Annotated in this window: 54 protein-coding genes and 1 pseudogene (1 of these 55 cut by a window edge); 19 read left to right on the top strand and 36 right to left on the bottom strand. The window is 63.4% G+C overall.

All coding sequences use genetic code 11. The features are described from left to right. Positions 1-338, bottom strand: partial view of an Asp-tRNA(Asn)/Glu-tRNA(Gln) amidotransferase subunit GatB gene (gene gatB / locus EO99_RS0110755; RefSeq protein ID WP_029618645.1) — the 5' portion only. The gene continues 1,165 nt to the left of window position 1, outside the view; 338 of the gene's 1,503 nt are visible here — the first part of the coding sequence; its start codon is at positions 336-338; its stop codon lies off the left edge, out of view. Between the two features lie 143 nt (positions 339-481). Between gatB and EO99_RS0110750 the strand changes: the two genes are divergently transcribed. Then, on the top strand, positions 482-808 hold the full coding sequence (locus EO99_RS0110750; protein ID WP_029618644.1) for a DUF1294 domain-containing protein: 327 nt from the start codon (positions 482-484) through the stop codon (positions 806-808). Here EO99_RS0110750 and EO99_RS0110745 read toward each other — a convergent pair. Beyond that, the gene (locus EO99_RS0110745; protein ID WP_029618643.1) at positions 805-1,314 is read right to left on the bottom strand and encodes a GNAT family N-acetyltransferase; all 510 of its coding nucleotides are present in this window, start codon (positions 1,312-1,314) and stop codon (positions 805-807) included. The genes EO99_RS0110750 and EO99_RS0110745 overlap by 4 nt on opposite strands. Positions 1,315-1,591: 277 nt before the next feature. Between EO99_RS0110745 and EO99_RS0110740 the strand changes: the two genes are divergently transcribed. After that, the gene (locus EO99_RS0110740) at positions 1,592-1,849 is read left to right on the top strand and encodes a YjhX family toxin (protein WP_029618642.1); all 258 of its coding nucleotides are present in this window, start codon (positions 1,592-1,594) and stop codon (positions 1,847-1,849) included. 105 nt (positions 1,850-1,954) lie between these two features. Here the strand turns inward: EO99_RS0110740 and gatA are convergent, their stop codons facing one another. The 3 genes from gatA to EO99_RS0110725 all read right to left on the bottom strand — a co-directional run bounded on the left by gatA (position 1,955) and on the right by EO99_RS0110725 (position 4,573). Further along, a complete protein-coding gene (gene gatA / locus EO99_RS0110735) occupies positions 1,955-3,436 on the bottom strand; it encodes an Asp-tRNA(Asn)/Glu-tRNA(Gln) amidotransferase subunit GatA (protein ID WP_029618641.1) in 1,482 nt (493 codons plus the stop codon). A gap of 57 nt (positions 3,437-3,493) precedes the next feature. Beyond that, on the bottom strand, positions 3,494-3,781 hold the full coding sequence (gene gatC, locus EO99_RS0110730; protein WP_029618640.1) for an Asp-tRNA(Asn)/Glu-tRNA(Gln) amidotransferase subunit GatC: 288 nt from the start codon (positions 3,779-3,781) through the stop codon (positions 3,494-3,496). 87 nt (positions 3,782-3,868) lie between these two features. Next, positions 3,869-4,573, bottom strand: coding sequence for a metal-dependent hydrolase (locus EO99_RS0110725; RefSeq protein ID WP_029618639.1), 705 nt, complete (start codon positions 4,571-4,573; stop codon positions 3,869-3,871). Between the two features lie 116 nt (positions 4,574-4,689). On the opposite strand from EO99_RS0110725, the gene ruvX reads away from it, so the two are divergent. Then, positions 4,690-5,181, top strand: coding sequence for a Holliday junction resolvase RuvX (gene ruvX, locus EO99_RS0110720; RefSeq protein WP_029618638.1), 492 nt, complete (start codon positions 4,690-4,692; stop codon positions 5,179-5,181). Here ruvX and EO99_RS0110715 read toward each other — a convergent pair. Further along, entirely contained in the window at positions 5,121-5,450 is a 330-nt protein-coding gene (locus EO99_RS0110715; protein WP_029618637.1) for a DUF6105 family protein, read from the bottom strand. The two genes, ruvX and EO99_RS0110715, sit on opposite strands and share 61 nt — an antisense overlap. Continuing rightward, on the bottom strand, positions 5,447-5,590 hold the full coding sequence (locus tag EO99_RS0110710; protein WP_156034726.1) for a hypothetical protein: 144 nt from the start codon (positions 5,588-5,590) through the stop codon (positions 5,447-5,449). Before EO99_RS0110710 ends, EO99_RS0110715 begins: the two co-directional genes overlap by 4 nt. A 234-nt stretch (positions 5,591-5,824) precedes the next feature. Between EO99_RS0110710 and EO99_RS0110705 the strand changes: the two genes are divergently transcribed. The 3 genes from EO99_RS0110705 to EO99_RS0110695 are packed head-to-tail and all read left to right on the top strand — an operon-like array spanning position 5,825 to position 8,413. Next, positions 5,825-6,517, top strand: coding sequence for a TetR/AcrR family transcriptional regulator (locus tag EO99_RS0110705; protein WP_081852027.1), 693 nt, complete (start codon positions 5,825-5,827; stop codon positions 6,515-6,517). After that, positions 6,514-7,377 carry an amidohydrolase family protein gene (locus tag EO99_RS0110700; RefSeq protein WP_037111614.1) on the top strand — a complete coding sequence of 288 codons (864 nt, stop codon included), beginning with the start codon at positions 6,514-6,516 and terminating at the stop codon, positions 7,375-7,377. Before EO99_RS0110705 ends, EO99_RS0110700 begins: the two co-directional genes overlap by 4 nt. A gap of 25 nt (positions 7,378-7,402) precedes the next feature. Continuing rightward, the gene (locus tag EO99_RS0110695) at positions 7,403-8,413 is read left to right on the top strand and encodes a Bug family tripartite tricarboxylate transporter substrate binding protein (RefSeq protein ID WP_029618633.1); all 1,011 of its coding nucleotides are present in this window, start codon (positions 7,403-7,405) and stop codon (positions 8,411-8,413) included. Between the two features lie 91 nt (positions 8,414-8,504). On the opposite strand, the gene EO99_RS0110690 is transcribed toward EO99_RS0110695, so the two are convergent. Continuing rightward, on the bottom strand, positions 8,505-9,149 hold the full coding sequence (locus EO99_RS0110690; protein WP_029618632.1) for a TetR/AcrR family transcriptional regulator: 645 nt from the start codon (positions 9,147-9,149) through the stop codon (positions 8,505-8,507). Between the two features lie 166 nt (positions 9,150-9,315). Between EO99_RS0110690 and EO99_RS0110685 the strand changes: the two genes are divergently transcribed. Then, entirely contained in the window at positions 9,316-10,251 is a 936-nt protein-coding gene (locus tag EO99_RS0110685) for an AEC family transporter (RefSeq protein WP_029618631.1), read from the top strand. Here EO99_RS0110685 and EO99_RS0110680 read toward each other — a convergent pair. After that, entirely contained in the window at positions 10,233-11,885 is a 1,653-nt protein-coding gene (locus EO99_RS0110680) for an acyl-CoA dehydrogenase family protein (RefSeq protein WP_029618630.1), read from the bottom strand. The two genes, EO99_RS0110685 and EO99_RS0110680, sit on opposite strands and share 19 nt — an antisense overlap. A 121-nt stretch (positions 11,886-12,006) precedes the next feature. Between EO99_RS0110680 and EO99_RS0110675 the strand changes: the two genes are divergently transcribed. From EO99_RS0110675 to dprA, 4 genes are read left to right on the top strand one after another with little or no spacing between them, the layout of a single operon-like run. Then, positions 12,007-12,963 carry an aspartate carbamoyltransferase catalytic subunit gene (locus EO99_RS0110675; protein WP_029618629.1) on the top strand — a complete coding sequence of 319 codons (957 nt, stop codon included), beginning with the start codon at positions 12,007-12,009 and terminating at the stop codon, positions 12,961-12,963. Continuing rightward, complete coding sequence (locus EO99_RS0110670) at positions 12,960-14,249, top strand: dihydroorotase (RefSeq protein ID WP_029618628.1); 1,290 nt, start codon at positions 12,960-12,962, stop codon at positions 14,247-14,249. The genes EO99_RS0110675 and EO99_RS0110670 overlap by 4 nt, the downstream gene beginning before the upstream one ends. Positions 14,250-14,273: 24 nt before the next feature. Continuing rightward, positions 14,274-14,879, top strand: a complete 606-nt coding sequence (gene plsY / locus EO99_RS0110665) for a glycerol-3-phosphate 1-O-acyltransferase PlsY (protein ID WP_029618627.1) — start codon at positions 14,274-14,276, stop codon at positions 14,877-14,879. Between the two features lie 2 nt (positions 14,880-14,881). Further along, positions 14,882-16,033 carry a DNA-processing protein DprA gene (gene dprA, locus EO99_RS0110660; RefSeq protein WP_029618626.1) on the top strand — a complete coding sequence of 384 codons (1,152 nt, stop codon included), beginning with the start codon at positions 14,882-14,884 and terminating at the stop codon, positions 16,031-16,033. On the opposite strand, the gene EO99_RS0110655 is transcribed toward dprA, so the two are convergent. Continuing rightward, a complete protein-coding gene (locus EO99_RS0110655; protein ID WP_029618625.1) occupies positions 15,986-16,204 on the bottom strand; it encodes a hypothetical protein in 219 nt (72 codons plus the stop codon). The two genes, dprA and EO99_RS0110655, sit on opposite strands and share 48 nt — an antisense overlap. A 238-nt stretch (positions 16,205-16,442) precedes the next feature. On the opposite strand from EO99_RS0110655, the gene topA reads away from it, so the two are divergent. From topA to rpmG, 5 genes are all read left to right on the top strand, one after another. After that, positions 16,443-19,127 carry a type I DNA topoisomerase gene (gene topA / locus EO99_RS0110650; RefSeq protein ID WP_029618624.1) on the top strand — a complete coding sequence of 895 codons (2,685 nt, stop codon included), beginning with the start codon at positions 16,443-16,445 and terminating at the stop codon, positions 19,125-19,127. Further along, positions 19,124-21,457 (top strand): ribonuclease R, encoded by a 2,334-nt coding sequence (gene rnr, locus EO99_RS0110645; protein WP_029618623.1) that lies wholly within the window; start codon positions 19,124-19,126, stop codon positions 21,455-21,457. Before topA ends, rnr begins: the two co-directional genes overlap by 4 nt. A 12-nt stretch (positions 21,458-21,469) precedes the next feature. Beyond that, complete coding sequence (locus EO99_RS0110640) at positions 21,470-21,922, top strand: DUF983 domain-containing protein (protein ID WP_029618622.1); 453 nt, start codon at positions 21,470-21,472, stop codon at positions 21,920-21,922. Between the two features lie 199 nt (positions 21,923-22,121). After that, complete coding sequence (locus EO99_RS0110635; RefSeq protein ID WP_029618621.1) at positions 22,122-23,306, top strand: MFS transporter; 1,185 nt, start codon at positions 22,122-22,124, stop codon at positions 23,304-23,306. Positions 23,307-23,398: 92 nt separating this feature from the next. Further along, positions 23,399-23,566 (top strand): 50S ribosomal protein L33, encoded by a 168-nt coding sequence (rpmG, locus tag EO99_RS0110630; RefSeq protein WP_029618620.1) that lies wholly within the window; start codon positions 23,399-23,401, stop codon positions 23,564-23,566. Between the two features lie 677 nt (positions 23,567-24,243). Here rpmG and EO99_RS0110625 read toward each other — a convergent pair. After that, positions 24,244-25,614 (bottom strand): PleD family two-component system response regulator, encoded by a 1,371-nt coding sequence (locus EO99_RS0110625; protein ID WP_029618619.1) that lies wholly within the window; start codon positions 25,612-25,614, stop codon positions 24,244-24,246. A 16-nt stretch (positions 25,615-25,630) separates the two neighbouring features. Further along, complete coding sequence (locus EO99_RS0110620) at positions 25,631-26,002, bottom strand: response regulator (protein WP_029618618.1); 372 nt, start codon at positions 26,000-26,002, stop codon at positions 25,631-25,633. Positions 26,003-26,133: 131 nt separating this feature from the next. Between EO99_RS0110620 and EO99_RS0110615 the strand changes: the two genes are divergently transcribed. The 3 genes from EO99_RS0110615 (at position 26,134) to EO99_RS0110605 (ending at position 29,253) form a co-directional block, all read left to right on the top strand. Then, entirely contained in the window at positions 26,134-26,442 is a 309-nt protein-coding gene (locus EO99_RS0110615) for a DUF3572 domain-containing protein (protein WP_029618617.1), read from the top strand. A gap of 79 nt (positions 26,443-26,521) precedes the next feature. Further along, the gene (locus tag EO99_RS0110610; protein WP_029618616.1) at positions 26,522-27,814 is read left to right on the top strand and encodes a DNA polymerase IV; all 1,293 of its coding nucleotides are present in this window, start codon (positions 26,522-26,524) and stop codon (positions 27,812-27,814) included. 119 nt (positions 27,815-27,933) lie between these two features. Next, positions 27,934-29,253, top strand: a complete 1,320-nt coding sequence (locus EO99_RS0110605) for a L,D-transpeptidase family protein (protein ID WP_077067061.1) — start codon at positions 27,934-27,936, stop codon at positions 29,251-29,253. Between the two features lie 10 nt (positions 29,254-29,263). Here EO99_RS0110605 and dnaE read toward each other — a convergent pair whose 3' ends face one another. The 24 genes and pseudogenes from dnaE to EO99_RS28080 all read right to left on the bottom strand — a co-directional run. Further along, a complete protein-coding gene (dnaE, locus tag EO99_RS0110600) occupies positions 29,264-32,755 on the bottom strand; it encodes a DNA polymerase III subunit alpha (protein ID WP_029618614.1) in 3,492 nt (1,163 codons plus the stop codon). 321 nt (positions 32,756-33,076) lie between these two features. Next, positions 33,077-33,760, bottom strand: a complete 684-nt coding sequence (locus EO99_RS0110590) for an ABC transporter ATP-binding protein (protein WP_029618613.1) — start codon at positions 33,758-33,760, stop codon at positions 33,077-33,079. Positions 33,761-33,774: 14 nt separating this feature from the next. Continuing rightward, positions 33,775-35,079 (bottom strand): lipoprotein-releasing ABC transporter permease subunit, encoded by a 1,305-nt coding sequence (locus EO99_RS0110585; protein WP_029618612.1) that lies wholly within the window; start codon positions 35,077-35,079, stop codon positions 33,775-33,777. Positions 35,080-35,124: 45 nt separating this feature from the next. Beyond that, a complete protein-coding gene (gene proS, locus EO99_RS0110580) occupies positions 35,125-36,447 on the bottom strand; it encodes a proline--tRNA ligase (RefSeq protein WP_029618611.1) in 1,323 nt (440 codons plus the stop codon). A 449-nt stretch (positions 36,448-36,896) separates the two neighbouring features. Continuing rightward, on the bottom strand, positions 36,897-37,166 hold the full coding sequence (locus EO99_RS0110575) for a DUF1467 family protein (protein ID WP_029618610.1): 270 nt from the start codon (positions 37,164-37,166) through the stop codon (positions 36,897-36,899). 78 nt (positions 37,167-37,244) lie between these two features. Beyond that, positions 37,245-37,649: a methylmalonyl-CoA epimerase gene (gene mce, locus EO99_RS0110570; protein ID WP_029618609.1), complete on the bottom strand. Its 405-nt coding sequence runs from the start codon at positions 37,647-37,649 to the stop codon at positions 37,245-37,247. A 13-nt stretch (positions 37,650-37,662) separates the two neighbouring features. Continuing rightward, positions 37,663-39,330: a ribonuclease J gene (locus tag EO99_RS0110565; protein WP_029618608.1), complete on the bottom strand. Its 1,668-nt coding sequence runs from the start codon at positions 39,328-39,330 to the stop codon at positions 37,663-37,665. A 6-nt stretch (positions 39,331-39,336) separates the two neighbouring features. Then, positions 39,337-40,107, bottom strand: coding sequence for a biotin--[acetyl-CoA-carboxylase] ligase (locus EO99_RS0110560; protein ID WP_051679803.1), 771 nt, complete (start codon positions 40,105-40,107; stop codon positions 39,337-39,339). A 2-nt stretch (positions 40,108-40,109) separates the two neighbouring features. Then, positions 40,110-41,552, bottom strand: coding sequence for an NADH-quinone oxidoreductase subunit NuoN (gene nuoN, locus EO99_RS0110555; protein WP_029618606.1), 1,443 nt, complete (start codon positions 41,550-41,552; stop codon positions 40,110-40,112). 18 nt (positions 41,553-41,570) lie between these two features. After that, on the bottom strand, positions 41,571-43,082 hold the full coding sequence (locus EO99_RS0110550) for an NADH-quinone oxidoreductase subunit M (RefSeq protein WP_029618605.1): 1,512 nt from the start codon (positions 43,080-43,082) through the stop codon (positions 41,571-41,573). Continuing rightward, entirely contained in the window at positions 43,082-45,082 is a 2,001-nt protein-coding gene (gene nuoL / locus EO99_RS0110545; protein ID WP_029618604.1) for an NADH-quinone oxidoreductase subunit L, read from the bottom strand. The genes EO99_RS0110550 and nuoL overlap by 1 nt, the downstream gene beginning before the upstream one ends. Positions 45,083-45,089: 7 nt before the next feature. Continuing rightward, positions 45,090-45,398, bottom strand: a complete 309-nt coding sequence (nuoK, locus tag EO99_RS0110540; RefSeq protein WP_029618603.1) for an NADH-quinone oxidoreductase subunit NuoK — start codon at positions 45,396-45,398, stop codon at positions 45,090-45,092. A 24-nt stretch (positions 45,399-45,422) separates the two neighbouring features. After that, on the bottom strand, positions 45,423-46,037 hold the full coding sequence (locus tag EO99_RS0110535; protein WP_029618602.1) for an NADH-quinone oxidoreductase subunit J: 615 nt from the start codon (positions 46,035-46,037) through the stop codon (positions 45,423-45,425). A gap of 129 nt (positions 46,038-46,166) precedes the next feature. After that, positions 46,167-46,658 (bottom strand): NADH-quinone oxidoreductase subunit NuoI, encoded by a 492-nt coding sequence (gene nuoI, locus EO99_RS0110530; protein ID WP_029618601.1) that lies wholly within the window; start codon positions 46,656-46,658, stop codon positions 46,167-46,169. 39 nt (positions 46,659-46,697) lie between these two features. Beyond that, entirely contained in the window at positions 46,698-47,744 is a 1,047-nt protein-coding gene (gene nuoH / locus EO99_RS0110525) for an NADH-quinone oxidoreductase subunit NuoH (RefSeq protein WP_029618600.1), read from the bottom strand. A gap of 8 nt (positions 47,745-47,752) precedes the next feature. After that, positions 47,753-49,834, bottom strand: a complete 2,082-nt coding sequence (gene nuoG / locus EO99_RS0110520; protein ID WP_029618599.1) for an NADH-quinone oxidoreductase subunit NuoG — start codon at positions 49,832-49,834, stop codon at positions 47,753-47,755. A 52-nt stretch (positions 49,835-49,886) separates the two neighbouring features. Then, positions 49,887-50,522: a hypothetical protein gene (locus EO99_RS0110515; protein ID WP_051679802.1), complete on the bottom strand. Its 636-nt coding sequence runs from the start codon at positions 50,520-50,522 to the stop codon at positions 49,887-49,889. A gap of 4 nt (positions 50,523-50,526) precedes the next feature. Next, entirely contained in the window at positions 50,527-51,831 is a 1,305-nt protein-coding gene (nuoF, locus tag EO99_RS0110510) for an NADH-quinone oxidoreductase subunit NuoF (protein WP_029618597.1), read from the bottom strand. Between the two features lie 104 nt (positions 51,832-51,935). Beyond that, positions 51,936-52,856, bottom strand: a pseudogene (gene nuoE, locus EO99_RS0110505) (NADH-quinone oxidoreductase subunit NuoE); the annotation flags it as partial. Between the two features lie 74 nt (positions 52,857-52,930). Beyond that, positions 52,931-54,121, bottom strand: a complete 1,191-nt coding sequence (locus EO99_RS0110500) for an NADH-quinone oxidoreductase subunit D (protein WP_029618595.1) — start codon at positions 54,119-54,121, stop codon at positions 52,931-52,933. A 74-nt stretch (positions 54,122-54,195) separates the two neighbouring features. Continuing rightward, the gene (locus EO99_RS0110495) at positions 54,196-54,798 is read right to left on the bottom strand and encodes an NADH-quinone oxidoreductase subunit C (RefSeq protein WP_029618594.1); all 603 of its coding nucleotides are present in this window, start codon (positions 54,796-54,798) and stop codon (positions 54,196-54,198) included. Positions 54,799-54,814: 16 nt separating this feature from the next. Further along, the gene (locus EO99_RS0110490) at positions 54,815-55,396 is read right to left on the bottom strand and encodes a NuoB/complex I 20 kDa subunit family protein (protein ID WP_029618593.1); all 582 of its coding nucleotides are present in this window, start codon (positions 55,394-55,396) and stop codon (positions 54,815-54,817) included. Next, complete coding sequence (locus EO99_RS0110485) at positions 55,387-55,752, bottom strand: NADH-quinone oxidoreductase subunit A (RefSeq protein ID WP_029618592.1); 366 nt, start codon at positions 55,750-55,752, stop codon at positions 55,387-55,389. The genes EO99_RS0110490 and EO99_RS0110485 overlap by 10 nt, the downstream gene beginning before the upstream one ends. 240 nt (positions 55,753-55,992) lie before the next feature. Next, positions 55,993-56,218 (bottom strand): hypothetical protein (locus EO99_RS28080; protein ID WP_210165077.1); only part of this gene is annotated, 226 nt, incomplete at its 5' end.

Below are 56,218 nucleotides of genomic sequence, written 5' to 3'. Positions count from 1 at the left end.
TGCGAGATCTGGTAGCCCTGCGGAAGGTCGGGATAGAAGTAGTTCTTGCGGTCGAAGAGCGAACGCTTGTTGATCTGCGCCTTCAGCCCCAGGCCGGTGCGGACCGCCTGCTTGACGCATTCCTCATTGATGACCGGAAGCATGCCGGGCATGGCGGCATCGACGAGCGAGACGTTGGCATTCGGTGCCTTGCCGAACTCTGTCGACGCGCCGGAAAACAGCTTCGACTTCGACAGAACCTGTGCGTGGACCTCCATGCCGATGACGATCTCCCAGTCGCCGGTGGCGCCGGGAATGAAACGTTTCGGATCAGGCGTGCGGACATCGACTAGGGTCATGGAATGCTCTTGAAATCGTCTCGTTGGGGTGTCTGTGAGGTAGAGCAAATGGGGCGGTGGCGCAAGCGCGCGGCCCTATGCGAATGCAAAACAGCAGAGCGGACCTTGGGACAAACTTAACCGCAGGATGGCAGACTGGGAGAATGCAACTCGATGAACCCGCGACCCTCCTGCTGATCTTCCTGCTTCTGAACGTCGTGGTGTTCTGCGTCTACTGGTGGGACAAGCAGGCGGCGATCGAAAGGGCCTGGCGCGTGAGCGAGAGCACCCTGCTGACGCTCGCCTTCCTGGGGGGCAGTCTCGGCGCTGTGGCGGCGCAGCAGATCCTCCGCCACAAGACGCGGAAGGAACCCTTCCGCACCCAGCTCATGCTCATCGTCGCCTTCCACGTCATCCTGGGGGCGACCTGGCTGTTTGCGCCCGATCTGCTTCTGGACGGCGTGAACGCCCTGGTGCCAGCCGCCGCCTAGATGCCCGGCCCGTAGGTCACCTCGGCGTCCTCGACCAGCAGCTTGGACAGGCCGACCGACTGAACCTCGCGGTCGAGTTTCGGCGAATAGGTGGCCGTCAGCCAGTTGATGCGATAGCCGTGCCTTTCAAAGAAGCTGACGGCCTCGTCGTTGCGGGCGTGGGTCTCGACCCGGGCCGTGTCGAATCCCTGCCGGACGATGTCCGCCTCGATCGCGCTGAGAAGCGCGCTGCCGAGGCCCTGGTGCTGGTGGGGCGGATCGATCCAGAAGTCGCTGATCAGTTCATCGAGCGCCTCGCGCGCGGCCCACCCGACCACCACGCCACCCTTTTCGACCACGGTGATGGTGAGCCAGGTCTTGCGCGTGAAATTGTCGAAGGCGGCTTGCGCATTGTCGCGGATGCCGGCCATCTCGCCGACATTGAGCATGGCTTTTTCCCATGCCCTGAGACCGATATCTCTCAACGTCTCGGTCTCGTCTTCCCGTGCGTTGCGAATGGTCGCCATGACAGCCCCTGTTTTGGCTGCAGTAGATCACTGAGTCTGGCGTTTTGCCAAGTGGGACGCTTGCAGGCGGCAACCCGAGCGTTGACGACGAGGCGGCGTACGGCTAGCTATGCCCGTCCCATTGGAGTTTTGATGTCTACTCTGTCCGAGTCCCGGTAGAGGGCCTGTGCGCCTGACCCGCGCATATGGCCCGACAAGAACGCACCGCTGACGCTTTCGCGAGCGCCGGCATCGTTTTTGCGCGCCCGCAAGGCCGGGCGCTTCCAGGACATCAACAATGGACATTTCGCGCGCAGAACAGCGCATTCTCCACCTGCTCGCCCAGGGCGGCAGGATCGAGCTCATCCGCGACCAAAACCGGAAGATCGAGAAGCTTCAACTCTTCACCCGCGAAGGCTGGGTGCTCAGCGGGCTCGACCTCGTCATCTTCAGAAAGTTGAAGCAGAAGAAGGCAATCCGCTCCACCGGCGGAATGCCTTATCGCATCACCGAGCGAGGGCTGGCTCTGGTCAGATCGGAGCAAAACAACCGCTAAACCTGAAATGGCGCCTCCGGGCGCCATTTCATCTGGATCAGGCCTCACCCTACCCGGTTTTCCCTGCCGCAACCGGCGGCAGCCATAGGCCGAGGATCAGTCGGCTCACCACCACTTCGCGGGCGAAAACCGGCCTGCGGCCTGTTCGATGACGTGGGCGGTCTTGAACAGGGTCTCTTCCTCGAACGGCTTGCCGATCAGCTGCAGGCCGAGCGGCAGGCCCTTGCGGTCGAGGCCGGCGGGGACGGCGATGCCCGGCAGGCCGGCCATGTTGACCGTCACGGTGAAGATGTCGTTGAGGTACATGGCGACCGGGTCGGCGGCGAGGTTCTCGTCGGCGACACCGAAGGCGGACGACGGAGTGGCCGGCGTCAGGATGGCATCGACGCCCGCATGGAAGACCTCCTCGAAGTCGCGCTTGATGAGCGTGCGGACCTTCTGCGCCTGCAGATAATAGGCGTCGTAATAGCCGGCCGAAAGCACATAGGTACCGATCATGATGCGGCGCTTGACCTCCTTGCCGAAGCCGGCGGCCCGCGTCTTCTCGTACATGTCGGTGATGTCCTTGCCGTCGACGCGCAGTCCGTAGCGGACGCCGTCGTAGCGGGCGAGGTTGGACGAGGCTTCCGCCGGCGCCACGATGTAATAGGCCGGCAGCGCATACTTCGTGTGCGGCAGCGTGATGTCGACGATCTCGGCGCCGGCGTCCTTCAGCCAGGCAATGCCCTGTTGCCAGAGCTTCTCGATCTCCTCCGGCATGCCGTCGACGCGGTACTCCTTCGGAATGCCGATTTTCATGCCCTTCAGCGACTGGCCGAGCGACGCCTCGTAGTCCGGCACCGGCAGGTCGACGGAGGTGGTGTCCTTGGCGTCGACGCTCGCCATCGATTTCAGGAGGATCGCGGCGTCGCGCACGTCACGGGCGATCGGCCCGGCCTGGTCCAGCGACGATGCGAAGGCGACGGTGCCCCAGCGCGAGCAGCGGCCATAGGTCGGCTTGATGCCGACGGTGCCGGTGAAGGCCGCCGGCTGGCGGATGGAGCCGCCGGTGTCGGTCGCCGTGGCGCCGGCGCAGAGATGCGCGGCAACCGCCGCCGCCGAGCCGCCGGACGAGCCGCCCGGTACGAGCTGCTGGTTGGAGCCTTCGGCGCGCCAGGGGTTGATGACGGGGCCGTAGTAGGAGGTCTCGTTCGACGAACCCATGGCGAATTCGTCCATGTTGAGCTTGCCGAGCATGACCGCACCGTCGTCCCAGAGGTTCTGGGTGACGGTCGACTCGTACCTGGGCTGGAAGCCGTCAAGGATGTGCGAGCAGGCCTGGGTGTGGACGCCCTCGGTGGCGAAGAGATCCTTGATGCCGAGCGGAATGCCCTCGAGCGCGCCGCCCTTGCCGGCCGCTAGGCGTTCGTCGGAGGCTTTCGCCATCGACAGCGCCTTCTCATCCGTCACGGCGATATAGGCGTTCAGCGCGCCGTTGGCGGCGGCGATGGCATCGAGATAGGCCTGCGTCAGGTCGACGGCCTTGATCTCCTTGGAGGCGAGCTTGTCGCGGGCTTCTGCAATGGTGAGGCTGGTCAGCTCGGTCATGATGTTTTGTCGCTCAGCAGGTGTGTCTGGAATGGTCGGAAGGCAGCATCACGAATGCTATTCGACGACCTTCGGCACGAGGAAGAAATTGCGGTCGGTGGCAGGCGCATTGGCGACGATGTCATCGGCCTTGTCGCCGTCGGTCACCACGTCCGTGCGCTTGCGCATGACCATGGGGGTGACGGAGGTCATCGGCTCGACGCCATTCACATCGACCTCCGACAGCTGCTCGACGAAGCCGAGGATGCCGTTCAGCTCGCCGACCATCCGTTCTGCCTCTTCCTCGCTGACGGCGATGCGGGCAAGGCTAGCGACGCGCTTGACGGTGGCGAGATCGACGGACATGGCATGACTCCGGGCAAGAATTTCCTACCGCTATAATGGCCACGTCCGCCGTTCGCAACTCCCCGCTCTGTGTGGGGGAGCGGTAAATCAGAAGCTGAGGGTCGTGCCGGGCGTCGGCGTCTCTACCCGGGTGCGCGTCCCCTCCATGCCCTTCACGAATTTGTCGGCCGTCTGGTCGATGATCGGGAAGGACCCGTAATGGCACGGGATGGCGTGCTTGAAGTCGAAGAAGCGCTGGCAGGCAAGTGCCGCAACCGCGCCGCCCATGGTGAACCGGTCGCCGATCGGCACGAGGCCGATATCCGGCTGGTGCAGTTCGTTGATCAATCCCATGTCGGTGAAGATGTCGGTGTCGCCCATGTGCAGCACCGACTGCTCGTCGTCGAAGTGCAGCATCAGGCCATTGGCGCTGCCCAGCGCATGGGACACGCCGTCTTCGGTGATCTGGGCCGATGAATGCTGCGCCTGGGTGAAGGTCGCGGTGAAGCCGTCGAAGGAGACGGTGCCGCCGGTATTGCCCATGTCCGTCTTCGCCACGCCCTTCTTGGCCAGCCAGCCTGCCAGATCGGCATTGGCCAGCACGATCGCACCGGTCTCTTCCGCCAGCGCGATGGTATCGCCGACATGGTCGCCGTGGCCGTGGGTGAGCAGGATATGGGTAATGCCCTCGGCCGCCTCGCGGCGATCCAGACCTGCAAAGCCAGGATTGCCGGTGAAGAAGGGGTCGATCAGCAGCTTCGCCTTTGCAGTCTCGATGCGAAAGGCGGAATGGCCGAGCCAGGTGATCTTCATGACAGTCTTCCTCGATAGATAATGCGAAAATTGGTGAGAATGTTAAAGAGATATCCGGGCCGCCGCTAAAGTGAAGCGGCGGCGACTTCATTTATACGCCAAAGGATGCCGAACGGATGACTGTGCTGACGATCGAGGAACTCGCCGAAGCCCTGCAAAGCGGACAGGCGATCGCCGGACTCGATCTCGGCACCAAGACCATCGGCCTTGCGATGTCGGACCTCGGTCGCCGCTTCGCATCCCCGCGTCCCGTTCTCAAGCGGACGAAGTTCACCAAGGATGCCGAGGTCCTGCTGGCGTTCGCGGCGAAGGAAAAAGTCGCTGCCTTCATCATCGGCCTGCCGACGAACATGGATGGTTCATCCGGGCCGCGGGTCCAGGCGACACGCGCCTTCGTCCGCGGGATGGGCGAAAAGACAGAGATCCCCTTCGTCTTCTGGGACGAGCGCCTGTCCACCGTCGCGGCGGAGCGAGCATTGATCGAGATGGATGTCTCGCGTGCCAAGCGGGCCGATCGGATCGATTCGGCGGCGGCAAGCTTCATCCTTCAGGGCGCGCTCGACAGGCTCTCGTCGCTGGAAAGAATCGGATCGCTGCGCATCTCCTGACGGCGACGCCACCAGGCGGCGATCGCCTTGCGGCGCCGGAAGCCGATGATCATGAAGACGACGGTGCTGTCGACCATGATCGCCCGCATGACAAGCGGCGGGATGTCTTCCGCCGGAATGCCGAGCACGCCGCTGTAGACCTGGAAGACAAGATCATGCGCCTGCCGGGTCAGCATGAACACGCCAAAACTCATGTCGTTATAGGAAAGGCCGTACCAGCTGCCGAGCAGCAGGATCGGTCCCGCCCAAAGAATCAGGAACCACTTCATGCGGTTCTCCTTCCCGGCTGAACAAGATGAAACTCCATCGTTGCAAGCCATCTCAGCAGAGCCATCAGGCTCAGCACGACCGCGGGCATGGCGATGTCCAGAGCCAGCACCGCAAAGAACATCGTCATGATGCTCAGCAATGCGCACTCTAGAATGACAGTTCCCTGCGGCAACGGTTCAATCCGTCCATGGTTAACATACGATTAACGTTAACTTAGGCATGTCGCACCGCCGCGCAACGCGAACCGGTTGATATGGTTAATGGCGCAGCGCCGACTGTGGATAAGGCAGCATCGAGCCCTCCACGTCGCTGGAATTTTCAGCCGACGAAAAGCCGGTTGACCGAACAACTGATTTGTACAAGTGTACAATTCATGAGATCAAGCGCCAAAGAAGCCCTGCTATCGAACGCCGCCACGCTGTTTTCCCGCAGCGGCTACAATGCCGTTTCGCTGCGCGATGTCGCCAAGGCAGCCGGAGTCAATGTCGGCAGCCTCACCTATCATTTCGGATCCAAGGCCAATCTCCTGCGGGAGATCTACACGCGGCACACGCTGCCGATGAATGCGCGGCGCCTCGAATTGCTCGGCGAGGCGCGGCGAATCAAGGATCCCGACGAACGCCTGATGGCGATCCTCCGGGCCTATGTGGTGCCGGCCTTCGTCTCGTCCTCCGGTGGCGATGGCGGCGGAGCCGAGTTCACGCGCATGCGCGCCGTCCTTTCCGCCGAAGGCAATCCGGACGCGCAGGCGATCATTGCGGACGCCTTCGACGAGACGAGCCGCACCTTCATCGAGGCACTGGGGGACTGCGTGCCAGGGGCGCCGCTGGAGAGCCTGGTCTGGCGCAGCCAGTTCCTGCTCGGCGGGCTCTACTACGCCCTCATCAACCCGGAGCGGGTGACCCGTCTCTCCAACGGCGCCGTCGACGGTGACGACCGCGAGGCGGCGGTCCGGCACCTCGTCGAGGCGACCTACGCGAGCTTCAGGAGCCTTTCGGGCGCCAATCCGCAAAGGTCGGAACCTTTGACGGTTTCGACGCCCCCCATCCAGGAGAATCAGACATGAGCACCGGCCCGTCGACAGCCGCCAGTTCCAAACGTCGCCCGACCCTTTTGCTTCCCGTCGGCAGTTGCGATGCGCATTGCCACGTCTTCGGACCTGCGGCCGTGTTTCCTTACGCCGGCAACCGGAGCTATACGCCTGCCGATGCGCCGAAAGAGGCGCTGGCGGCCTTGCATGACCGGCTCGGCGTGGATCGGGCCGTCATCGTCCAGGCCAGTTGCCACGGCACCGACAACCGCGCCATGCTGGATGCGATTGCCTGGCGTCCCGACACCTACCGCGGCGTCGCCATCGTCGACGACAGGTTCGATGACAAGGCGCTGCAACAGCTGCACGACGGGGGCGTGCGCGGCGTCCGCTTCAACTTTGTCCGGCACCTCGGCGGAGCGCCGGACATGGCGGTCTTCGACCGGGTCATCGCGAGGATCAAGGCGCTCGGCTGGCATGTGGTCCTGCATCTGGATGCTGCGGACATCGAGCCGCTCTCCGGCATGATCCGCGCCCTCCCCGTGCCCTTCGTCATCGATCACATGGGCCGAGTGGACACCAGCCTCGGCACCGACCAGCCTGCGTTTCGCGCGCTTCTTGCAATGGCGGAGCGGGACAACTGCTGGGTCAAGGTCTGCGGCTCGGAACGGATCTCCCGCTATCCCTTCGATGCCGCCGTCCCCTTTGCGCGGGCGCTGCTCGAGGCAAGTCCGGATCGCACGCTGTGGGGCACCGATTTCCCGCATCCCAATCTCAAGGAACCTGTCGATGAGGCAGACCTCGTGGACCTGGTCCAGAGGTTTGCGCCCGCTGAGGAGGAGCGTCAGCGGCTGCTCGTGGACAATCCCGCGCGGCTATACGAATTCGCCACCTGAACGGCGTCTATTGGAGGAGGAAGACATGATACATCCACGAACACAGAGGCCCGGGCTACTCCGGCGGACCCTGCTGAGGGCCGCCGTTTCGGCTCTGGTCCTGACCAGTGCCGCACCGGCGATCGTCCATGCGCAGGAAGACTACCCCAGCAGGGAGATCACCCTCGTGCTGCCGTTCGGCCCCGGCGGGATCGCCGACATCACGGCCCGCGTCGTTGCCGAAGCTCTCGGGAGGAAGCTCGGCAAGCAGATCGTGATCATGAACCAGCCGGGCGCCGCAGGCTCTGTCGCCGCCCGTGCCGCGCTCAATGCGCCCGCCGACGGCTATACGCTTGCGCTCCTCTCCAACGGCACCGCCATCAGCGTGCCGCTGTTTGAAAACCTCCAGTTCGACCCGCTGAAGGACTTCGTGCCGGTCTCCAGCCTTGCCTATTTCGACTTCGTCTTCGTCACCAAGGAGGGCGGCGCGTTCAAGACGCTCGCGGACGTCCTTGCCGCTGCCAAGGCCAAACCTGGGGCTTTGAACGTCGGGACCATCAACGTCGGCAGCAGCCAGAACCTGGCGGCGGAACTGTTCAAGTCGACGGCGGGGGTTGATTTCACCATCATTCCCTACAAGGCGACACCGGATCTGCTGGTCGCCCTGCTGGGCGGCGAACTGGATGTCATCATCGACAGCCAGACGGCGCTGAAGGCTGCGCTGGAACAGGGCCAGGCCACCGCGCTTGCCTCCTCCGGCCCGACCCGCTCCAGGCTCCTGCCAGACCTTGCGACGGCGCAGGAACAGGGCGTGGAAGGGTTCGACGTGACATCCTGGAACGCGATCTTCGCGCCGACCGGGACACCCCAGCTGATCGTCGAAAAGCTCAATGCGGCCCTTACCGAAGTGCTGGCAGAGCCGGCCATCCAGGAACGGTTTGCCGATCTCGGCGTCGAAGCCCGCTCCAGCACGCCGCAGGAGATCGGCGACCGGCTGGCCGCCGACATCGAAAAGTGGGGCGCCGTGATCGAGAAGGCCGGCATTCCGAAGCAGTAGGACCCGGCAGGGCCTGATGGCGAGAACTACCCGCTGCACTCCGCCCGGAAGGACAAGAGCCGTCGGCTCCCTTCCGGGCTTTCGATGTCCGTCAGCCGTAGATGCCGCGCACCAGCCGGCGGACCGAGGTCTCGATCTTCAGCCAGTCCTTCTCGCTGCGCAGCGGAAGGCCCGCGAACTCACCGGTGGCGACGGCGGAGATGACGAGGTGCTGGATGGCCGCAAACAGGATGCCGTTGACGGTCGGTGCATCGACGCCCTTCGGGGCCGTCAGGCTGCCACGCATGCGGTCCAGCCACTTGGCAAGCGACCGGGAGCGCGCCTCCGCGAGCCTGCGCACCTGCGGGGTGTCCTTGGAGACTTCCCAGGCGATGATCTTGCAGACCAAGGGATCGTGCCGCAGCGCCTCCATGTAGAGGAGCGCCAGTCGCTCCATCAGGTCGCCGTAGGTCAAGAGGAACATGCCGCCGGAATCTTCGGGAATGCGCTCCTTCACCCAGTCGCCCAGATCGGCGCCGATGGCGTCGAGCAGGCCGTCCAGCCCGCCGTAGTAGCGATAGATCAGCTGCTTGTCGCAACCGGTCCGGCGGGCGACAGCATTGATGCCGAACCCCTGGAAGCCCTCTTCCGCCAACAGGCTCCGCGCCGCCTGAAAGATGGCGGCCTCCGTCTGGACGCGGTTCTTCACGCGCCGTTCGGGAACGGGTTCGACCAGGGCTTCCTGCACTGCAAGCATAGACGGCACTCCAACGTCTTTTGCCGATAAGCCGCAGTGATCGTTGAGACAACCGCGCGCGGGCGGCCATACACAGAAACCCGCAGGGATTGCGCCGAACGGGTGCAGCGGGTAACCCTCGCCCGTCATTTCCCGCCGCCCTTCCCTCTCCCCCTGGCCCTTCCCCATGCTGATCATCTTCGAAAGCATCCTGCCGATCTTCCTGCTGGTCCTCCTCGGGGTCGCCTTGAAGCGAAGCCCCTTGATCAACGGCACCTTCTGGGAAGGGCTGGAGCAATGCGGCTATTACGTCCTGTTCCCGGCCCTGCTCTTCCACACGCTGGCCACCGCCGACTTCTCGACCATGGAGATCGGCGCGATCGGCACCGCCGCCGTCGTGGCCGTCGTGGCGATGTGCGCACTGGTGCTGGCGCTCTGGCTTGTCCTGAAGCGGGTCGGCGTCCCGGCTTCGGCCTTCAGCTCCGTCTTCCAGACCGCCACCCGCTGGAACGCCTTCATCGCGCTCGCCATCGCCCAGAAGATCCAGGGAGACTACGGGCTGACCGTGGTGGCGCTGGTGATGGCCGTGATCATCTTGCCGATCAACTTCATCAATGTCGGGGTGTTGTTGTCGTTTTCCGGCGCGCGCATGAGCTACGGCACCTTCGCGCTGCGGATCATCACCAATCCGATGATCATCAGCAGCATTTTGGGCCTCATCGTCAACCAGGCGGGGATCCCGATCTATGCGCCGCTGATGAGCACGGTGGATCTCGTCGCCCGTGCGGCCCTTAGCCTCGGCCTGATCGCGGTCGGTGCCGGTCTGCGAGTCTCGGATGCGTTGAAGCCGCGGCCGCTGGTGCTGTTTTCCACGGCGCTGAAGCTTGCCTTCTTCCCGCTGCTGATGATCGCGGTCGCACTTCTGGCGGGGGTCACCGGCCCGGCACTGGTGATGCTGGCGCTGAGCGCCAGCGTGCCGACCGCCATGAACGGCTATATCCTCGCCAAGAAGATGGGCGGCGATGCCGAGCTCTATGCCGCCACCGCCACGGTGCAGACGGTCTTCTCCTTCGTCACCATCCCGCTGGTGCTGATGATCGCCGGTCAGCTCGCGGCGGGATAGAGCAGATCGACGATGTAGGAAGCATCGAAGCGGGCATCGAGCATGCCGTAGGTGGAGCGCCATCCTCCGGCAAGCCGCGTCTCGAGGAAGGCATCGGCGATCTTGCCGGCACCGAGCCGCGCCAGTTCGGCGGCACCGGCAGCCAGCGCCAGCTGCTCGACGAGGAGGCGGGCCGCCCCTTCATCCGTTTCGCAGAGCGCCATGGCGGCGCGCAGCACCTCGATCGTCTTGCGCCCAGAGGCACCGAGATCCCGTTCGAAGCCGGCAAGCACGAGCTCGAAAAGGTCCTTGCCGCGCGACAGCACCCGCAGCACGTCGAGCGCCATGACGTTGCCGGACCCCTCCCAGATCGCGTTGACCGGCGCCTCGCGATAGTGGCGGGCGAGCGGGCGCTCCTCGACGTAGCCGTTACCGCCCATGCACTCCATCGCCTCGTAGATCAGCGACGGGGCGATCTTGCAGTTCCAGTACTTGATGACCGGCGTCATGACCCGCGCGAAGGCGGCATCGGCAGGATTGCTGGCTGCCTGATCGAAGGCCTCGGCCAGGCGGAAGGCCAAGGCGGTCGCGGCGGCGACATCGAGCGCCATGTCGGCCAGCACGCGGGTCATCAGCGGCTGGTCGATCAGGTTCTTGCCGAAGACGCTGCGACCGCGGCAGTGGTGGACGGCTTCCGCCAGGGAGGCGCGCATGATGCCGGCCGAGGCCAGCGCACAATCCAGCCGCGTCAGCGTCACCATGTCGAGGATGGTGCGGACGCCGGCACCGGGCTCGCCCAGCAGATAGCCGAAGGCATCGGTGAATTCGACTTCCGAGGACGCGTTCGAACGGTTGCCGAGCTTGTCCTTCAGGCGCTGGAACTCCAGCCCGTTCGCGGAACCGTCCTCCAGCAGGCGGGGCACCAGGAAGCAGCCGATGCCTTCGTTCGTCTTTGCCAGCATGACGAAGCCGTCGCTCATCGGCGCCGACATGAACCACTTGTGCCCGGACAGGCGGTAGATCCCCTCGCCCACCCGTTCGGCGGTCGAGCGGTTGGCGCGCACATCCGTACCGCCCTGCTTTTCCGTCATCCCCATGCCGATGGTGACGGCGGTCTTCTGCAGTGCCGGACGGTTCGACGAATCGTATTTGCGCGACAGGATCTTCGGGGCCCACTCCCTCTGCACCCGCGGCGATGCCATCAGCGCGGCGACAGAGGCGCTCGTCATCGTCAGCGGGCAGAGATGGCCGCACTCGAGCTGCGAGGTCAGGTAGAAGCGCGTCGCACGCGCCTTGTGCTCATGGCCCTTGGCTTCCGGAATGCTTTCCCAGACGGAGGAGTGCAGGCCGATCGACATCGAGCGGCGCATCAGCGCATGCCAGGCCGGATGAAATTCCACCACGTCAAGACGCTCGCCGCGCGGACCGTGGGTGCGCAGTTTCGGCGGGCTTTCGTTGGCCATCCGCGCCAGTTCCTGCGCTTCCGGCGAGGTCGCGTAATGGCCGATCGAATCGAACTCGTCGCGCAGGCTGCGATGCAGGCCGGCCGTGAGGTCGACGATCAGCGGATCTGATCGATAGGCGTTGATACCGGACCAGGGTTTCGGCTGGTTCAGTTCGGCAAGTTTCTGTTCGGTCCGGCTATTCTGTGTCATAGGCCGCTTCTAGCCCGTTTCTCCGAAAAATGCATGAGGATGAACCGACTTTTCCCGGCCATTCGCTTGCCCGTCCCGCAGCCAGTCATTATAGACGCCCGAACGCAAGCGGAGACGCCTCATGGTCTTCTTTCCCCACCGCCATCTCCTCGGCATCAAGGGTCTCACCGAACACGACATCACCTATCTCCTGGACAAGGCCGACGAGGCCGTCCAGATCAGCCGACAGCGGGAGAAGAAGACCTCGACGCTGCGCGGGCTGACGCAGATCAATCTGTTCTTCGAAGCCTCCACCCGCACACAGGCCTCCTTCGAGCTCGCCGGCAAACGGCTGGGCGCAGACGTGATGAACATGTCGGTCGGCAATTCGTCGGTGAAGAAGGGCGAGACCCTGATCGACACGGCGATGACGCTGAACGCCATGCACCCGGACGTGCTGGTGCTGCGGCACTCGTCGGCCGGCGCTGCGGCGCTTCTCGCCCAGAAGGTCGCCTGCTCCGTGGTCAACGCCGGCGACGGACAGCACGAGCATCCGACGCAGGCGCTTCTCGATGCGCTGACCATCCGCCGCGCCAAGGGCAAGCTGTCGCGCATCATCGTCGCCATCTGCGGCGATGTCCTCCACTCCCGCGTCGCGCGCTCCAACATCCTGCTCCTGAACGCCATGGGCGCACGGGTACGGGTGGTCGCGCCGTCGACGCTTCTGCCCTCCGGCATTGCCCAGATGGGCGCCGAGGTCTTCCACTCCATGGAGGAAGGCCTGAAGGATGCCGACGTGGTGATGATGCTGCGCCTGCAGCGGGAGCGCATGTCGGGCTCTTTCGTCCCCTCCGTGCGGGAATACTTCCACTTCTACGGGCTGGATGCCGAGAAGCTGAAGGCCGCGAAGGAAGACGCGCTCGTCATGCATCCCGGCCCGATGAACCGCGGCGTCGAGATCGCGTCCGAGGTCGCAGACGGCCCGCAGAGCGTGATCGAGCAGCAGGTGGAAATGGGGGTCGCCGTGCGCATGGCCGTGATGGAAACGCTGCTGCTATCGCAGAACCAGGGGCCGAGAAGCGAGGGATTGCGCGCATGAGCCAGGCCCTCGTTCTCACCAATGCCCGCATCCTCGATCCGTCCCGCAACCTGGACGAGGTCGGCACCATCATCGTCGGCGACGATGGCCGTATTCTTGCCGCTGGGGCAAACGCCCGCAATCAGGGCGCCCCGGAAGGCGCCGTCACGCGCGACTGCAAGGGGCTCCTCGCCGTTCCCGGCCTCGTCGATGCGCGCGTCTTTGTCGGCGAGCCGGGCGCGGAACACCGCGAAACGATCGAATCCGCCAGCCGGGCGGCGGCGGCCGGCGGCGTCACCTCGTTCATCATGATGCCCGACACGGATCCCGTGCTGGACGACATCGCGCTGGTCGAATTCGTCCAGAAGGCTGCGCGCGACAAGGCGGTTGTCAACGTCTATCCGGCCGCAGCCCTGACCAAGGGACTGGCCGGCGACGAGATGACCGAGATCGGCATGCTCCAGAAGGCCGGTGCGGTGGCCTTCACCAACGGCCGCCAGCCGTTGCACGACACGCTGGTGCTGCGCCGGGCCATGACCTATGCCCGGGAATTCGACGCGGTGATCGCGCTGGAGGCGCGCGACCAGTACATCGGTGCAGGCGTCATGAACGAGGGCCTCTACGCCAGCTGGCTCGGCCTTGGCGGAGTGCCGAAGGAAGCCGAAATCATTCCGCTGGAGCGGGACCTGCGGATCGCCGGCCTCACCGGCGCCCGCTATCATGCCGCCAAGATTTCCGTTCCGGAATCGGCCGAGGCGATGCGGGTTGCCCGCCGCCGTGGCGCGAAGGTGACCTGCGGCATCTCCATCAACCATCTGTCGCTCAACGAGAACGACATCGGCGAATACCGCACCTTCTTCAAGCTCTCGCCGCCGCTGCGCACCGAGGACGACCGGACGGCGATGGTCGAGGCGCTGGCGGACGGGACGATCGACATCATCGTCTCCTCCCATGATCCACAGGACGTCGATACCAAGCGTCTGCCGTTCGCCGATGCAGCCGATGGCGCGATCGGGCTGGAGACCCTGCTGGCGGCAGCCCTTCGCCTGCATCATTCCGGCCAGGTGCCGCTGATGCGTCTGATCCATGCCATGTCGACCCGACCTGCCGAGATCTTCGGGCTGGACGCCGGCACCCTGAAGGCGGGCGCGCGCGCCGACATCACGCTGATCGATCTCGACGAGCCCTGGCTCGTCTCGAAGGATGCGATCCTGTCGCGGTCGAAGAACACCCCGTTCGAAGATGCCCGCTTCTCCGGTCGGGCAGTCGCCACCTATGTCGGCGGAAAATGCGTTCATGCACTCTGAGGAGGCGAGCCTGTGACTGACATCATGACCTGGCAGATCGGCAGCGGCGTCGCCGTTGCGGCCATCGTACTCGGATATCTTCTCGGCTCGATTCCCTTCGGGCTGCTCCTGACCCGCATGGCGGGGCTTGGCGACATTCGCGCCATCGGCTCGGGCAACATCGGCGCCACCAATGTGCTGCGCACCGGCAACAAGAAGCTGGCCGCCGCGACCCTGCTGCTCGATGCGCTGAAGGCCACCGTTGCCGCTCTCGCCGGCTTCTACATCGCCGGACCGGAAGCCGGTCTGCTGGCAGGCTTCGGCGCCTTCATCGGGCACCTGTTTCCGGTCTGGCTCGGCTTCAAGGGCGGCAAGGGCGTCGCCACCTATATCGGCACCCTTCTCGGCGTTGCGCCGGTATGGGTACTGGGCTTCGCAGCCGTGTGGCTGACGGTCGCATTTCTCAGCCGCTATTCCTCCCTCGCGGCCCTGGTTGCAACGCTTGTGATTCCGGTTGCATTGTGGATAGTAGGCGAGGAGAAGATCGCAGCTGTCATGGCCATCATGACGGTGGTCTCCTTCTGGCGGCACGAAGCCAATATCAAGCGGTTGCTGGCAGGCACGGAAGGTAAGATCGGCCAGAAGGGATAGCGATGCCTGAGGGCGGCGCAAGACGGATCGGGATTGCGCTGACCGACAGGCAAAGGATCGCCTGGCTTCGATTGATCCGCAGCGACAACGTCGGGCCAGCCACCTTTCGCGATCTCATCAACCACTTCGGCTCCGCCGAGGCCGCACTTTCCATGCTGCCTGAGCTCTCCAGCCGCGGCGGTGCCTCCCGGACGATCCGGATCGCGACCGTCGACGAGGCCGAAAGGGAGATCGAGAAGGCCCATCGGCTGGGCGCGCGGTTCATAGGCATCGGCGAGCCGGATTATCCCGCAGCGCTTCGGCAGATCGACGGTGCGCCGCCTCTGCTCGCGGCGAAAGGCCGCTCCGGGGTGACCATCCGGCCTTCCGTTGGCGTCGTCGGATCGCGCAATGCCTCGATCAGCGGCGCCAAATTCGCGGCGATGATTGCCCGCGACGTCGGCCGCGCCGGCTATACAATCACCTCAGGCCTCGCCCGTGGCATCGACACCGCCACCCACCGGGCCAGTCTCGACACCGGAACGATCGCGGTTCTGGCGGGTGGGCTGGACCAACCTTACCCGCCGGAAAATCTCTCCCTCCTGGACGAGATCACCGACGGCGACGGTCTTGCGGTCAGCGAGATGCCGTTCGGGTGGGAGCCCCGCGCCCGTGACTTCCCGCGCAGAAACAGGCTGATCGCCGGCATTTCTCTCGGCGTCGTCGTGGTGGAGGCGGCCCAGAGATCCGGTTCGCTGATCACGGCCCGCATGGCGGGCGATTTCGGGCGGCTGGTTTTCGCGGTGCCGGGATCGCCGCTTGATCCCCGATGCCACGGCACCAACGGTCTTCTCAAGGAGGGGGCGATCGTCACGACCGAGCCGCAGGATGTCCTGGATGCACTGGCGCCCCTTTCGCAGATGGCCCCTCCCCCATCCTCCGTCATCGAGGAACCGGAGCAGGACGAAGGCGCCAGGTCGTTCCTGCCACCGGACGACAGCGAGCGACAACAGATCGTCTCGGCGCTAGGGCCGACCCCGGTCGAGATCGACGACATCATCCGCCATACCGGGCTTGATGCGTCCGCCGTCTATCTGGTTCTCCTGGAGCTCGATCTTGCCGGGCGCCTACACCGTCACTCCGGAGGGCTTGTCTCCATTGCGATGAGCGACTGAGCGCGGACGGCGGCCGGACTGCACGTCGCCCGCCTCGACATAGGCCATTTCGATCAAATAGCAGAGCATGTCTGCTCCCTCCTTCGAGGCGACCTGATGCAGTTCCCCGAGCATCTGGCGGATGTAGGCGATAGCCTCTGCGTCGCCGGAGCTCTGACGTTCCGATCCCATGATCCACCCTGTCTGACTGGGCCCCTCGCCAGGTGCCGGAAACCGGCCTGGCAGAGGCAGGATAATCCAGTAATCTAAAATTGCAACCTACAGAATATCCTCTATAGGTTGCACGACGTTGCATCGCTTAATTTGACGCTGGCACTTGACCGCAACGAAAAGGCCATCCATGTCGGAGGCCAAGACCTGCCCGGAACCATGTGGTTGTCCGGGCTCAGCCTCACCTTAGAGAAGCACAATGAACGTCGTCGTCGTCGAGTCTCCGTCCAAAGCCAAGACCATCAACAAGTACCTGGGCCCGGACTTCAAGGTTCTCGCATCCTTTGGCCATGTTCGCGATCTTCCTGCAAAGGACGGCTCTGTTCTGCCCGACCAGGACTTCGAAATGCTGTGGGAAGTGGACAGCGCATCGCAGAAGCGCATGAAGGATATTGCCGACGCCGTCAAAGGCTCCGACGGATTGTATCTCGCGACCGACCCGGATCGCGAGGGCGAAGCGATCTCCTGGCATGTGCTCGACCTCTTGAAGAAGAAGCGGGTCCTGGGCGACATGCCGGTAAAACGCGTCGTCTTCAACGCCATCACCAAGAAGGCCGTGCTCGATGCCATGGCCAATCCCCGCGATATCGATGCGCCGCTCGTGGATGCCTACCTGGCGCGACGGGCTCTCGACTATCTCGTCGGCTTCAACCTGTCGCCGGTGCTGTGGCGGAAGCTTCCCGGCGCCCGTTCGGCCGGCCGCGTCCAGTCGGTCGCCCTGCGACTCGTCTGCGACCGCGAGACGGAGATCGAGCGCTTCATCTCCGAGGAATACTGGAACCTCTCGGCGCTGCTGCGCACGCCGCGCGGCGACGAATTCGAGGCGCGCCTCGTCTCGGCCGACGGCAAGCGCTTGCAGAACCGCTCGATCAAGAACGGCGATGACGCCAACCGCCTGAAGACCCTGCTCGATGGCGCGACCTATGTCGTCGACAGCGTCGAGGCCAAGCCGGTCAAGCGCAATCCCGGTCCACCGTTCACGACCTCCACCCTGCAGCAGGCCGCCTCGTCCAACCTCGGTTTCAACGCGTCGCGGACGATGCAGGTGGCGCAGAAGCTCTACGAAGGCTTCGACATCGGCGGAGAGACCGTCGGTCTGATCACCTACATGCGAACGGACGGCGTGCAGATGGCGCCGGAAGCCATCGACGGCGCGCGTCGTGCGATCCAGAACCAGTTCGGCGACCGCTACCTGCCGGAGAAGCCGAGATTCTACTCGACCAAGGCCAAGAACGCCCAGGAAGCGCACGAGGCCATCCGTCCGACGGACTTCAGCCGTTCGCCCGACAAGGTGCGGCCCTACCTCGATAGCGATCAGGCCCGGCTCTATGAACTGATCTGGAAGCGCGGCATCGCCAGCCAGATGGCCTCGGCCGAGATCGAGCGTACGACGGTCGAGATCCTTGCCAGCAATGGCGGTGAGAAGGCCGGCCTGCGCGCCGTCGGCTCCGTCGTGCGCTTCGACGGCTTCCTCGGCGCCTATGTCGATCAGCGCGAAGAAGGCGACAAGAGCGAGGATGACGACGAGGACGGCCGCCTGCCACAGATCAATGCCCAGGAGGCGCTCGCCAAGAACAAGGTGAACGCCAGCCAGCATTTCACCGAACCGCCACCGCGCTATTCGGAAGCCTCGCTGATCAAGAAGATGGAAGAGCTCGGCATCGGCCGGCCCTCCACCTATGCGGCGACGCTGAAGACATTGAGCGACCGCGAATACGTCATCATGGACAAGCGCAAGCTCATCCCGCACTCCAAGGGGCGGCTGGTCACGGCCTTCCTCGAAAGCTTCTTCACCCGCTATGTGGAATACGATTTCACGGCCGACCTCGAGGAAAAGCTCGACAAGATTTCGGCCGGCGAACTCGACTGGAAGCAGGTCCTGCGGGACTTCTGGAAGGACTTCTTCGCGCAGATCGAGGACACCAAGGAACTGCGGGTCACCAATGTCCTCGATGCGCTGAACGAGACGCTGGCTCCGCTCGTGTTTCCCAAGCGGGAAGACGGCAGCGACCCGCGGATCTGCCAGGTCTGCGGCACCGGCAATCTGTCGCTGAAGCTTGGAAAGTACGGCGCCTTCGTCGGCTGCTCCAACTATCCCGACTGCAACTTCACGCGCCAGCTCTCCTCCGACGGCAACGAAGCCGATGCCAGCGGCCTCAACGAGCCGAAGGCGCTCGGTGCCGATCCCCATACGGGCGAAGAACTGACGCTGCGGTCCGGACGCTTCGGTCCCTATATCCAGCGCGGCGAAGGCAAGGAGGCCAAGCGGTCGTCGCTGCCGAAGGGCTGGAAGCCGGAAGACATCGACCACGAGAAGGCACTGGCCCTCATCAGCCTGCCACGCGACGTCGGACAGCATCCGGAAACCGGCAAGATGATCTCCGCCGGCCTGGGGCGCTACGGGCCGTTCCTGCTGCACGACGGCGGCTATGCAAACCTGGAAAGCATCGAGGATGTCTTCACCATCGGCCTCAACCGCGCAGTCACGGTCATTGCCGAAAAGCAGAGCAAGGGACCGGGCGGACGCGGGCGCGGAACACCGGCGGCCCTGAAGACGTTGGGCGATCACCCGAGCGGCGGCGCGATTACCGTCCGTGACGGGCGCTACGGCCCCTATGTGAACTGGGCCAAGGTCAACGCGACGCTGCCGAAGGGCAAGGACCCGCAGTCCGTCACCCTGGAGGAGGCCATGGCGCTGATCGTCGAAAAGGGCGGCAAGGCTCCTTCCGCCAAGGCGAAGCCGAAGAAGGCTGCCGCCAAGACGGGGACTGCTGCGGCGAAGAAGGCTGCACCGAAAACCAAGGCTGCCGCCGGCACCAAGACCAAGACTGCGGCGAAGACCACGACCAAGACGGCGGCAAAGGCGAAGAAGACCGGAACGTGACGAGAGAACGACGCGAGAAGCCCTCCAGGAAGACATCCGCCGCGGCCACGGCCGGCGACAAGCCTGCCATCATCCACGGGGCTGTGCCGCCGCGCGACGTTCTTCTGGAATTCATCGCCGACAACCCCGACCGGGCATCGAAGCGCGAGATCGCCAAGGCCTTCGGGCTGAAGGGCGAGACGCGCGTCGAACTCAAGGATGTGCTGCGCGCCCTGGAGGACGAGGGCCTTCTCAAGAAGAGCCGCAAGTCTCTGGCCCGGCCAGGCGCCCTCCCCCCGGTCACGGTCCTGGACCTCACGACGCGCGACAAGGACGGCGAACTGATCGGGCGCCCGGCGGAATGGCCCGAAGACATGGGCACCGCGCCGGCCGTGCTCATTCGCCAGTCCTCCGACGGGCGCGGAAAGGGCAAGTCGCCGGCCGCCGGCCTGAACGACCGCGTTCTGGCGAAGATCTTCGCCAACAAGGACCGTACCGGCCCGGCCTATACCGCGCGCGTCATCAAGATCATCGACCGGCGCAAGGGCGCGTCGCTCGGCGTCGTGCGCATGAGCGAACGGGAAATCCGCCTGATGCCGATCGAGCGGCGCGGCGAGGAGATGGTGATCGAGACCGAGGGTCTCGGAGAGGCCAAGGACGGCGATCTCGTCGAGGTGGAAGTTGCCCGCACCGGGCGCTTCGGTCTTCCGCGGGCCCGCGTGCTGTCCGTCGTCGGCTCCGTTGCCAGCGAGAAGGCGATCTCGATGATCGCCATCTATGCGCATGGCATTCCGCACATCTTTCCGCAGGCCGTTCTCGACGCAGCCGAGGCTGCCCGCCCTGCCCCGATGACGAAGCGGGAGGACTGGCGCGATGTGCCGCTCCTGACCATCGACCCGGCCGACGCCAAGGACCATGACGACGCCGTCTATGCGGAACTCGACACCAACCCTGACAACCCGGGCGGCGTCATCGTCACCGTCGCGATTGCGGATGTCTCCTGGTATGTCCGCACCGGCTCGCCGCTTGATCGCGAAGCGCTGAAGCGCGGCAACTCCGTCTATTTCCCGGACCGGGTCGTCCCGATGCTGCCGGAGCGCATCTCCAACGATCTCTGCTCGCTGCGCGAAGGCGAAGACCGGCCGGCGATCGCTGTGCGGATGGTGTTCTCGCACGAGGGACGCAAGGCCAGCCATACCTTCCACCGCATCATGATGAAGAGCGCCGCCAAGCTCTCCTACCAGCAGGCCCAGGCCGCCATCGACGGCAAGCCCGACGACAAGAGCGGACCGCTGCTGGAGCCCATCCTGAAGCCGCTGTGGCATGCCTATGCGATCATGAAGCGCGGCCGCGAGCGCCGTCAGCCGCTCGAACTCGACATGCCGGAGCGCAAACTCATCCTGAAGCCGGACGGCACCGTTGACCGCGTGCATATTCCGGAACGGCTCGACGCCCACAAGCTCATCGAAGAGATGATGATCCAGGCGAATGTGTCCGCCGCGGAGACACTGGAAAAGAAGCGCCAGCCGCTCGTCTACCGCATCCATGACGCGCCGGCGCTGTCGAAGCAGGAGACCCTGCGCGAGTTCCTGGCGACGATCGGTTTCTCGATGGCGAAGGGCGGGCAGCTCCGCGCCAATTCCTTCAATGGCATCCTAGCGCGCGCCGTCGATACGCCGCATCAGACCATGGTCAACGAAATGGTGCTGCGCTCGCAGAGCCAGGCCATCTACAGCCCGGAGAACATCGGGCACTTTGGCCTCAACCTGATGAAATACGCGCATTTCACCTCACCAATTCGTCGCTATGCGGATCTGATCGTGCATCGTGCGCTGGTCGGCTCCCTGGGGCTTGGCGAAGGTGGCATCACGCCGGAGGAAGAGGCTGGTCTCGACGACATCGCGGCCGAAATTTCGACCTTTGAACGCCGCGCGATGGCGGCGGAGCGCGATACGGTCAACCGGCTGATCGCGCACCACCTCAGCGAGCGGGTCGGGGAAGAATTCGAGGGCCGGATCTCCGGTGTCACCAAGGCGGGCCTGTTCGTGGCCCTGCCCACCTACGGCGCAGACGGCTTCGTGCCGATTTCGACGCTCGGAAACGACTACTTCATCTACGACGAGGCCCACCAGGCGCTGACCGGGGAAAAGACCGGCCTCGGCTACCAACTCGGGGATTCGGTTCAGGTCAAGCTTGCCGAGGCCATACCGCTGGCCGGCGCCTTGCGGTTCGAGATGCTGAGCGAAGGCCGAAAGATGCCAACGCCGACCCGTTCCTTCCACAAGTCGGGGCGGCGAGACGGAGGCCAGCGGCGGCCGATGGCCGGAACCAGACCGCGGCGTGGCCGATAGGAGCGACCCGACATGCATAATCCAAGCGAGCAGCCGGTCCACTATGGCGGGGGCAAGCCAGCCGAACGCCCGGTGATGCGATCCATCGGCCGCGGCATGCGCAATACCTGTCCGTCCTGCGGCACGGGAAAGCTGTTCCGCGCCTTTCTCAAGCCCGTCGACCAGTGCGCGGTCTGCGGCGAGGAGATGCACCACCATCGCGCCGACGACCTGCCCGCCTACCTCGTCATCTTCGTGGTGGGCCACGTGCTGCTTACCGGCTACATGCTGACCGACTCGATCTTCGTCCTTTCGCCCTGGGCACACCTGGCGATCTGGGTCCCGCTCGCCGTGCTTGCCGCGCTGCTGACGATCCAGCCGATCAAGGGCGGTGTCATCGGGCTCCAGTGGGCGCAGCGAATGCACGGCTTTGGCGGCGATTCCGACGAGGATGCCATGCGCCGGCACGGCGGTTCGGATCCCTGACATGCACCTGCCCCATGGACTGCACGGCATGCGGCTGCAAAAGAGGTTTTCTGCCACGGACGGCCCGGATTAGCTGCTCCGTTCTCGAAGATGTCAGAATCAGGCTGCAGGCTGAACGGCCGCAGCCTAAGAAAGCAGCGTTCCAATTCGCTCGATACCGCTGAGGACGGTTTGTCCTCCCTGATCCAGAGACCCCCGGATGTCCCGACCACCCAATAATTTCAACGGTCACGTCGAAGAAATTCACTGGCCCTCGCTCATTGCGGCCATCTCTGCGATCAGCGCAGTCGGGATCGCGATCGGTCTCGGGCTGCCGCTGCTCAGCATCATCCTGGAGAAGCGCGGGATCTCCTCGACGATGATCGGGCTGAACTCGGCCATGGCGGGTGTCGCGGCCATGGTCGCAGCGCCGATCACCACGCGGCTGGCACATGATTTCGGCGTCGCACGAACAATGCTGTGGGCGGTCGTCATTTCGGCCATCAGTGCGCTGGCCTTCTATTATGCGGAAGCGTTCTGGATGTGGTTCCCGCTGCGCTTCGCCTTCCATGGCGCCATCACCACCCTGTTCATCCTTTCGGAATTCTGGATCAATGCCGCCGCGCCACCGCGCCGCCGCGGGCTTGTCCTCGGGATCTATGCGACCGTTCTGTCGGTGGGCTTCGCGATGGGGCCCCTGCTCTTCTCGGCAATCGGCAGCGACGGGATACTGCCCTTCCTGATCGGCGCAGCCGCCATTCTGCTCGCTGCGGTGCCGATCTACATCGCCCGCAATGAAAGCCCGGTGCTGGACGAGAAGCCGGAGCGGCACTTCCTGCGCTACATCCTGCTGGTGCCCACTGCGACGGCGGCCGTCTTCGTGTTCGGCGCCGTGGAGGCCGGTGGACTGTCGCTGTTTCCAATCTATGCGCTCCGATCGGGTTTCACCGAGTCCCAGGGAGCGCTGCTGCTGACGGTGATGGGCGTCGGCAACATGATCTTCCAGATCCCGCTCGGGATGTATTCCGACCGCCTCCGGGACCGGCGTCCGCTGCTGGCAGCCATGGCCGTGACCGGCTGCATCGGCTCCCTGATGCTGCCGCTGCTGATCGAGGACTGGCTGTTGACGGCTGTCGTGCTCCTGTTCTGGGGCGGCTGCGTCTCCGGTCTCTACACGGTCGGGCTTGCCCATCTCGGATCGCGACTCACCGGTGCGGACCTCGCCGCGGCGAATGCCGCCTTCGTATTCTGCTATGCCGTCGGCACGGTTGCGGGCCCACAAGCCATCGGCGCGTCAATCGACGTCAGCGGCAACAACGGATTTGCCTGGGCTCTGGCTGCTTTCTTTGGCCTCTATGTGGTACTCTCCATCGGTCGGTACCTTTTTAAACCGAAACAGACTTGACTTTTCGGGCGCGATTTGTAGTTTCGCGCCAGAATTCGCCGTGGACACCAACCGGTCTCCCGCGGCCTCATTTTTCCTAAAGGCAGGACATCATGGCGAAAGCTACAACCATCAAGATCAAGCTGCTGTCGACGGCAGACACCGGCTTCTTCTACGTCACCGAGAAGAACAGCCGTACGATGACGGACAAGATGTCCAAGACCAAGTACGACCCGATCGTTCGCAAGCACGTCGAGTTCAAGGAAGCCAAGATCAAGTAAGATCGCGCTTCCGGTTGAAAAAGGCGCGCGCTGCAAGGCGACGCGCCTTTCTTTTTGACCAAACCTGAATGAAAAAAAGCGCCGCGCTCCGGCAGGAGGCGGCGCTTTTTAATGGGGGTCGACCAGCTGCAGCACGGCACGAGGAACCGCTTTTGTTGTGCAACCAGTCGACCGACCCCACGACCCAGGAGATGCGGCGGACCTGAGCATCATGGGGTATCTCTTCCCTCTTGGGAAAATATACTTATGGAAATGAAAGTCTCTTAACCCGGCAAGAAAATCAACGTCTTCTTAAATTCCCAACCGACTATGTCTTTTGTTGGTTAAAATCGGGAATAAATTCAGTTTCGAGCCGACCACCCCTGATTGCAATCACAGGGACAATAACAGAAAATTATGATGGTAATACTGCAGTATTATTTCGTCATCGAAAACTGCGAAACCTTCTTCGAGGCAAGACTGTGAAGTCCTCGAACTAAAACGAAGACCGCAGCAGAAACCTGACGAAAGATTTTCTGTCGGAAGGGATCTCAGGCGGTATTGGACGCCATACTCACTACAAGTACACTTATCCGAACATTCTAAAAGGCAGTTGTTCTCCGCCGATGCTGGCCGGATCCCTCACCGTTCCGAGGTGCCAACGGCAAGTCATAAACTATTCGTGAAGGCGGCAAGGGTCAGGCTGCAGCAGCCACGACCCGGTTGCGCCCACCGTTCTTTGCCTCATACAAGGCCTTGTCGGCCTGCTTCAGCAGCTGCTCCGGCGTTTCCGCACCCTTCTCGTTGCAGGCGATGCCCAGCGACGCCGTGATGTGGAGAGTGACCCCTGAAGAGCGCAGCACGAACGGCTCGTTCTCGATCAGGCTTCGCAGCCGCTCGGCGATCATCTCGGCAACGCCCGCATCGGTATCCGGCATGACCACGACGAACTCTTCCCCGCCATAACGGCAGGCGAGATCGGCTCCCCGGACCGTGGACCGGATGCGGCTGGCGAATTCCTTCAGGACCTCGTCCCCGACATCATGTCCATAGGTGTCGTTGACCTGCTTGAACCGGTCGATATCGGTGATGCAGACGGAGAGCGACCGGCCCCGCGCCGCCGCACGGTTGAAGAGGGTCTTCAGGTGGCTGTCCAGATAGCGGCGATTGTTGAGGCCGGTCAGCCCATCGGTGACGGCGAGTTCGATCGTCTCGCGAACACTGGTGCGCAGCCGGTCGTTGTAGCGCTTCCGCTTGATCTGCGTCAGGCTGCGGGCCACCAGTTCGTTGGGATCGATCGGCCGGACGATGTAGTCGTTGACGCCGATGTCGAGCGCCCGCACGATGACGTCCTCGGCACCAGGCTCCGTCACGAGCAGCAACGGCAGAAAACGGGTGCGCTCCAGCGACCGCAGGTGCGAGCAGAGACGAAGCGGATCGTATTCGTCCAGGTTGGCGTTGACTATTACCAGGTCGAAGGGGTTTTCGGCAGCCTCGAATAGTGCCGCCTGGGGATCGGACATGGCCACGACCTGGGCGACAGGCTTCAGCGCCTTGATGATGCGCTCCTGGGAGCTTGCGCGGCTATCCACCAGCAGCACCTGCCCCGGCTCCTCGCGGCCGTCAGTGCCCTTCAGCATGTCCTCTATGCCGACGTTCTGCGCCGTCTCCGCGCGGATGCGCAGTTCGTCGCTCAACGTCTTCAGCCGCACCAGGCTCTTGACCCGCGAAATGAGCTGCAGGTCGTTGACGGGCTTGGTGAGGAAATCGTCCGCGCCTGCCTTGAGGCCCCTCACTCGGTCGGCAGACTGGTCCAAAGCCGTGACCATGACCACGGGAATATGCGAGGTACGGGGATCGGCCTTCAGCTGTTCGCAAACGTCGAAGCCGCTGATACCGGGCATCATGATGTCAAGGAGGACGAGATCCACAGGGGTCTTGCGGCAGATGTCGAGCGCCTTGTAGCCGTCATCGGCGGTCAGCACGTCGAAATATTCCGCCAGCAGCCGCGCCTCGAGAAGCTTCACGTTCGCCGGGATGTCATCGACCACCAGAATGCGCGCTGTCATGGTCAGTACTCCCGTTTCACGCGTCGCCGAGGTAGGTCTTGATGGTCTCTATGAATTTCGGCACCGAGATCGGCTTGGAGACATAGGCTTCGCATCCGCCCTGGCGGATCCGCTCCTCGTCGCCTTTCATGGCGAAGGCCGTCACGGCGATGACCGGGATGATGTGCAGCTCGTCGTCTTCCTTCAGCCACTTTGTGACTTCGAGGCCGGAGACTTCGGGAAGCTGGATGTCCATGAGGATCAGGTCCGGGCGGTGCTTGCGGGCGAGATCCATCGCCTCCATGCCGTTGCGGGTCTGGATGGTTTCATATCCGCAAGCTTCGATCAGATCGCGGAAGAGCTTCATGTTGAGCTCGTTGTCTTCGACAATCATGACCCGCTTGGGCATGCATCCGTCCTCAAATCCTGCTTCGACCGCTTTCCAACACTATATATTGTTGCACCGGAGCCGATTTCACTTTGTATGTGGAATCGACCCTATGAGCATTTGGTTGAAAAAGAGGTAACCACTTGGCCGCAATGCCGCGCGATCCCAAAAACGTATCCCATGGAGCCGAGAGCGCCGAGCAGACGGCGGTCGCCATCCTCGCCTGGCTGGCATCCGAGCCGGAGATGCTGAGCCGTTTCCTGGCTCTGACGGGCCTTGAAGCCAGCCAGCTGCGTGGCGCCGTCGCCAATCCCGGGTTTCTCGGCGGCATGATCGACTTCCTGATGGGGCACGAGCCGACATTGCTGGCCTTCTGCGAAGCGACGGAGACGCGACCGGAGGCAGTGGAGGCCGCCTGGCGCTACTATTCTGGTCCAGGCCTCGACTCCGGCGAATACTGAGCGCCCAAACGCCCTATCAGGCTCTTGAGACTCGCACGCGCGAGGCGTAGGGTCAAGATGTTCAACTTCTGTTCTCATCATGACACCTGCGCCCGCCACCAAACCCGGCTTCTGTCGCGACTGCCTTGCGGAGCAGAAGGCGGAGGTGCGCCGGTGCCGCAGCTGCGGCAGCCCTCGTCTCCTCTATCATTCCGAGCTCTACGACCTGCAAATCGCGCACATCGACTGTGACGCCTTCTACGCAGCCGTGGAGAAGCGCGACAATCCTGAGCTTGCCGACAAGCCGGTGATCATCGGCGGCGGCAAGCGCGGCGTCGTGTCGACCGCCTGCTATGTGGCGCGCATCCACGGCGTGCGCTCTGCCATGCCGATGTTCAAGGCGCTCGAGGCCTGTCCGGACGCCATCGTGATCCGGCCGAACATGGAGAAATACGCCAAGGTCGGACGGGAAATTCGCCAGATGATGCTGGAGCTGACGCCGCTCGTGCAGCCCCTGTCGATCGACGAAGCCTTCCTGGATCTTGCCGGCACGGAACGCCTGCATCACGATCCGCCGTCCCGCACCCTGGTCAAATTCGCCAAGCGCGTGGAAGCGGAGGTCGGGATCAGCATTTCTATCGGCCTTTCCTACTGCAAGTTCCTGGCCAAGGTGGGCTCGGACCTGCAGAAGCCGCGCGGCTTTTCCATCGTCGGGCGGCAGGAGGCCCTGGCGTTTCTGGCGCCGCGGCCGGTGACCACGATCTGGGGCGTCGGCAAGGCGTTCGAGGCGGTGCTGGCCGCCGATGGCATCCGCACGATCGGCCAGCTGCAGTCCATGGAGGAAGGCGACCTGATGCGCCGCTACGGCTCGATGGGTCAACGGCTCTACCGGCTTGCGCGCGGCATCGACGAACGCGACGTTCACCCCAACGACGCCGCAAAGAGCGTTTCCGCGGAGACCACCTTCTTTGACGACATCTCCCGCCATGATGATCTCGTGCCGATCCTGCGCCGGCTTTCGGAGAAGGTGTCGGCCCGGCTGAAGAAGCATGCGATCGCGGGTCAGACCGTGGTGCTGAAGCTGAAGACGGCCGACTTCAAGAGCCGGACGCGCAACCGCCGGCTGGAGGATCCGACGCAGCTGGCCGACCGGATCTTCCGCACCGGCCTGTCCCTTCTGGAGCGGGAAACGGACGGGACGCGCTTCCGCCTGCTCGGCATTGGCGTCAGCGATCTCTGTGATCCGGCAACCGCCGATCCGCCCGATCTGGTGGACCAGGGCGCCGTTCGGCGGGCCGCGGCGGAAGCGGCCATGGACAGGCTGCGCGACAAGTTCGGGAAGGCTGCGGTGGAGACGGGCTACACGTTCGGCGATCGTCGTCGCGATCAATGACCCGATCAATGAAATGTGATGGGACGGCGCACCGCTGTGACTTCATCCCTTCCGCCGGAAAAGCTTCGTTAAGTCAGTCGCGCTAATTTGACTCAATTGTATTGCGTGTGAGGTCATTGATGTTGCGTCGTATCGTCTTCGGTCTCGGGCTCCTGTCCGCGACCATGCTGTCCTGTTCCGTCCTCGCGAGCGAAGATCGCGCCCTCCAGATCATCATCTCCAAAAATGCGCAGTCAATGACCGTCTACGACGGCGACAAGCTGATCGCGACATCGCGCGTCTCGACCGGCAAGGCCGGCCACACGACGCCGAGCGGCATCTTCTCGATCCTGGAGAAGCGCAAGTACCACGAATCCAACATCTACTCGAACGCTCCCATGCCGTTCATGCAGCGGCTGACGTGGTCGGGGATCGCCCTGCACGAGGGGGTGGTCCCGGATTATCCGGCGTCGCACGGCTGCGTTCGCATCCCGACCGGGTTTGCCAAGACGCTGTTCGGCATGACCGACCGTGGGCTGCATGTGATCATCGCCGATGCGCCGGTCGAGCCGGTGAAGATCGAGCACGTCAACCTCTTTGCGCCGTTGAAGCCACTGCCGTCCGAACCGCTGATGTCGGACATCGACCTGCGGCCGACGGTCAAGCGCAAGACGACCGGTCCCTACGAGGTCGCCATGGCGGAGCAGGCGCCGGACATGACCACCACCGGTTCCATTTCCGGCGCCGACCGGTCGCCGCTGCGGATCCTCGTCAAGCGACGTGAGACCAGGGAGACAGTTCTCGACGCCCAGGTGCTGCTGACGGAGCTCGGCTTCTACGCCGGCACGCCGGACGGGATCATGGGATCCATGACGCGCTCGGCGATTGCCGGATTCAAGCGCTGGAAGAATCTTCCTGCCGATGGCACTGTTTTATCGAAGGAATTTCTGTCAGCACTTTATCGCGCGTCAGGCAAGGACGAGCCGCCGGCCGGCCATCTGCTGGTTCGGCGAAACTTCAACCCGCTGTTCGAGGCACCGGTCGGCCTGAAGGATTCCGAGATCCCGCTCGGCACGCATCTCTTCACGGCAAGCGGCGTCGATCCCGACCGGGAGAAGGCAGACTGGCACGCGGTGACCCTGCCGACCCATCTTTCTTCAGCCGAGATGCAGCGCCTGGGGATCGAGGAAGATGCCACCCCCTCCACGGCAGACGCTGCGCTCGATCGTCTGGAGATCCCCGCAGAGCTTCGCGAACGGATCGCAACCCTGATGAGCGACGGCACATCGCTCACCATCACGGACAAGGGCCTCGGCCCGGAAACCGGCAAGGGGACGGACTTCATCACCCTCACCCGCCCGCAACAGTCAGTGGCAAAAGCAGAGACGGTATCGAGCACGCCACGCAAGCCGGTCCGCTCGCGGGCCCGCTCCTATCAAAACGGCGTCGGCCTCTACTAGGCCGACGTTCCTAGACGAGCTCGACGTCGAGAACCCCCGGCGCCGTCCGCAGAGCGGCGGCGATCTCGGGGGAGAGGCGGTACTTCTCGGTCAGCTCGACCTCGATCTCGCGGCGTCCATCTTCCTTGATCACCACGAAGGACACCAGCCCGTCGCCCCTCGCGTTGAGGTGGCGGGCAACCGTCCGCATCGGCCCTGAATCCCGGACGAAGACCCGCAGGGCCTTCTGCATCTGCACGGACTTCTCCTCCAGAGAGGCGGCCGTCTGGATTCGCAGACCGATGCCTTCCGGGCGCTCCTCTGCCTGCACCGTGATCACCAGCGACTTGCCCGGCTCCAGCAGGTCGCGGTACTGCGCCAGAGCTTCGGAAAACAGCACCGCCTCGAACTGGGCCGTGGCATCGGAAAAGGTGACGATGCCCATCTTGTTGCCGGTGCGGGTCTTGCGCTCCTGCCGGCCCGTCACGGTGCCTGCGAGGCGACCGGCGGTGGCGCCCTGCTTCACGGCGGCCGAGAACTCGGCGAAGTTCTGGACGCGCATCTTGGCCAGCACGTCCTTGTAGGCGTCGAGTGGATGCGCCGAGAGATAGAAGCCCAGCACCTGGTATTCGCGCATCAGCATTTCGGACGGCATCCAGGGCGTGAACGGCGGGAAGACCAGCATCTCCGGACCGGTCGCCGACGAGGAGCCGAACATATCATGCTGGCCGCTCACCTTGTTCTCCTGAGCCCGCTGCGCATAGCCGATGACGCGGTCGAGGCCTGCCACCAGCTCGGCGCGGTCGCGCCCGAAGCAGTCGAAGGCACCCGCCGAGATCAGGCTTTCCATGACGCGACGGTTGATCTGCTTGGGGTCGATCCGCAGGCAGAAGTCCTCGATGCTGGCAAAGGGCGTCTCGCCGCGCACCTCGACGATGTGATCGACGGCCGATTCACCGACCCCCTTGATGGCCGCCAGCGCGTAGTAGATCCGGTTGTCGTCCGTCTCGAAGCGGCGGAAGGACGTCTGTACCGAAGGCGGCACCACCTTGATGCCGAGACGCCCGGCGTCCTGTCGGAAATCGTTCAGCTTGTCGCTGTTGGCCATGTCGAAGGTCATCGACGCGGCCAGGAATTCGGCCGGGTAATGCGCCTTCATGTAGGCCGTCTGGTAGGAGACGATGGCGTAGGCGGCGGCGTGCGACTTGTTGAAGCCGTAGTTGGCGAACTTCGCCAGGAGCTCGAAGATGTTCTTGGCCTGCGGCTTGGAGACGCCATTCTTGATGGCGCCATCGATGAAGCGCTCGCTCTGCTGGTCCATCTCCGCCTTGATCTTCTTGCCCATGGCGCGGCGCAGAAGATCGGCTTCGCCGAGCGAATAGCCGGACAGGACCTGGGCGATCTGCATCACCTGTTCCTGGTAGACGATGACGCCCTGCGTCTCCTTCAACAGGTAATCGATGGTCGGGTGGACCGATTCGATCTCCTCCTCGCCGTGTTTGCGGGCATTGTAGGTGGGGATGTTCTCCATCGGGCCCGGGCGGTAGAGGGCAACGAGCGCGATGATGTCCTCGATGCAGTCGGGCCGCATGCCGATCAGCGCCTTGCGCATGCCGGCCGATTCCACTTGGAAGACGCCGACCGTCTCGCCGCGCGAGAGCATCTCGTAGGTCTTCTGGTCGTCGAGCGGGATCCGGGCGAGGTCGATGTGGATATCGCGCTTGGCGACATAGTCGACGGCCGTCTTCAAGACCGTCAGCGTCTTCAGTCCAAGAAAGTCGAACTTCACCAGCCCGGCCTGCTCCACCCACTTCATGTTGAACTGGGTGACCGGCATGTCGGAGCGCGGGTCGCGGTACATCGGCACGAGCTTCGACAGCGGCCGGTCGCCGATGACGATACCGGCGGCGTGGGTCGAGGCGTGGCGGTAGAGGCCTTCGATCTTCTGGGCGATATCGAGCAGGCGGGCAACGACCGGTTCCTTGTCGGCCTCTTCCTGCAGGCGCGGCTCCTCCTCGATCGCCTTCGACAGGGGCGTCGGGTTGGCCGGGTTGTTGGGCACCAGCTTGCAGATCTTGTCGACCTGGCCGTAGGGCATTTCCAGCACACGGCCGACGTCGCGCAGCGCCGCGCGCGCCTGCAGTGACCCGAAGGTGATGATCTGCGCCACCTGCTCGCGGCCGTATTTCTGCTGCACGTAGCGGATCACCTCTTCACGGCGATCCTGGCAGAAGTCGATGTCGAAGTCGGGCATCGAGACGCGGTCTGGATTGAGGAAGCGCTCGAACAGCAGCGAGAAGCGCAGCGGGTCGACGTCGGTGATCGTCAGCGCATAGGCCACCAGCGAGCCGGCACCCGAACCGCGGCCCGGGCCGACGGGGATGCCCTGGTTCTTCGCCCACTTGATGAAGTCGGCAACGATCAGGAAGTAGCCGGGGAACTTCATCCGCTCGATGACGCTGAGCTCGAAGTCGAGGCGCTCGCGATAGTCCTTTTCGGTGAACCCGGGCGTCATGCCAAGCAAGGCGATCCGGTTCTCCAGGCCCTCGATCGACTGGCGCCGCAGCTCGGCGCCCTCTGCCCTGTCGGCTTCGTCCGGGTCGTCGCTCGCGCCCGTGAAGCGCGGCAGGATCGGCTTTCTGGTCTCAAGGATGAAGGAACAGCGTCGGGCGATCTCGACCGTGCTTTCCAAAGCCTCCGGAAGGTCGGCAAACAGCGCCGCCATCTCGGCACGGCTCTTGAGGTAGTGATCGGGGGTCAGCCGGAAGCGGCTGTCGTCGGAGACCATCGCATTGTGGGCAACGGCCATCAGGGCATCGTGGGCGTCGAAGTCGTCGCGGGCGGGGAAGAAGGCTTCGTTGGTGGCTACCAGCGGCAGGTCGTGGTCATAGGCGAGGCTGACCATCTTGTGTTCGTGGCGGCGGTCGTAGGCGCCATGCCGCTGCAGTTCGACATAGAGCCGGTCGGCAAACAATGCCTTCAGGCGAAGCAGTCTCGCCTCAGCCTGGGATGCGTTGCCGTCCTTGACGGAAAGATCGACCGGGCCGCCGCGCGCGCCGGTCAGTGCGATCAGGCCTTCCGTACCAGCCTCTTCCAGCCAGGACGCCCGCAGATGCACCGCCTGGTGGCTCTCGCCCCCGAGATAGGCGCGGCTGATGAGATCGACGAGCCGCTCATAGCCATCGGCGGTGGAGGCAAGCAGGACGATCGCCGGGAGCTTGGCAAGCTGATGGTGATTGCGGCGCTCCTCGGTCTGGTCCTCCATGTCGATGGAGACCTGGCAGCCGATGATGGGCTGCAAGCCCTCGCCGATCGCCTTCTGGGCAAACTCGAGTGCCACGAAGAGATTGTTGGTGTCGGCGATGGCGATCGCCGGCTGATTGTCGGCGACGGCCTTGGAGAGGATCTTCTTGAGCGGCAAGGCGCCTTCGAGCAGCGAGTAGGCCGAATGAACCCGCAGGTGGACGAATTGTGGCGTGTCTGCTGCGCCGCCCACCACCATGTTTTCCGCCCGTTCTGCCATTGTCTTACATCACCTCATGAATCAGGTGATTTTCCGGCTTCCGGCCGGTGAAGTCCAGTTCAGACTGCGGTCTTCAACGCCTTTCGGGCGTTGGCGCAATCACATCGCCATCATCAGCATGGAAAGGCTGGCGACGAAGGTCGCAATGGAAGCAAATGCAGCAATGTCACGAATGAGGTCAGTCATCGTCATCTCCGTTGTTCCTGTATGTTGTCATTTTGTTCTCTTTTTATTCCTGCGTCAACCCTGACGTGGAGAAAACAGAACAGGACCGCCGTCGCCGGCAGTCACGGTGAACATCAGGTTAAGGAACTGCGACTGCTAGAAGTCGACGACCTTGCCGCCTTCGATCGTGACGCGCCGGTCCATGCGGGCCGCCAGATCATGATTGTGGGTGGCGATCATCGCCGCCAGACCCGACTGCCGCACGAGCGCTTCGAGCGCATCGAAGACATAGGAAGCGGTCTTTGGGTCCAGGTTGCCGGTCGGCTCGTCGGCGAGAAGGACGCGCGGCGCATTGGCGACGGCGCGGGCAATTGCCACCCGCTGCTGCTCACCCCCGGAAAGCTCCGTGGGGCGATGATCGGCGCGGTGGCCGATGCGCATGTAGTCGAGAAGCTGAGCCGCGCGCTCCTTCGCCTCTGCCTGTCCCAGGCCGGCGATGAGCTGTGGCATCATGATGTTTTCGAGCGCCGTGAACTCCGGCAGGAGATGGTGAAACTGGTAGACGAAGCCGATGTCGCTGCGGCGGATCGCCGTTCTCTCGTCATCGGACAAGCCGTTGCAGGACCGCCCGTTCACCACGACCTCGCCGCCATCGGGATGCTCCAGCAGACCGGCCAGATGCAGCAGGGTCGACTTGCCGGTGCCGGAGGGGGCAACGAGAGCGACCGTCTCGCCGCTTCTCAGCTCGAAGTTGGCGTCCTTCAGGATCGAGAGCATCATCTCGCCCTCGCCGTAGTGCCGTTCGATGGCCGTGAGCTGCAGAACCGTTTTGCTTACCATGAAGATGGATAATCCTATTCGTAGCGGAGGGCCTGGACCGGGTCGAGCTTCGAGGCGCGCCATGCGGGGAAGATCGTCGCCAGGAACGACAGCACCAGCGCCATCACCACGACCGTGAACGTCTCGCCGAAGCTCATCTCGGCCGGAAGCTGGCTCAGGAAATAAAGCTCGGGATCGAAGAGGACCGTGCCCGAAAGCCAGGAGAAGAACTGGCGGATCGATTCGATGTTGAGGCAGACGACGACACCAAGGACCACGCCGGCAAAGGTGCCCACAGTGCCGATCGCAGCGCCCGTCATGAAGAAGATCCGCATGATGGCGCCGGAGCCGGCCCCCATCGTCCTCAGGATCGCGATATCGCTGCCCTTGTCCTTCACCAGCATGATCAGGCCGGAGATGATGTTGAGCGCCGCGACGAGCACGATCAGCGTCAGGATCATGAACATGACGTTGCGCTCCACCTGCAGTGCCGAGAAGAAGGTCTGGTTGCGCTGCCGCCAGTCGGTGACGTGGACTTGGCGTCCTGCCGCCGCCTCGACGAGGGGGCGCAGACCGTCCACATTGTCCGGATCGTCGACAAAAAGCTCGATCGACTGCACGAGGCCGTCGGCGTTGAAATAGAGCTGCGCCTCCTCGAGCGGCATGTAGATGATCGTGGCGTCGTATTCCGACATGCCGATCTCGAAGACCCCGGAGACCGGGTAGGCCTTCACGCGCGGGTTGACGCCCATCGGCGTGACATCGCCTTCAGGCGAAATCAGCGTGATGTCGTCGCCGGCGGTGATGCCGAGCGATGCAGCGAGCCGGGAGCCCACCAGCACCCCCTGCCCCGAGGCAAAGCCGACGATATCTCCCTGGCGGATGTTGCCGGCGACCTGCGGCAGCTTCTCCAGGTCCTCGGCGCGGATGCCGCGCACCAAAGCGCCGGATCCGGCGCCGGCGCGGCCGGACGCCAGCGTCTGCCCTTCCACCAGCGGAAGCGCCATCTTGACGCCGGGCACGGCCTCGAACTTGACGGCCAGGTCAGCGTAGTCGGTCAGCGGGCCGTCGATCGGCTGGACGATCATGTGACCGTTGATGCCGAGGATCCGCGAGATCAGTTCGGTGCGGAAGCCGTTCATGACAGCCATGACGATGATCAGGGTCGCGACGCCCAGCATGATGCCGATGAACGAAAATCCGGCGATGACGGAAATGAAGGCTTCCTTGCGCCGGGACCTCAGGTAGCGCCATGCCACCATCCGCTCGAAGGCGGAAAATGGTGCGGCAGAGGGACCAAGGTCCATCTTTTCCGTCTGACGATCCGCTGCGCTTGCCATTGTCTTTCCTCAACCTGTTCTAACCGACCGCCCGAAGCTGCCGGCTCAGCCGGTGAGCTTGTTCATGGCGGCCTCGAGCGTCATGACCTCGCGTGCGCCGGTCTTGCGATCCTTGACCTCGACCTCGCCGCTGGCGGCGGAGCGCGGTCCGACGATGACCTGCACCGGCACGCCGATGAGATCTGCCGTGGCGAACTTCGTGCCTGCGCGGTCGTCCGTGTCGTCGTACAGCACGTCCGTGCCGGCCTTGCCCAGTCCCTCGTAAAGCTGGCCACACACGCTGTCGCAGGCGGCGTCACCCGGCTTCATGTTGATCAGCACGACATCGAAGGGCGCAACCGAAGCCGGCCAGATGATTCCGTTCTCGTCATGCGAGGCTTCGATGATGGCGGGAACAAGGCGTGTCGGGCCGATGCCGTAGGATCCCATGTGGACAAGGTGTTCCTTGCCGTCCGGCCCCTGCACCTTGGCACCCATGGGCTCGGAGTATTTCGTGCCGAAGTAGAAGATGTGGCCGACTTCGATACCGCGTGCGGAGAGGCGGTCGCCTTGCGGAATCGCATCGAAGGCTGCCTCGTCGTGCATCTCCGATGTGGCGGCATAGACCGAGGTCCATTTGTCGAAGATCGCCTGCAGGCCGGCGACGTCGTCGAAATCCGTGTCGACGGAGGGAATGTCGAATTCGGTAAAGCTCTTGTGCGAGAACACTTCCGACTCGCCCGTGTCGGCGAGGATGATGAATTCGTGGCTGTGGTTGCCACCGATCGGGCCGGTGTCGGCGCGCATCGGGATCGCCCGCACGCCCAGCCGCGCGAAGGTGCGCAGATAGGCCACGAACATCTTGTTGTAGGAATGGATGGCGCCTTCCTTTGTCAGGTCGAAGGAATAGGCATCCTTCATCAGGAACTCGCGCGAGCGCATGGTGCCGAAGCGGGGGCGGATCTCGTCGCGGAACTTCAGCTGGATGTGGTAGAGATTGAGCGGAAGGTTCTTGTAGGACTTCACGTAGGAGCGGAAGATGTCGGTGACCATCTCCTCGTTGGTAGGCCCGTACAGCATCGGCCGGTCCTGGCGGTCGGCGATGCGCAGCATCTCCTTGCCGTAGGCCTCGTAGCGTCCGCTCTCCTGCCAGAGTTCGGCGGACTGCAGCGTCGGCATCAGCAGCTCGATGGCGCCGGCGCGGTTCTGCTCCTCGCGCACGATCGCATTGACCTTGTCGAGCACCCGCTTGCCGAGCGGCAGCCACGAGTAGATCCCCTGGCTCTGCTGGCGGATCATCCCGGCCCGCAGCATCAGGCGATGGGAGACGATTTCGGCTTCCTTCGGGTTCTCCTTCAGGATGGGCAGGAAGTAGCGGGACAGACGCATGGATTTTTCCGGATTTTCGAGAATTCTCTGGCGGGAATCGGCCGTTTTCAAGCTGGCATTGGCAGCAGCGTCATAGCCGTTTCGGAGAAGGATGGAAACCCGCCTCGGGAAGGCGCACATCGTCCCGCGGCCGCCGGGGCGGCACCCAGATCAGACGAACAAGGCGAAATTTGTGACAGGCCTGCGACATTTTTGTCAACCGCAAAATTATCGCGGGAGTGTAACAAAAATACAAAAAACCAAGTGACAGGGCTTAATCTTTAGGCTAGGTTTAGCCCATAAAAGAGGCAAGGAGATCAAATCCTTGCTGATCGCGGTCAAGTCTTGGGAGGATCAGATCTTAGGCGCGCTCGTCGCAGCCCCGGCAACGGTTAAGGATCACGCGAAACTGGAACAAGGCCTCACGGCCTTGTTTTTTTTTGGCTTAGCGGCGCCCCGCTCCCTGGCAATCAGCGAAACTCGGGAACGATCCGCGGCAGGCTTGCAAGGCTGATGCCAAAATAGCTGGAGACGGCAAACCAGACCCCGTAAATGACAGCCGATACGAGCGTGGTGAGGATCAGGACCCGGCCCATGCGCATGCGCGCCGGCGCGCTGCCGACCGTTCCCAGCGTCACGTCACCCTCGTCGTCCTGGGACCGCATGCCAAGCGGCAGCACGGCAAAGAGCGTGATCCACCAGATGATGAAATAAACCGCGAAGATGGGTAGGAACGACATTCTGAACTTCCTGCTGGGCTTGCAGCGCTTATAGCGACATCCGTCGCTGCGTACAAACCCGGCCATAGAGGCGGACTGTCACACCTCCTCCAGCTCCACCAGCGTGCCGGCCATGTCCTTGGGGTGCAGGAAGAGCACCGGTTTCCCATGGGCGCCGGTTTTCGGGGTGCCGTCACCCAGGATCCTCATTCCGGCCAGCTGCAGCTGATCGCGTGCTGCAAGGATGTCGGCCACCTCGTAGCAGATGTGGTGCATGCCGCCGGAGGGGTTCTTCTCCAGGAAAGCCGCAAGCGGAGACCCCTCCCCCAGCGGCTCCAGGAGCTCCACCTTGGTGTTTTCCAGCTCGACGAAAACCACCGTCACGCCGTGCTCCGGCAGAGCCTGCGGCTGGGAGACCCGCGCATTCAGAAGGTCGCGATAGGTTGCCGTCGCCTGTGCCAGATCCGGCACGGCGATGGCGATATGGTTGACGCGTCCCAGCATGCGCGGCCCTCCGCTAGACCTTGTTGAGGAAGACGGTGACGATCGGCTTCTTGCCCCAGGCCTCATTGGCTGCCGAGCGCACAGCCCGGCGAACCGCCTCCCGCAGCATCCCCAGATCCTTGCGGCGTGCGCGGGGAATGCTCTCGACGGCGTTCAGCACGGCGTCATAGAGCGTGTCCTCCATCTCCTCGCCCTCGTGATCGAGCTCCGGCAGGCCGATGGCCGAGATGTCGGGATCGCCCAGGAAGTCGAAGCGGCTGTCGAGCAGCACGCCAACGGAAACATGGCCGACATAGGAGAGCTTGCGGCGATCGTCGATCCCCATCTCCTTGAGGTCGCCGATCAGCTTGCCGTCCTTGAAGACGCGGCCATGGGGGGCATCACCGATGACTTCGGCAGGACCCGGCGCGAGGCGCAGGATGTTGCCGTTGCGGACCTTCGGAATGGACGCGATGCCGGCCTGTGCGCCGAGTTCGGCCTGCGCCGTCAGATGGGCGGCTTCGCCATGGACCGGCACGAGGATCTGCGGGCGCGTCCACTCGTACATCCGCAGGAGTTCGTTGCGACGGGGATGGCCCGACACATGCACGAGCGCCTCGCGGTCGGTGACGATGTGAATGCCCTGCTCGATCAGGGCGTTCTTGATCTCGATGATCGGCTTCTCGTTGCCGGGAATGGTCCGCGACGAGAAGACGACCGTGTCGCCGGTTGCAAAGGCGACGTTGCGCATCTCGTCACGCGAGATCTTCGCCAGCGCTGCCCGCGGCTCTCCCTGGCTGCCGGTCAGGATGACGACCACCTTGTCGCGCGGGATATAGCCGAACTCATCCTCGGCGAGGAAGGGGGCGATGCCTTCCATCAGACCGACATCGCGGGCGACGCCGACCACCCGCTTCATGGAGCTCCCCAAAAGCAGGGTCTGCCGGCCAGCGGCATGGGCGGCCTGCGCGATCGAACGGATGCGTCCTACGTTGGAGGAGAAGGTGGTGATGGCCACCCTGCCCTCGGCACTCTCGATGATCTTGCGCAGCCCTTCCGAAACTTCCTCTTCCGAAGGCGAGACCCCATCGCGCTCGGCGTTGGTGGAATCGCACATCAGCGCCAGCACGCCCTCGTCCCCGACGGCGCGGAACCGCGCCTCGTCGGTGAACGGTCCAAGCGACGGCGCATCGTCGATCTTCCAGTCGCCGGTGTGCACGATATTGCCGAGCGGCGTCCGGATCACCAGCGACATCGGCTCGGGGATAGAGTGGTTGACGCCGATTGCCTCCACCTCGAACGGACCGACGTTGATGCGGTCGCCGGCCTTGAAGGGCGTGATCGGAATTTCCGGCCGGTTCCCCTCGTAGGCGCGCTTGGCTTCCAGCATCCCGGCGGTGAAGCCCGAGGCGTAGACGGGCACGTTCAGTCCGGGCCAGAGGTCGTTCAGGGCGCCGTAATGGTCCTCATGGGCATGGGTAATGATGATGCCCTTCAGGTTCTTGCGCTCGTTGGCGAGGAAGCGGATGTCTGGCAACACCAGATCGACACCCGGCAGGTCCGGACCGGGGAACGTCACACCGCAGTCGACCATGATCCACTGGCGCTTGCCTGGTACTCCGTAGCCATAGAGGGCGAGGTTCATGCCGATTTCGCCCACCCCACCGAGGGGGAGGAACACCAGTTCTTCTTGCTTGGCCATAATTCCTTATTCCGTTCTTTCAAAGAATACATCACCGGCGGCAATGGGCACAATCTGCCCGCCGCCCAAATTCAGCATCAGCAGGCCATCTGCCGCTATGCCATCGAAACGTCCTGTGAGAGATCTGTCGGGAAGGTTCACGGTTATCTTTTCGCCGACGCCGCAGGCCACATCGAGCCAGCGGCGGGTGATATCCGAGATCCCTCGACCTTCGTCCCAAATCTTAATTACAACCGCCATCTCTCTGAAAAGATGAGCAAACAATTCATCTGCCGTGATAAAGCATCCGTGTTCCTCCAGGCGCGTCACGGCATAGGGTGCCGTGTCGGGCTTGTGGCGGATGTTTATCCCGATGCCGATCACCAGAGCATGTCTGCCGTCCGGCAGCCCCTCGCCCTCGATCAGAATCCCGCAGGTCTTCTTCCGTCCGATGAGAATATCGTTCGGCCATTTCACCTCGACCGGCTCGGCGTCGCGCGGCATCACCGCGGAAACGGCGGCCTGCAGGCCGACAGCGACGGCCAGAGGAAGGGAGGCAATCCGATCCATGGGAGCGGGATTTATCAGCAACAGAGAGGCATATAGGTTGCCGGGCTCGGACGTCCAGACTCGGCCGCGTCTGCCACGACCGCTCGTCTGGCGCGTTGCGGTGATCCAGAGGTTGCCCGGATCACCCGCCCTGGCCCGCTCGAGGCATTCCGTGTTGGTGGAGCCTACGTCCTGCAGGGCTTCGTGGCGGAACGCTTCCAGGCAAAAGCGTTCCCCGTTTTCAGACATGCTCAGAAGAAGGACGCGGCAGCAGCATTCGCCGCGGAGCCGACCGGTCCACCAAAGATCACATAGGCGGTGACGAACAGACCCGAAAGACCGAACACCAGACGCAGTTCTCCGGGGACGCGGGCAAACTCGCCCGTGGCCTCATCGAACCACATCAGCTTGACGATGCGCAGGTAGTAGTAGGCGCCGACGACGGAGGACAGCACGCCGATGACCGCAAGGGCGTAGAGCTCGGCCTCGATGGCGGCGATGAAGACGAAGTACTTGGCAAAGAAGCCCGCGAGCGGCGGAATGCCGGCCATGGAGAACATCAGTGCCGTAAGCACCACCGCCATGAAAGGCTTCGTCGAGGCAAGGCCTGCCAGGTCATCGACGTTCTCGACGTTGTCGCCTTCCTTGCGGCGCATCGCCATGATGCAGGCGAAGGTGCCGAGCGTCATGACCATGTAGATGAGCATGTAGAGAATGACGCCAGAAACACCGGTCTCCGTCCCGGCGGCGAGACCCACCAGGGCAAAGCCCATGTGGCCGATGGAGGAATAGGCCATCAGCCGCTTGATGTTGCGCTGACCGATTGCGGCGAACGAACCGAGCAGCATGGAGGCGATCGACACGAAGACGAGGATCTGCTGCCAGTCGGCGACGAGCGGCAGGAAGGCGTCGGACACGATGCGCACGAGGATCGCCATGGCGGCAACCTTCGGACCGGCGGCGAAGAAGGCGGTCACAGGGGTCGGCGCGCCTTCGTAGACGTCCGGCGTCCACATGTGGAACGGCACGGCGGAAATCTTGAAGCAGAGACCGGCCAGCACGAAGACGAGGCCGAAGACCACGCCGAGCGAGCGCGTCTCGGAGGCCAGAACCAGAGCGATGCCGTCGAAGCCGGTATTGCCGGTGAAACCGTAGATCAGCGACATGCCGTAGAGCAGCATGCCCGACGACAGCGAGCCGAGCACGAAATACTTGAGGCCGGACTCCGTGGAGCGAAGGCTGTCGCGGTTGATCGCCGCGACGACGTAGAGCGACAGCGACATCAGTTCGAGACCGAGGTAGAGCGCCAGCAGGTCGTTTGCGGAAATCAGGAGCATCATGCCAAGCGTGGCGATCACCAGCAGAACCGGGAACTCGAAACGGTCGAGCTGCTCGGAACGGGCGTGGCCGACGGTCATGATCATGGCCGTCACCGAGCCGATCAGGGCCACAGCCTTCATGAACCGCGTGAAGGGATCCAGGACGAAGGCGCCGCCGAAGGCTACGCCCTCGCCCGGCACGAGGACCAGCCAGAGGCCGGACGCGATGATCAGGGCAACGGCCAGACCGGTCACGGTCGGGGCCGATCGTTCACCGGAAAAGACCCCGATCATCAGTAGCGCGAGCGCTCCCACGGCCAGGATGATCTCCGGCATGGCGAGCTGCAGGCTTGCGAGGAATAGTTCAGAGGTCATGTCCTGTCGTGTCCTGTCTCAATGCACCGTGAGTGCAAGATCTTGCGCTGCCTGCAGGGCCGCGGCGTAGTTGTTGACGAGCAGATCCACCGAGGCAGCCGTCGCATCGAAGATCGGGGCCGGATAGACGCCGTAGAAAATGGTCAGGGCGACCAGCGGATAGAGGATGAGCTTTTCACGGCCGGTGAGGTCGAGCAGGCCCTTGAGGCTTTCCTTCTCCAGCGCACCCCAGATCACCCGGCGATAGAGCCAGAGAGCGTAGGATGCCGACAGGATGACACCGGTTGCGGCGAAGAGCGCAACCCAGGTGTTGACCTGGAAGACACCCACGATCGTCAGGAATTCTCCGACGAATCCGGAGGTCCCGGGAAGGCCGACATTGGCCATGGTGAAGACCATGAAGGCCACCGCATACTTCGGCATGTTGTTGACGAGGCCGCCATAGGCGGAAATCTCGCGGGTGTGGAGCCGGTCATAGATGACGCCGACGCAGAGGAAGAGCGCGCCGGAGACGATGCCGTGCGACAGCATCTGGAAGATCGCGCCCTGCACGCCCTGCATGTTGGCCGCGAAGATACCCATGGTCACATAGCCCATGTGGGCAACCGAGGAATAGGCGATCAGCTTCTTGATGTCGTCCTGCATCATCGCCACCAGCGAGGTGTAGATGATGGCGAGAACCGAGAGCGTGAAGACGAAGGGCGCGAAGTAGTCGGACGCCAGCGGGAACATGGCCAGCGAAATCCGGATGAACCCGTAGCCGCCAAGCTTCAGCATGACGCCGGCCAGAATGACAGAGCCTGCGGTCGGGGCCTGGACGTGCGCGTCGGGAAGCCAGGTATGAACAGGCCACATCGGCATCTTGACGGCGAAGGCGGCAAAGCAGGCAAGCCACAGCCAGGTCTGCATGCCCGCCGGGAAATTGAAGCGGAGCAGCTCGGGGATGTCGGTGGTCCCGGCCTGCCAGTACATGGCCATGATGGCGAGCATCATCAGAACCGAGCCGGCGAGCGTATAAAGGAAGAACTTGTAGCTCGCGTAGACGCGGTCCTTGCCACCCCAGACGCCGATGATGACGAACATCGGGATCAGCGTCGCCTCGAAGAACACGTAGAAGAGAACGATGTCGAGCGCGACGAAGACGCCGACCATGACCACTTCCAGAAGCAGGAAGGCGATCATGTATTCCTTGAGGCGCGTCTGAACCGAGTGCCAGCTGGCCAGGATGCAGAACGGCATCAGGAAGGTCGTCAGGATGACGAACAGCATGGAGATGCCGTCGACGCCGAGATGATAGGAGATCCCCGTGCCGAGCCAGGCATGCTTCTCCACCATCTGGAAGCCCGGGTTCGAATTGTCGAAGCCGATCCAGATGAACAGCGACACGATGAACGTGAAGACCGTCGTCAGAAGCGAGACGTTGAGGATGTTGCGTCGGCCGTAGGCGCTGTCTTCACGGGTGAGGAGAAGAAGCAGCACGCCGACGAGCGGCAGGAAGGTGACCGTCGAGAGAATTGGCCAGTCGGTCATTAGATTGAGCTCCCGAGCATCATCCAGGTGACGAGGGCGGCGACGCCGATGAGCATCGCAAACGCGTAGTGATAAAGATAGCCGGACTGCAGGCGCACGACGCCGCGGGTCACCTCGACGACGCGGGCAGCGACGCCGTTCGGACCGTAGGTGTCGATGACGCCGATGTCACCCTTCTTCCACAGGAAGCGGCCGAGGCTCTTGGCCGAGCGCACGAACAGGAAGTCGTAGATCTCGTCGAAGTACCACTTGTTGAGCAGGAAGTTGTAGAGAAGGCTCTGCTGCTCGGCCAGCCGCTTCGGCGTGGAAGGCGACTTGATGTACATGTACCAGGCGGTGACGAAGCCAAGCGCCATCGCGACGAACGGGCTCCACTTCACCCACAGCGGCACGTGGTGGAATTCTTCGAGGATCTCGTTCTCCGGCAGCGTGAAGAGCGCACCCTTCCAGAACTCGCCGTATTCGTGACCGAAGAAATAGCCTTCGAACAGGACGCCGGCAACGACTGCACCGATGGCCAGCACGTAAAGCGGCACCAGCATGACCTGCGGCGATTCGTGGACGTGGTGCATCACGTCGGCCGAGGCCCGGGGCTTGCCGAAGAAGGTGAGGAAAGCCAGGCGCCACGAGTAGAAGCTCGTGAACAGGGCCGCGATGACGAGAAGCGTGAATGCGAAGCCCGAGGCCAGCGAATGCGAGGCATAGGCGGATTCGATGATCACGTCCTTGGAGAAGAAGCCGGCGAAGCCGAACATCGTGCCGGGAATGCCGACGCCGGTCAGCGCGAGCGTGCCGATCGTCATCATCCAGAAGGTGACGGGGATGTGCTTGCGCAGGCCACCCATGTAACGCATGTCCTGTTCGCCATCGACGGCGTGGATCACCGAGCCGGCGCCCAGGAACAGGAGCGCCTTGAAGAAGGCGTGCGTGAAGAGGTGGAAGATCGCCGCGCCATAGGCGCCGACACCGAGCGCCACGAACATGTAGCCGAGCTGCGAGCAGGTGGAATAGGCGATGACCCGCTTGATGTCGTTCTGCACGAGACCGACGGTCGCGGCGAAGAAGGCCGTGATCGCGCCGATCACGGTGACCACCAGCAGAGCGTCCGGCGACAGTTCGAAGATCGGAGACATGCGGGCGACGAGGAAGACGCCGGCGGTGACCATGGTCGCCGCATGGATGAGGGCCGAGACCGGGGTCGGGCCTTCCATGGCGTCCGGCAGCCAGGTGTGCAGCAGGAACTGCGCCGACTTGCCCATGGCGCCCATGAAGAGGAGAAGGCAGACGATCGTGAGCGCGCCGTAGCGGGTCACGTCCATGCCGAAGATGCTGGCGATCACGTCGCCACCTTCGGCCGCACCCTCGGCGGGAAGATAGCTGCCGGCAGCGGCAAAGATGGTTTCGAAGTTCAGCGATCCGAACAGCATGAAGATGCCGGCGATGCCGAGCAGGAAGCCGAAGTCGCCGACGCGATTGACGATGAAAGCCTTCATTGCAGCGGCGGAAGCCGAGGGCTTCTTGTACCAGAATCCGATCAGCAGGTAGGAGGCGAGACCGACGCCTTCCCAGCCGAAGAACATCTGCACCAGGTTGTCGGAGGTCACCAGCATCAGCATGGCGAAGGTAAAGAGCGACAGATAGGCGAAGAAGCGCGGCCGATGCGGGTCGTGGTGCATGTAGCCGATCGAATAGACGTGAACCAGCGTCGAGACCGTGTTGACGACGACGAACATGACCGCCGTCAGCGTGTCGATGCGGAAGGCCCACTCGATGTCGATGCCACCGGACTGGATCCAGCGCATGACGTCGACCTTGATCACCTCGCCGGCCTCACCGTGGGCCAGCGCGACGTTGAAGAAAACGATCCAGGACAGGATGGCCGCGACGATCATCAAGCCGCTGGTGATGTATTCGGATGCCTTGGCGCCGATCGAGCGGCCGAAAAGGCCGGCGATCAGGAAGCCGATCAGGGGAAGAAAGACGATAGCCTTGTAGATCATGACCCGATCAGCCCTTCATCATGTTGACGTCTTCGACCGCGATCGACCCGCGGTTGCGGTAGAAGACGACGAGAATTGCAAGCCCGATCGCAGCTTCCGCGGCCGCGACGGTCAGAATGAACAGTGCGAAGACCTGACCGACGATGTCGTTCAGGAAGGAAGAGAAGGCGACCATGTTGAGGTTGACCGACAGTAGGATCAGCTCGATCGACATCAGGATGATGATGACGTTCTTGCGGTTCAGAAAGATGCCGAAGACGCCCAGGATAAAGAGGATGGCGCTGACCGTCAGGTAGTGGGAGAGACCGATTTCCATGTTCGTATTCCTTCTTCGCCTACCTTAGATACCTTGACCGGGCTTGACCTTGACCACCTCGACGGCGGTTTCGGGCGTGCGCGCAACCTGTGCAGAAATGTCCTGGCGCTTGATGTTCTGCCGGTGACGCAGGGTCAGGACGATGGCGCCGATCATGGCGACCAGCAGCACCATCCCCGCGATCTGGAAGAAGTAGACGTAATGCGTGTAGAGCACGTCGCCGAGCACCGCCGTATTGGTTCGCACGAGCGGGTTCGGGATCGGCATGGTGATCGAGCTGGCGGCGACCGGCGTCAGCACGCTGCCGCCGATGACGACGATCAACTCCGCGGCCACGATCAGCCCGACCAGCACGCCGATGGGAGCATACTGAAGGACGCCCGACCGGAGCTCCGCAAAATCGATGTCGAGCATCATCACGACAAAGAGGAAGAGGACGGCGACGGCGCCGATGTAGACGACGAGCAGGATCATCGCCAGGAACTCGGCACCCGTCAGCAGGAACAGCCCCGCCGCGTTGAAGAAGACGAGGATCAGGAACAGAACCGAATGAACGGGGTTCTTTGCGGAGATGACCATGAAGGCCGAGGCCACAGCCACGAACGCGAAGAGATAGAAGAAAACAGCCTGCAGAGCCATTACGGTGCCTTTTCGTCCTTGTCGGGAACGGGCGCATGCCCCTCCCCGTTCGTCCCTGGCCAGATGTGCCGACCGGGAATGTCCGTTCACATTGTCACTCCGCCCGCGGATGCGGGCGGCTACGAATACTCACCGGTATGGCGCGTCCTGCGCCATGTTGCGGGCGATCTCGCGCTCCCAGCGGTCGCCGTTGTCGAGCAGACGCGCCTTGTCGTAGTAGAGCTCCTCGCGGGTCTCCGTCGAGAACTCGAAGTTCGGACCCTCGACGATCGCATCGACCGGGCAGGCTTCCTGGCAGAAACCGCAGTAGATGCACTTCACCATGTCGATGTCGTAGCGCACCGTGCGGCGGGTGCCGTCGTTGCGCCGCGGGCCGGCCTCGATGGTGATCGCCTGGGCGGGACAGATCGCCTCGCATAGCTTGCAGGCGATGCAGCGCTCTTCGCCGTTCGGGTAGCGGCGCAGGACGTGCTCGCCCCGGAACCGCGGCGATACCGGGTTCTTCTCGAACGGATAGTTGATCGTCGCCTTCGGCTTGAAGAAGTAGCGCATCGACAGGAAGAAAGCCGAGACGAACTCCTTCAGGAACAGCGAGTTGACGGTCTGAGTAAGACTTGCCATCGTTATTCTCCAGTGCGGGTCAAAGCGAGAGAGGGCATGTTATGCCCACCCCATCAGCTTGAGCACGAATGCGGTGATGATGACCATGGCGAGCGAGAGCGGAAGGAAGACCTTCCAGCCCAGCCGCATCAGCTGGTCGTAGCGGTAGCGCGGGACGAATGCCTTCACCATCGAGTAGCCGAAGAAGATCAGCAGCACCTTCATGATGAACCAGACGATGCCCGGGACCCAGTTGAGGATCCAGATGTCGACCGGCGGCAGCCAGCCCCCAAGGAAGAGGATCGTCGTCAGCGAGCAGATCAGCAGGATAGCCGCATATTCGCTGAGCATAAGCATCATGTACGGCGCCGAGGAGTATTCGACCATGTAGCCGGCGACGAGCTCCGATTCCGCTTCCGGAAGATCGAAGGGCGGACGGTTGGTTTCGGCAAGTCCCGAGATGAAGAAGATGATGAACATCGGGAAGAGCGGCAGCCAGTGCCAGTCAAGGAACGAGGCCGGCAGACCCATCATCGTGCCGAGGCCGTCCCGCTGGGCAAAGACCATGTCGGAAAGATTGAGCGAGCCGACGCAGAGCAGAACCGTGACGAGGACGAAGCCGATCGAGACTTCATAGGAGACCATCTGCGCCGCCGAGCGCAGCGCGCCGAGGAAGGGATACTTCGAGTTCGACGCCCAGCCGGCCATGATGATCCCGTAGACCTCCAGCGAAGAGATCGCGAAGATGTAGAGGATGCCGACGTTGATGTTGGCGATCACCCAGTTCTCGTTGAACGGGATCACGGCCCAGGTGGCGAGCGCCAGCGTCACCGAGACGAGCGGCGCCAGCAGGAAGACCCCCTTGTTGGCACCCGAGGGGATGATCGGCTCCTTGAAGACGAACTTCAGCAGATCCGCGAAGGACTGGAAGAGACCCCAGGGGCCGACGACGTTGGGGCCGCGACGCAGCTGCACGGCCGCCCAGACCTTGCGGTCGGCGTATAGGATGTAGGCGATGAAGACCAGGAGACAGACGAGGACCAGCAGCGACTGGGCAATCATCACCAGCGCGGGCCAACCGTAGGTCGAGAAGAATGTATCGTCCATAATTCCTGTTACTCCGCCGCAGCCTTGAAATTGTCGCGGGCCAATGCCGAGCATTCGGCCATCACGGCCGACGCGCGGGCAATTGGGTTCGTCAAATAGAAGTCTTTGATCGGCGACGCAAATCCAGACTTGCTCATCTCACCGGCTTTTTCGCCAAGTGCGGCGATTTCGCTGACGTTGCCCACCGCAATCTCGTCCAGAGCGGCAAAATGCGGGTAGGCCTCATAGAGCTTGGCGCGCAATGCGTAGAGAGAATCAAACGGCAGCTTCTGGCCCAGCACGTCCGACAGAGCGCGGATGATCGCCCAGTCCTCACGGGCCTCACCCGGCGCAAAGCCTGCCCGGTTGCCCATCTGGACGCGCCCTTCGGTGTTGACCCAGGTACCGGATTTTTCGGTATAGGCTGCCGCCGGCAGGATGACGTCGGCATGATGCGCACCGGCGTCGCCGTGGCTGCCGATGTAGACGGTGAACTTCGCACCCTTGCGGGAGAAGTCCAGCTCGTCGGCACCGAGCAGGAAGAGGACATCCATGCCGGTCAGCATCTCGGCTGCATTGACGCCCTTGGCGCCGGGCACGAAGCCGAGATCGAGACCGCCGACACGCGAGGCTGCCGTATGCAGGACGCCAAAGCCGTTCCATTCGTCCGTCAGCGCACCGACGGCGTTTGCCAGCTTCGATGCGGCGTTCAGGATGGCAGCGCCATCGGCACGTGTCAGGGCGCCCTGCCCGACGATGATCATCGGGTTCTTGGCGTTGCGCAGCTTGTCGAGGAAGTCGCCGGTACCATTGACGAGTTCGCCCAGGGTGTCGGGGCCTGATCCGAGGTACTCGTAGTCGTAGCGCAGATCGCCACCCTCGCCGATCACGCCGATCGGGAAGTTGCCGCGGCGCCAGCGCTTGCGAATGCGGGCGTTCAGCACTGCCGCCTCGAGCCGCGGGTTGGCGCCGATCAGGAGAAGCGCGTCGGCCCGGTCGATGCCTTCGATGGTCGGGTTGAACAGGTAGCTGGCGCGGCCGAGCGACGGGTCGAGCGCAACACCATCCTGGCGGCAGTCGAGGTTGTCGGAGCCGAGCGAGCGGATCAGCTCCTTCAGGGCGTACATTTCTTCGACGGCGGCAAGGTCGCCGGCAATCGCGCCGATCTTGTCGGCCGAGGTGGCCGACACGGCGGCCTTGATGGCAGCGAAGGCTTCGCCCCAGCTGGCGGCCTGCAGGCGGCCGTCGCGGCGCACGTAGGGCCGGTCGAGGCGCTGCGTCTTCAGCCCGTCCCAGATGAAGCGGGTCTTGTCGGAGATCCACTCCTCGTTCACCTGCTCGTTGATGCGCGGCATGATGCGCATGACTTCGCGGCCGCGCGTATCGACGCGGATGGCGGAGCCCAGCGCATCCATGACGTCGATCGACTCGGTCTTGCCGAGTTCCCACGGCCGCGCCGTGAAGGCGAAGGGCCGCGAGGTCAGCGCGCCGACGGGGCAGAGGTCGATGACATTGCCCTGCAGCTCGGAGGTCATGGCGTGTTCGAGATAGGTCGTGATCTCGGCGTCCTCGCCGCGGCCGATCAGGCCGAGCTCGGAAATGCCGCCGACTTCCGTCGTGAAGCGGACGCAGCGCGTGCAGTGAATGCAGCGGTTCATCACGGTCTTGACGAGCGGGCCGATGTATTTGTCTTCGACGGCGCGCTTGTTCTCCGTGTAGCGGGAGGCGTCCATGCCGAAGGCCATGGCCTGGTCCTGCAGGTCGCATTCGCCGCCCTGGTCGCAGATCGGGCAATCCAGCGGGTGGTTGATGAGCAGGAACTCCATCACCCCTTCACGGGCCTTCTTGACCATCGGCGTGTTGGTATAGACCTCCGGCAGTTCGCCGTTCGGGCCGGGACGGACGTCGCGCACGCCCATGGCGCAGGAGGCGGCGGGCTTCGGGGGACCGCCTTTCACCTCGACCAGACACATGCGGCAGTTGCCCGCCACGGACAGGCGCTCGTGGAAACAGAAACGCGGAACCTCGGCGCCGGCTTCCTCGCACGCCTGCAACAGCGTGAAATGATCCGGAACCTCGATTTCCTTGCCGTCAACCTTCAGCTTTGCCATCGTCTCACTTACGTCCTGTGTTCATCCCGCGGCCTGAAGCCGGGGAAAATCCTTACTCTGCCAGCTTCCTGGCCTGGCCGACCCAGTCGTCCCTGCCGATGCGCCCATCGAGCCCGAGAGCCTCGTCGAATTTGGCAATATCGTCCTCGCTCCACGAAGCGATCTGAGCGAGGCGGCTCACACCGTTTTCCTGCAGCACCTGTTCAAGCTTCGGACCGATCCCCTTGATCTTCTTCAGGTCTTCCGTCTTGGCGTCGGCTGCAGGCTTGCTGGCCGGCTTTGCCTTGGCGGTGCGCTTCGGCTGCGCCTTGGGTTCTGTCCTGGCCTTCGCAACCTTGGCCGCCGGAGCGCCGGCCGTCTTCTGACGCGGCGCTCTGGGCTTTGGAGCGGGAGCCGGTTCGGCGGGCGTCTGCGCCGTCTTTTCCGGCGGCGCGGCGACCCCACTCGTCTCCTGTGCGCTGTTCAGGCGCTTCGAGGTTTCCAGGGCGCTCTGGAGCGCACCGAAGAAGGCGCTGGCGAACTGGCTGGTGATCGTCAACCCGACCGCCGTTGCGGTCGCCATGGCGGCGGCCGACTGCGCCATCAATGGGTTCATGGCCAGAGCTTCGGCGAAAGGCGCGCGCGCGGGATCGGCCGCAGGCTTGTCTGCCGCCGCCTTCCCCTCGGGTCCTGTCACCGGTTGCTTCACCAGATTACTCCGCGGCTTCCATGACGGCGCCATGCGCCATCGCGTTGTGGGTATAGCGATCGATGCGCGCCTCGATCTCCGGACGGAAATTGCGGATCAGGCCCTGGACCGGCCAGGCCGCAGCATCGCCGAGCGCGCAGATGGTATGGCCTTCGATCTGCTTCGACACCTGCAACAGCATGTCGATTTCACGCTTCTGGGCGTTGCCGGTCACCATGCGCTCCATCACCCGCCACATCCAGCCGGTGCCTTCGCGGCACGGCGTGCACTGGCCGCAGCTTTCGTGCTTGAAGAAGGCCGAGAGGCGGGCGATCGCCTTGATGACATCCGTCGACTTGTCCATGACGATGATCGCCGCGGTGCCGAAGGACGACTTCTTCTCGCGCATGCCGTCGAAGTCCATGATCGCGTCTTCCATGTCCTCGCCCCGGATGATCGGGCAGGAGGCGCCGCCTGGAATGACCGCCATCAGATTGTCCCAGCCGCCGCGCACGCCGCCGGCGTGCTTCTCGATCAGCTCCCGGAAGGGGATGCTCATCGCCTCTTCCACGGTGCAGGGCTTGTTGACGTGGCCGGAGATCATGAACAGCTTGGTGCCGACGTTGTTCGGGCGACCGATCGACGAGAACCAGCCGGCGCCGCGGCGCAGGATGGTCGGCGCAACAGCAATCGACTCGACGTTGTTGACGGTCGTCGGGCAGCCGTAGAGGCCCATGTTGGCCGGGAACGGCGGCTTCAGGCGCGGCTGACCCTTCTTGCCTTCCAGGCTCTCCAGGAGCGCCGTCTCTTCGCCGCAGATATAGGCGCCGGCGCCGTGATGCACGAAGACGTCGAAGTCCCAGCCGTTCTTGTTGTTCGTGCCGAGGAGACCGGCGTCGTAGCACTCGTCGATGGCCGCCTGCAGCGCCTCGCGCTCGCGCATGTATTCGCCGCGAACGTAGATGTAGGCGGTATGGGCGCCCATGGCGAAACCGGCGATGACGCAGCCTTCGATCAGCGTGTGCGGATCATGGCGGAGGATCTCGCGGTCCTTGCAGGTACCCGGCTCCGATTCGTCGGCATTGACGACGAGGTAATGCGGCCGGCCGTCGGATTCCTTGGGCATGAAGGACCACTTGAGACCGGTCGGGAAGCCGGCGCCGCCGCGGCCGCGCAGGCCCGACGCCTTCATCTCGTCGATGATCCAGTCGCGGCCCTTCTCGATGATCTGCTTGGTACCGTCCCAGTGGCCGCGGCTCATCGCGCCCTTCAGGGACTTGTCCTTGAGACCGTAGATATTGGTAAAGATGCGATCCTGGTCTTTTAGCATGATCTATTCCACCGGTCCGCCGACATCCGAGGTCGGCCATTGATATGCATCATGCGGCCAACGGCATGGCCACACAACAATAGCATTGCTTACGAAGTCTCACCGTCCGGCGAGGGCTTCTTGCGTGTGCGCTTCGGCTTGGCGTCGCCCGAGACGGCACCCGGCTCCGGCGGCGCGCCTTCGGCGGCGCTGCCGGCGCGCTTGCGGTCGGGCTTCGCCGTCGCCTTCGTTCCCGACAGCGGCTGCTTCTCCGCCGTCTCGACGCGCTCCTGGGAGCCGGCCTTGTCTGTGACCGGCGTCTTGATCGACTTGTCACCCTCTTCCGCCGTGTCCTTGGCGCGACCGGCATCGGTCGGCGCCATGGGGGCTGATTGGGCCTCCGGCTTCGACTCCAGGTTGGTGCGCACCGGCTTGATCTCTTCCGTCAGCGTCGTCGGGCCGCCGACGGGGGCAGACACCAGACGGTCCACCTGCGGACCGGGCGTGATTTCATTGCCCCGTCCGGCGTGGAAGCGATCGATGATGTGCTCGAGCTGCGTCGGCGTCAGGTCCTCATAGGCATCCTTGAAGATCATCACCATCGGCGCGTTGACGCAGGCGCCCTGACATTCGACCTCTTCCCAGGACAGCGTGCCGTCCTCGTTGAGGTGGAGAGGGTCGGCGTGGATCTTGCTCTTGCAGACCTTGATCAGGTCCTCGGCGCCGCGCAGCATGCAGGGCGTCGTGCCGCAGACCTGCACGTGGGCGCGGGTGCCGACCGGCTTAAGCTGGAACTGGGTGTAGAAGGTCGCCACTTCCAGGACGCGGATGAAGGCCATGTCGAGCTTCTGCGCGACGAATTCGATGGCCGCGCGCGTCACCCAGCCGTCCTGCTCCTGGGCCCGCATCAGAAGCGGGATCACGGCGGACTGCTGACGCCCCTCCGGATACTTGCGGATGGTGGCCTCGGCCCAGCCGGCATTCTCCTCGTTGAAGGCGAAGGCTGACGGTTGGACATTGTCTTCGGCTAGTCGACGAACGGACATTCTTTCTTACGCCTTATCAGTCTTGGAACCGCACTGCCCCGAAGCAGCGCCTGTTGAAGCCACGAAGCGGGTCATCAGCGATCCACCTCGCCGAACACGATGTCGAGCGAACCGAGGATCGCCGAGACGTCGGCGAGCTGGTGGCCGCGGCACATGAAGTCCATCGCCTGCAGATGGGCATAGCCCGGCGCGCGGATCTTCAGGCGGTAGGGCTTGTTGGTACCGTCGGCGACGAGATAGACGCCGAACTCGCCCTTGGGCGCCTCGACGGCCGCATACACTTCGCCGGCCGGCACGTGGTAGCCTTCCGTGTAGAGCTTGAAGTGGTGGATCAGCGCTTCCATCGAGCGCTTCATCTCGCCACGCTTCGGCGGCACGACCTTGCCGTCCAGCGACGACACGGGGCCGACCTTGGCGTCGCCCATCAGGCGGTTGACGCACTGCTTCATGATCTTCACGGATTCGCGCATCTCGATCATGCGGATCACGTAGCGGTCGAAACAGTCGCCGTTCTTGCCGATCGGGATGTCGAAGTCCATGTCGGCGTAGCATTCGTAGGGCTGCGACTTGCGCAGGTCCCAGGCAGCGCCGGAGCCGCGCACCATGACGCCCGAGAAGCCCCAGGCCCAGCAGTCTTCCAGCGACACGACGCCGATGTCGACGTTGCGCTGCTTGAAGATGCGGTTGCCGGTCAAAAGCTCGTCGATGTCGTCCAGCGTGCCGAGGAAGGGATCGCACCAGGCGCCGATGTCTTCCACCAGCTCCGGCGGCAGGTCCTGGTGGACACCGCCCGGGCGGAAGTAGGCCGCATGCATGCGCGAACCGGAGGCGCGCTCGTAGAAGACCATCAGCTTCTCGCGCTCCTCGAAGCCCCAGAGCGGCGGCGTCAGCGCGCCGACGTCCATGGCCTGCGTGGTAACGTTGAGCAGATGCGACAGGATGCGGCTGATCTCGGAATAGAGCACGCGGATCAGCTGGCCGCGGATCGGGATCTCGAGGCCGAGCAGTTTTTCCACCGCCAGACAGTAGGCATGCTCCTGGACCATCGGCGCGACATAGTCGAGGCGATCGAAATAGGGCAGCGCCTGCAGGTAGGTCTTCGTCTCGATCAGCTTCTCGGTGCCGCGGTGCAGCAGGCCGATGTGCGGATCGACCCGCTCGACGATCTCGCCGTCGAGCTCCAGCACAAGCCGCAACACGCCGTGCGCCGCCGGATGCTGCGGTCCGAAGTTGATGTTGAAGTTGCGGACGTTGTGTTCGTTCATTCTGTCAGCTCCATGCCGAGCGGCCATGCCGTACGGCGGAATGAAAAGCAGCGACGGCGCCGAGACGCCGCTTTCTAAACTTTTGCCTTCTCGTCGCCGGGAAGGACATAGTCGGTCCCCTCCCAGGGCGAAAGGAAATCGAAGCTGCGGAACTCCTGGCGCAGCTCCACCGGCTCATACACAACACGCTTGGCGGCATCGTCGTAGCGAACTTCCACGAACCCCGTCGTCGGGAAATCCTTGCGCAGCGGATGGCCCTCGAAGCCGTAGTCGGTGAGGATGCGGCGCAGGTCCGGGTGGCCGGTGAACAGGATGCCGTACATGTCCCAGGCTTCGCGTTCGAACCAGTCGGCGCCCGGATAGACGCCGAAGGCCGACGGGACGGGTTCGTCCTCGGCCACCAGCACCTTGATGCGGATGCGCGTGTTCTGGCGCGGCGACAGCAGATGGTAGACGACGTCGAAGCGCTTTTCGCGCTGCGGCCAGTCGACGCCACAGATGTCGATGAAGTTGATGAACCCGCACTGCACGTCGTCGCGCAGAAAGGTCAGCAACGGGATAAGCTTCTCCGGCGTCGTCATGACCGTCAGTTCGCCAAAGGCGATGTCGGCCGATTCCACCAGTTCCGGATGCATTTCGGCAATATGCGCCGAGAGGTCTCTGAGGGCTTCGCTCATGTCGGTGTCCTTGCCCTTAGCGCTCGATCGTGCCGGTACGGCGGATCTTCTTCTGCAGCAGAAGCACGCCGTAAAGCAGTGCCTCTGCCGTGGGGGGACAGCCCGGTACATAGATGTCCACCGGCACGATGCGGTCGCAGCCCCGTACCACGGAGTAGGAATAGTGGTAGTAGCCACCGCCGTTGGCGCAGGAGCCCATCGAGATCACGTAGCGCGGCTCGGGCATCTGGTCGTAGACCTTGCGCAGCGCCGGCGCCATCTTGTTGGTGAGCGTGCCCGCGACGATCATCACGTCGGACTGGCGTGGTGAGGCGCGCGGCGCAAAGCCGAAGCGCTCCGCGTCATAGCGCGGCATCGACATCTGCATCATCTCGACAGCGCAACAGGCGAGACCGAAGGTCATCCACATCAGCGAGCCGGTGCGCGCCCAGGTGATCAACTCGTCGGTCGAGGTCACGAGGAAGCCCTTGTCGGCGAGCTCGTTGTTGATCTCGCCGAAGAAACGGTCATCGCTGCCGACCGGCTTGCCGGTGGCAGGATCGATGATGCCCTTGGGTTGTGGCGCGACGAGGGTGTTGCCGTGATCGACTACTCCCATTCCAGCGCTCCTTTCTTCCACTCATAAATGAAGCCGACCGTGAGGACGGCGAGGAATACCATCATCGACCAGAAGCCGAACCAGCCGATCTCGCCGAAGGACACCGCCCAGGGGAACATGAAGGCCACTTCCAGATCGAAAATGATGAACAGGATCGACACCAGGTAGAACCGGATGTCGAATTTCATGCGGGCGTCGTCGAAGGCGTTGAAGCCGCATTCGTAGGCCGAGAGCTTTTCCGAGTCGGGCGCCTTGTAGGCGACGGCGAACGGGGCAATCAGCAGAGCCAGTCCGATCACGAGAGCAATACCAATGAAGATTGCAATCGGGATGTAGGCAGTGAGGAGTTCACTCATGGTAGTCGATCCCTGCTTGCCGGTAGCGCCGGGCGGCGCTCGATCAACAATGCACGGGCAAAGCGAACGTGCATTGCAATTGGCCCGTGACTACCGCAGCGCACGCCCGCACGCAAGACATTTAGCGACCGCCGCTTGCGCCCAAACGGCACAGTTGCACAGGAACATCCGGGGCAGCCGGACGCTTTGCCGCGCAGCCCAAGGGAAGGCGCAGAAACCGCATCGAAACCTGATATCATCTTACAAAGTCGCGACGGCCTGAAAAGGCCACAAAAAGCGAGAGCGGCGCATGGCCGCCGGGAGAATCAGTCGATCAGCCGCAATCGACCCGGAGCCGAAGATGGGTGCGCTCCCCTGCCCTCGCAAGAGAATCGACCGCCATTTTTTAGAAAACTCTAAAATAAAAAACCGGCGCACGGCTGGCAGCGTTTTCAGCAACAGTCGGGAGGGAGGAAGAGGGTGAAAC

This window comes from Pseudorhizobium marinum (genome assembly GCF_000705355.1).
GTDB lineage: Bacteria > Pseudomonadota > Alphaproteobacteria > Rhizobiales > Rhizobiaceae > Neorhizobium > Neorhizobium pelagicum.
This window is presented reverse-complemented; position numbering and strand designations above follow the sequence as displayed.

Coding starts and splice junctions, on each gene's coding strand:
- EO99_RS0110635 (WP_029618621.1), top strand. CDS start 22,122: ATGTCCCGACCACCCAATAATTTCAACGGTCACGTCGAAGAAATTCAC.
- EO99_RS0110585 (WP_029618612.1), bottom strand. CDS start 35,079: ATGGCAAGCGCAGCGGATCGTCAGACGGAAAAGATGGACCTTGGTCCC.
- topA (WP_029618624.1), top strand. CDS start 16,443: ATGAACGTCGTCGTCGTCGAGTCTCCGTCCAAAGCCAAGACCATCAAC.
- dprA (WP_029618626.1), top strand. CDS start 14,882: ATGCCTGAGGGCGGCGCAAGACGGATCGGGATTGCGCTGACCGACAGG.
- EO99_RS0110670 (WP_029618628.1), top strand. CDS start 12,960: ATGAGCCAGGCCCTCGTTCTCACCAATGCCCGCATCCTCGATCCGTCC.
- gatA (WP_029618641.1), bottom strand. CDS start 3,436: ATGACCGAGCTGACCAGCCTCACCATTGCAGAAGCCCGCGACAAGCTC.
- EO99_RS0110590 (WP_029618613.1), bottom strand. CDS start 33,760: ATGGTAAGCAAAACGGTTCTGCAGCTCACGGCCATCGAACGGCACTAC.
- EO99_RS0110535 (WP_029618602.1), bottom strand. CDS start 46,037: ATGGCTCTGCAGGCTGTTTTCTTCTATCTCTTCGCGTTCGTGGCTGTG.
- EO99_RS0110700 (WP_037111614.1), top strand. CDS start 6,514: ATGAGCACCGGCCCGTCGACAGCCGCCAGTTCCAAACGTCGCCCGACC.
- EO99_RS0110680 (WP_029618630.1), bottom strand. CDS start 11,885: ATGACACAGAATAGCCGGACCGAACAGAAACTTGCCGAACTGAACCAG.
- EO99_RS0110485 (WP_029618592.1), bottom strand. CDS start 55,752: ATGAGTGAACTCCTCACTGCCTACATCCCGATTGCAATCTTCATTGGT.
- nuoG (WP_029618599.1), bottom strand. CDS start 49,834: ATGGCAAAGCTGAAGGTTGACGGCAAGGAAATCGAGGTTCCGGATCAT.
- nuoF (WP_029618597.1), bottom strand. CDS start 51,831: ATGCTAAAAGACCAGGATCGCATCTTTACCAATATCTACGGTCTCAAG.
- EO99_RS0110620 (WP_029618618.1), bottom strand. CDS start 26,002: ATGCCCAAGCGGGTCATGATTGTCGAAGACAACGAGCTCAACATGAAG.
- EO99_RS0110500 (WP_029618595.1), bottom strand. CDS start 54,121: ATGAACGAACACAACGTCCGCAACTTCAACATCAACTTCGGACCGCAG.
- nuoH (WP_029618600.1), bottom strand. CDS start 47,744: ATGGACGATACATTCTTCTCGACCTACGGTTGGCCCGCGCTGGTGATG.
- EO99_RS0110550 (WP_029618605.1), bottom strand. CDS start 43,082: ATGACCGACTGGCCAATTCTCTCGACGGTCACCTTCCTGCCGCTCGTC.
- EO99_RS0110705 (WP_081852027.1), top strand. CDS start 5,825: ATGAGATCAAGCGCCAAAGAAGCCCTGCTATCGAACGCCGCCACGCTG.
- ruvX (WP_029618638.1), top strand. CDS start 4,690: ATGACTGTGCTGACGATCGAGGAACTCGCCGAAGCCCTGCAAAGCGGA.
- nuoK (WP_029618603.1), bottom strand. CDS start 45,398: ATGGAAATCGGTCTCTCCCACTACCTGACGGTCAGCGCCATCCTCTTT.
- EO99_RS0110640 (WP_029618622.1), top strand. CDS start 21,470: ATGCATAATCCAAGCGAGCAGCCGGTCCACTATGGCGGGGGCAAGCCA.
- EO99_RS0110695 (WP_029618633.1), top strand. CDS start 7,403: ATGATACATCCACGAACACAGAGGCCCGGGCTACTCCGGCGGACCCTG.
- plsY (WP_029618627.1), top strand. CDS start 14,274: ATGACCTGGCAGATCGGCAGCGGCGTCGCCGTTGCGGCCATCGTACTC.
- EO99_RS0110740 (WP_029618642.1), top strand. CDS start 1,592: ATGGACATTTCGCGCGCAGAACAGCGCATTCTCCACCTGCTCGCCCAG.
- EO99_RS0110750 (WP_029618644.1), top strand. CDS start 482: ATGCAACTCGATGAACCCGCGACCCTCCTGCTGATCTTCCTGCTTCTG.
- EO99_RS0110605 (WP_077067061.1), top strand. CDS start 27,934: ATGTTGCGTCGTATCGTCTTCGGTCTCGGGCTCCTGTCCGCGACCATG.
- EO99_RS0110725 (WP_029618639.1), bottom strand. CDS start 4,573: ATGAAGATCACCTGGCTCGGCCATTCCGCCTTTCGCATCGAGACTGCA.
- nuoI (WP_029618601.1), bottom strand. CDS start 46,658: ATGGCAAGTCTTACTCAGACCGTCAACTCGCTGTTCCTGAAGGAGTTC.
- EO99_RS0110625 (WP_029618619.1), bottom strand. CDS start 25,614: ATGACAGCGCGCATTCTGGTGGTCGATGACATCCCGGCGAACGTGAAG.
- EO99_RS0110575 (WP_029618610.1), bottom strand. CDS start 37,166: ATGTCGTTCCTACCCATCTTCGCGGTTTATTTCATCATCTGGTGGATC.
- dnaE (WP_029618614.1), bottom strand. CDS start 32,755: ATGGCAGAACGGGCGGAAAACATGGTGGTGGGCGGCGCAGCAGACACG.
- EO99_RS0110490 (WP_029618593.1), bottom strand. CDS start 55,396: ATGGGAGTAGTCGATCACGGCAACACCCTCGTCGCGCCACAACCCAAG.
- EO99_RS0110745 (WP_029618643.1), bottom strand. CDS start 1,314: ATGGCGACCATTCGCAACGCACGGGAAGACGAGACCGAGACGTTGAGA.
- EO99_RS0110690 (WP_029618632.1), bottom strand. CDS start 9,149: ATGCTTGCAGTGCAGGAAGCCCTGGTCGAACCCGTTCCCGAACGGCGC.
- EO99_RS0110675 (WP_029618629.1), top strand. CDS start 12,007: ATGGTCTTCTTTCCCCACCGCCATCTCCTCGGCATCAAGGGTCTCACC.
- EO99_RS0110685 (WP_029618631.1), top strand. CDS start 9,316: ATGCTGATCATCTTCGAAAGCATCCTGCCGATCTTCCTGCTGGTCCTC.
- nuoL (WP_029618604.1), bottom strand. CDS start 45,082: ATGATCTACAAGGCTATCGTCTTTCTTCCCCTGATCGGCTTCCTGATC.
- EO99_RS0110610 (WP_029618616.1), top strand. CDS start 26,522: ATGACACCTGCGCCCGCCACCAAACCCGGCTTCTGTCGCGACTGCCTT.
- gatC (WP_029618640.1), bottom strand. CDS start 3,781: ATGTCCGTCGATCTCGCCACCGTCAAGCGCGTCGCTAGCCTTGCCCGC.
- EO99_RS0110715 (WP_029618637.1), bottom strand. CDS start 5,450: ATGAAGTGGTTCCTGATTCTTTGGGCGGGACCGATCCTGCTGCTCGGC.
- proS (WP_029618611.1), bottom strand. CDS start 36,447: ATGCGTCTGTCCCGCTACTTCCTGCCCATCCTGAAGGAGAACCCGAAG.
- EO99_RS0110655 (WP_029618625.1), bottom strand. CDS start 16,204: ATGGGATCGGAACGTCAGAGCTCCGGCGACGCAGAGGCTATCGCCTAC.
- nuoN (WP_029618606.1), bottom strand. CDS start 41,552: ATGACCTCTGAACTATTCCTCGCAAGCCTGCAGCTCGCCATGCCGGAG.
- EO99_RS0110560 (WP_051679803.1), bottom strand. CDS start 40,107: ATGTCTGAAAACGGGGAACGCTTTTGCCTGGAAGCGTTCCGCCACGAA.
- mce (WP_029618609.1), bottom strand. CDS start 37,649: ATGCTGGGACGCGTCAACCATATCGCCATCGCCGTGCCGGATCTGGCA.
- EO99_RS0110495 (WP_029618594.1), bottom strand. CDS start 54,798: ATGAGCGAAGCCCTCAGAGACCTCTCGGCGCATATTGCCGAAATGCAT.
- EO99_RS0110615 (WP_029618617.1), top strand. CDS start 26,134: ATGCCGCGCGATCCCAAAAACGTATCCCATGGAGCCGAGAGCGCCGAG.
- EO99_RS0110565 (WP_029618608.1), bottom strand. CDS start 39,330: ATGGCCAAGCAAGAAGAACTGGTGTTCCTCCCCCTCGGTGGGGTGGGC.
- rpmG (WP_029618620.1), top strand. CDS start 23,399: ATGGCGAAAGCTACAACCATCAAGATCAAGCTGCTGTCGACGGCAGAC.